45 protein-coding genes and 1 pseudogene (1 of these 46 cut by a window edge) are annotated in these 57,671 nt (G+C 40.3%); 26 read left to right on the top strand and 20 right to left on the bottom strand.

The genetic code is table 11. The features are described 5' to 3' along the window. Positions 1-16: the 3' end of a [FeFe] hydrogenase, group A gene (locus tag TEPIRE1_RS12530; RefSeq protein ID WP_013779523.1), read on the top strand. 1,964 nt of this gene lie to the left of the window's left edge; the window shows 16 of its 1,980 coding nt (coding positions 1,965-1,980); the start codon falls outside the window, past its left edge; the stop codon is at positions 14-16. Positions 17-307: 291 nt separating this feature from the next. After that, positions 308-2,497, top strand: a complete 2,190-nt coding sequence (gene recQ / locus TEPIRE1_RS12525) for a DNA helicase RecQ (RefSeq protein WP_013779522.1) — start codon at positions 308-310, stop codon at positions 2,495-2,497. 42 nt (positions 2,498-2,539) lie between these two features. Here recQ and TEPIRE1_RS12520 read toward each other — a convergent pair whose 3' ends face one another. Further along, the gene (locus TEPIRE1_RS12520) at positions 2,540-3,058 is read right to left on the bottom strand and encodes a permease (RefSeq protein WP_013779521.1); all 519 of its coding nucleotides are present in this window, start codon (positions 3,056-3,058) and stop codon (positions 2,540-2,542) included. A gap of 316 nt (positions 3,059-3,374) precedes the next feature. Between TEPIRE1_RS12520 and TEPIRE1_RS12515 the strand changes: the two genes are divergently transcribed. The 4 genes from TEPIRE1_RS12515 (at position 3,375) to TEPIRE1_RS12500 (ending at position 11,043) form a co-directional block, all read left to right on the top strand. Continuing rightward, a complete protein-coding gene (locus TEPIRE1_RS12515; RefSeq protein ID WP_013779520.1) occupies positions 3,375-5,573 on the top strand; it encodes a DNA topoisomerase III in 2,199 nt (732 codons plus the stop codon). Between the two features lie 164 nt (positions 5,574-5,737). Continuing rightward, the gene (locus tag TEPIRE1_RS12510) at positions 5,738-7,771 is read left to right on the top strand and encodes a helix-turn-helix domain-containing protein (RefSeq protein WP_013779519.1); all 2,034 of its coding nucleotides are present in this window, start codon (positions 5,738-5,740) and stop codon (positions 7,769-7,771) included. 171 nt (positions 7,772-7,942) lie between these two features. Beyond that, a complete protein-coding gene (locus tag TEPIRE1_RS12505; RefSeq protein ID WP_013779518.1) occupies positions 7,943-9,328 on the top strand; it encodes an MATE family efflux transporter in 1,386 nt (461 codons plus the stop codon). Positions 9,329-9,825: 497 nt separating this feature from the next. Next, positions 9,826-11,043, top strand: coding sequence for an IS110 family RNA-guided transposase (locus TEPIRE1_RS12500; RefSeq protein WP_013779517.1), 1,218 nt, complete (start codon positions 9,826-9,828; stop codon positions 11,041-11,043). Positions 11,044-11,201: 158 nt separating this feature from the next. Here TEPIRE1_RS12500 and TEPIRE1_RS12495 read toward each other — a convergent pair whose 3' ends face one another. Next, the gene (locus TEPIRE1_RS12495) at positions 11,202-11,765 is read right to left on the bottom strand and encodes a chromate transporter (protein ID WP_013779516.1); all 564 of its coding nucleotides are present in this window, start codon (positions 11,763-11,765) and stop codon (positions 11,202-11,204) included. Beyond that, the gene (locus TEPIRE1_RS12490) at positions 11,762-12,304 is read right to left on the bottom strand and encodes a chromate transporter (RefSeq protein ID WP_013779515.1); all 543 of its coding nucleotides are present in this window, start codon (positions 12,302-12,304) and stop codon (positions 11,762-11,764) included. Before TEPIRE1_RS12490 ends, TEPIRE1_RS12495 begins: the two co-directional genes overlap by 4 nt. Positions 12,305-12,548: 244 nt before the next feature. Here TEPIRE1_RS12490 and glsA point away from each other — a divergent pair, with 244 nt between their 5' ends. Next, positions 12,549-13,451 carry a glutaminase A gene (gene glsA, locus TEPIRE1_RS12485; RefSeq protein WP_013779514.1) on the top strand — a complete coding sequence of 301 codons (903 nt, stop codon included), beginning with the start codon at positions 12,549-12,551 and terminating at the stop codon, positions 13,449-13,451. A 131-nt stretch (positions 13,452-13,582) separates the two neighbouring features. Continuing rightward, positions 13,583-14,986: an alanine/glycine:cation symporter family protein gene (locus TEPIRE1_RS12480; RefSeq protein WP_013779513.1), complete on the top strand. Its 1,404-nt coding sequence runs from the start codon at positions 13,583-13,585 to the stop codon at positions 14,984-14,986. A 131-nt stretch (positions 14,987-15,117) separates the two neighbouring features. Here TEPIRE1_RS12480 and TEPIRE1_RS12475 read toward each other — a convergent pair whose 3' ends face one another. Both TEPIRE1_RS12475 and TEPIRE1_RS12470 read right to left on the bottom strand, forming a co-directional pair. Next, positions 15,118-15,693, bottom strand: a complete 576-nt coding sequence (locus TEPIRE1_RS12475) for a chromate transporter (protein ID WP_013779512.1) — start codon at positions 15,691-15,693, stop codon at positions 15,118-15,120. Then, complete coding sequence (locus TEPIRE1_RS12470; protein ID WP_013779511.1) at positions 15,690-16,283, bottom strand: chromate transporter; 594 nt, start codon at positions 16,281-16,283, stop codon at positions 15,690-15,692. The genes TEPIRE1_RS12475 and TEPIRE1_RS12470 overlap by 4 nt, the downstream gene beginning before the upstream one ends. Before the next feature lie 280 nt (positions 16,284-16,563). Between TEPIRE1_RS12470 and TEPIRE1_RS12465 the strand changes: the two genes are divergently transcribed. Genes TEPIRE1_RS12465 through TEPIRE1_RS12450 form a run of 4 tightly spaced genes read left to right on the top strand, consistent with a single transcriptional unit; the run spans position 16,564 to position 29,046 of the window. Next, positions 16,564-19,626 carry a hypothetical protein gene (locus TEPIRE1_RS12465; protein WP_013779510.1) on the top strand — a complete coding sequence of 1,021 codons (3,063 nt, stop codon included), beginning with the start codon at positions 16,564-16,566 and terminating at the stop codon, positions 19,624-19,626. 10 nt (positions 19,627-19,636) lie between these two features. Further along, positions 19,637-25,849, top strand: a complete 6,213-nt coding sequence (locus tag TEPIRE1_RS12460; protein WP_013779509.1) for an IPT/TIG domain-containing protein — start codon at positions 19,637-19,639, stop codon at positions 25,847-25,849. Between the two features lie 5 nt (positions 25,850-25,854). Continuing rightward, complete coding sequence (locus tag TEPIRE1_RS12455) at positions 25,855-27,519, top strand: hypothetical protein (protein WP_013779508.1); 1,665 nt, start codon at positions 25,855-25,857, stop codon at positions 27,517-27,519. 9 nt (positions 27,520-27,528) lie between these two features. Beyond that, entirely contained in the window at positions 27,529-29,046 is a 1,518-nt protein-coding gene (locus TEPIRE1_RS12450; protein WP_013779507.1) for an S-layer homology domain-containing protein, read from the top strand. A gap of 318 nt (positions 29,047-29,364) precedes the next feature. Here TEPIRE1_RS12450 and TEPIRE1_RS12445 read toward each other — a convergent pair whose 3' ends face one another. From TEPIRE1_RS12445 to TEPIRE1_RS12420, 5 genes are all read right to left on the bottom strand, one after another. Then, a complete protein-coding gene (locus TEPIRE1_RS12445) occupies positions 29,365-30,729 on the bottom strand; it encodes a PFL family protein (RefSeq protein ID WP_013779506.1) in 1,365 nt (454 codons plus the stop codon). A 12-nt stretch (positions 30,730-30,741) separates the two neighbouring features. Next, positions 30,742-30,924: an ACT domain-containing protein gene (locus TEPIRE1_RS13710; RefSeq protein ID WP_269450251.1), complete on the bottom strand. Its 183-nt coding sequence runs from the start codon at positions 30,922-30,924 to the stop codon at positions 30,742-30,744. Positions 30,925-31,075: 151 nt separating this feature from the next. Beyond that, positions 31,076-31,345, bottom strand: coding sequence for an ACT domain-containing protein (locus TEPIRE1_RS12435; protein ID WP_015295939.1), 270 nt, complete (start codon positions 31,343-31,345; stop codon positions 31,076-31,078). Positions 31,346-31,624: 279 nt separating this feature from the next. Continuing rightward, positions 31,625-31,933, bottom strand: coding sequence for an ArsR/SmtB family transcription factor (locus tag TEPIRE1_RS12425; RefSeq protein WP_013779504.1), 309 nt, complete (start codon positions 31,931-31,933; stop codon positions 31,625-31,627). A 35-nt stretch (positions 31,934-31,968) separates the two neighbouring features. Further along, positions 31,969-33,324 (bottom strand): radical SAM protein, encoded by a 1,356-nt coding sequence (locus tag TEPIRE1_RS12420; RefSeq protein ID WP_013779503.1) that lies wholly within the window; start codon positions 33,322-33,324, stop codon positions 31,969-31,971. 426 nt (positions 33,325-33,750) lie between these two features. Between TEPIRE1_RS12420 and spoIIR the strand changes: the two genes are divergently transcribed. The 6 genes from spoIIR to murI all read left to right on the top strand — a co-directional run bounded on the left by spoIIR (position 33,751) and on the right by murI (position 39,228). Further along, a complete protein-coding gene (spoIIR, locus tag TEPIRE1_RS12415) occupies positions 33,751-34,470 on the top strand; it encodes a stage II sporulation protein R (RefSeq protein WP_013779502.1) in 720 nt (239 codons plus the stop codon). Positions 34,471-34,826: 356 nt separating this feature from the next. Then, entirely contained in the window at positions 34,827-36,329 is a 1,503-nt protein-coding gene (locus TEPIRE1_RS12410) for an aminotransferase class I/II-fold pyridoxal phosphate-dependent enzyme (protein ID WP_013779501.1), read from the top strand. A gap of 85 nt (positions 36,330-36,414) precedes the next feature. Further along, positions 36,415-36,609, top strand: coding sequence for a small, acid-soluble spore protein, alpha/beta type (locus TEPIRE1_RS12405; RefSeq protein WP_013779500.1), 195 nt, complete (start codon positions 36,415-36,417; stop codon positions 36,607-36,609). A 124-nt stretch (positions 36,610-36,733) separates the two neighbouring features. Further along, the gene (locus TEPIRE1_RS13705; RefSeq protein ID WP_015295936.1) at positions 36,734-37,264 is read left to right on the top strand and encodes a peptidoglycan-binding domain-containing protein; all 531 of its coding nucleotides are present in this window, start codon (positions 36,734-36,736) and stop codon (positions 37,262-37,264) included. A gap of 232 nt (positions 37,265-37,496) precedes the next feature. Then, positions 37,497-38,216: an outer membrane protein assembly factor BamB family protein gene (locus TEPIRE1_RS12395; protein ID WP_158505940.1), complete on the top strand. Its 720-nt coding sequence runs from the start codon at positions 37,497-37,499 to the stop codon at positions 38,214-38,216. A gap of 202 nt (positions 38,217-38,418) precedes the next feature. Next, positions 38,419-39,228: a glutamate racemase gene (gene murI / locus TEPIRE1_RS12390; RefSeq protein WP_013779498.1), complete on the top strand. Its 810-nt coding sequence runs from the start codon at positions 38,419-38,421 to the stop codon at positions 39,226-39,228. A gap of 30 nt (positions 39,229-39,258) precedes the next feature. Here the strand turns inward: murI and aroQ are convergent, their stop codons facing one another. The 10 genes from aroQ to pheA form a co-directional block, all read right to left on the bottom strand. Further along, a complete protein-coding gene (aroQ, locus tag TEPIRE1_RS12385) occupies positions 39,259-39,690 on the bottom strand; it encodes a type II 3-dehydroquinate dehydratase (protein WP_013779497.1) in 432 nt (143 codons plus the stop codon). Positions 39,691-39,752: 62 nt separating this feature from the next. After that, on the bottom strand, positions 39,753-40,268 hold the full coding sequence (locus tag TEPIRE1_RS12380; RefSeq protein ID WP_013779496.1) for a shikimate kinase: 516 nt from the start codon (positions 40,266-40,268) through the stop codon (positions 39,753-39,755). Then, entirely contained in the window at positions 40,268-41,083 is an 816-nt protein-coding gene (gene aroE / locus TEPIRE1_RS12375; RefSeq protein WP_013779495.1) for a shikimate dehydrogenase, read from the bottom strand. The genes TEPIRE1_RS12380 and aroE overlap by 1 nt, the downstream gene beginning before the upstream one ends. Before the next feature lie 9 nt (positions 41,084-41,092). Next, positions 41,093-41,380, bottom strand: a complete 288-nt coding sequence (locus TEPIRE1_RS12370) for a chorismate mutase (protein WP_023211643.1) — start codon at positions 41,378-41,380, stop codon at positions 41,093-41,095. Beyond that, a complete protein-coding gene (aroC, locus tag TEPIRE1_RS12365) occupies positions 41,359-42,468 on the bottom strand; it encodes a chorismate synthase (protein ID WP_013779493.1) in 1,110 nt (369 codons plus the stop codon). The genes TEPIRE1_RS12370 and aroC overlap by 22 nt, the downstream gene beginning before the upstream one ends. Next, positions 42,446-43,750, bottom strand: coding sequence for a 3-phosphoshikimate 1-carboxyvinyltransferase (gene aroA / locus TEPIRE1_RS12360; protein WP_013779492.1), 1,305 nt, complete (start codon positions 43,748-43,750; stop codon positions 42,446-42,448). Before aroA ends, aroC begins: the two co-directional genes overlap by 23 nt. Before the next feature lie 28 nt (positions 43,751-43,778). Next, positions 43,779-44,846 carry a 3-dehydroquinate synthase gene (gene aroB, locus TEPIRE1_RS12355; protein ID WP_013779491.1) on the bottom strand — a complete coding sequence of 356 codons (1,068 nt, stop codon included), beginning with the start codon at positions 44,844-44,846 and terminating at the stop codon, positions 43,779-43,781. After that, positions 44,815-45,699: a prephenate dehydrogenase gene (locus TEPIRE1_RS12350; RefSeq protein WP_013779490.1), complete on the bottom strand. Its 885-nt coding sequence runs from the start codon at positions 45,697-45,699 to the stop codon at positions 44,815-44,817. The genes aroB and TEPIRE1_RS12350 overlap by 32 nt, the downstream gene beginning before the upstream one ends. A gap of 10 nt (positions 45,700-45,709) precedes the next feature. Further along, entirely contained in the window at positions 45,710-46,723 is a 1,014-nt protein-coding gene (aroF, locus tag TEPIRE1_RS12345) for a 3-deoxy-7-phosphoheptulonate synthase (RefSeq protein WP_013779489.1), read from the bottom strand. Between the two features lie 454 nt (positions 46,724-47,177). Beyond that, positions 47,178-48,017, bottom strand: a complete 840-nt coding sequence (gene pheA / locus TEPIRE1_RS12340) for a prephenate dehydratase (RefSeq protein ID WP_013779488.1) — start codon at positions 48,015-48,017, stop codon at positions 47,178-47,180. 478 nt (positions 48,018-48,495) lie between these two features. Here pheA and TEPIRE1_RS12330 point away from each other — a divergent pair, with 478 nt between their 5' ends. The 8 genes and pseudogenes from TEPIRE1_RS12330 to TEPIRE1_RS12295 all read left to right on the top strand — a co-directional run bounded on the left by TEPIRE1_RS12330 (position 48,496) and on the right by TEPIRE1_RS12295 (position 57,651). Next, a complete protein-coding gene (locus tag TEPIRE1_RS12330; RefSeq protein ID WP_013779487.1) occupies positions 48,496-49,416 on the top strand; it encodes an aspartate carbamoyltransferase catalytic subunit in 921 nt (306 codons plus the stop codon). Continuing rightward, positions 49,416-50,711 carry a dihydroorotase gene (locus TEPIRE1_RS12325; RefSeq protein ID WP_013779486.1) on the top strand — a complete coding sequence of 432 codons (1,296 nt, stop codon included), beginning with the start codon at positions 49,416-49,418 and terminating at the stop codon, positions 50,709-50,711. The genes TEPIRE1_RS12330 and TEPIRE1_RS12325 overlap by 1 nt, the downstream gene beginning before the upstream one ends. A 97-nt stretch (positions 50,712-50,808) precedes the next feature. Then, entirely contained in the window at positions 50,809-54,000 is a 3,192-nt protein-coding gene (gene carB, locus TEPIRE1_RS12320; protein ID WP_013779485.1) for a carbamoyl-phosphate synthase large subunit, read from the top strand. Positions 54,001-54,167: 167 nt separating this feature from the next. After that, positions 54,168-54,971: a dihydroorotate dehydrogenase electron transfer subunit gene (locus TEPIRE1_RS12315; RefSeq protein ID WP_013779484.1), complete on the top strand. Its 804-nt coding sequence runs from the start codon at positions 54,168-54,170 to the stop codon at positions 54,969-54,971. A gap of 12 nt (positions 54,972-54,983) precedes the next feature. After that, entirely contained in the window at positions 54,984-55,901 is a 918-nt protein-coding gene (locus TEPIRE1_RS12310; RefSeq protein WP_013779483.1) for a dihydroorotate dehydrogenase, read from the top strand. A gap of 37 nt (positions 55,902-55,938) precedes the next feature. Next, the gene (pyrF, locus tag TEPIRE1_RS12305; RefSeq protein ID WP_013779482.1) at positions 55,939-56,634 is read left to right on the top strand and encodes an orotidine-5'-phosphate decarboxylase; all 696 of its coding nucleotides are present in this window, start codon (positions 55,939-55,941) and stop codon (positions 56,632-56,634) included. A gap of 38 nt (positions 56,635-56,672) precedes the next feature. Then, positions 56,673-57,246 (top strand): annotated as a pseudogene (gene pyrE / locus TEPIRE1_RS12300) (orotate phosphoribosyltransferase). A gap of 54 nt (positions 57,247-57,300) precedes the next feature. Then, positions 57,301-57,651 carry a hypothetical protein gene (locus tag TEPIRE1_RS12295; protein ID WP_013779480.1) on the top strand — a complete coding sequence of 117 codons (351 nt, stop codon included), beginning with the start codon at positions 57,301-57,303 and terminating at the stop codon, positions 57,649-57,651. Positions 57,652-57,671: the final 20 nt, after the last annotated feature.

The following is a 57,671-nucleotide window of genomic DNA, read 5'->3' as shown; positions in this document are numbered from 1 at the left end:
AACTGCAGTGCAGTAATTAAAAACTTGATTTTAAGAGTACTGACATAAGAAGAAAAATTATAAAACAGAATAAAATCAAATATTTTGCAGCAGAGGGTAAGCGGAATCTATGTAAAAATTCATTTAAAATGGAATGGGATACTGTTTTTAGAGGCAGTATCCCATATTATATTGCTTGATATAATCTTCAAACGGATTTATGAAGGCAGTATCACCGGCAAGCTGACCGATAAGCGTTCAAGTATATTGAAACAATAATATATACTCTGATACAATATCAATTAGGACGAAGTTATGAGGTGAACTTATGGGTATATATGAAACATTAAAGACGTATTTTGGATATGATAATTTTAAAAAAGGCCAGGAAAAGGTGGTAAATGCAATACTTGCAGGCAGGGATGTTTTGGGGATAATGCCCACAGGGGGAGGTAAATCCCTGTGTTATCAACTGCCGGCAACTATGTTAGAAGGTGTAACTATAGTTGTATCACCGCTTATTTCTCTGATGAAGGACCAGGTAGATTCTTTGAATGAAATGGGCTTAGCGGGAACTTTTATAAACAGTACCTTAGATTATGATGAATTTATCACAAGGCTTAATGAAATACGAAATGGCAAGTACAAATTAATATATGTAGCGCCGGAACGCTTAAACACCAATTTGTTTTTAAATTTGGCAAAGGATATGAAAATCTCACTGGTAGCCATTGATGAGGCACATTGTATAAGTCAATGGGGTCATGATTTTAGACCCAGCTATCTTGAAATCCCCAAATTCATAAATTCACTTTATCCTCGACCAGTGGTAGCTGCTTTTACAGCTACGGCTACCAAGGAAATTATTGAAGAAATAAAGAATTTAATAGGCCTAAAAAATCCCCTTGAGGTCATAACAGGGTTTGACAGGCCTAATCTGTTTTATCAGGTTGTAAAACCCAGCAATAAGTTTTCATATTTGCTGAACTACTTGAAAAACAATTATACCAATGAATCCGGGATAGTATATTGCGCTACCAGAAAGACCGTAGAATCTCTAGTAAAGAAACTCCAAGATTATGACATTTCAGTTGTTGGATATCACGGCGGTATGAGCTCAGAGGCAAGGCAAGAAAATCAAGATAATTTCATGCTGGACAAGGTTAGGATAATCGCAGCCACAAATGCTTTTGGAATGGGAATAGACAAACCTGATATAAGGTTTGTGATTCACTATAATATGCCTAAAAATATGGAGGCTTATTACCAGGAAGCGGGCAGAGCGGGCCGCGATGGGGAGAAAAGCGACTGCATTTTAATGTATTCTCCGGCAGACATCGTAAAACAAAAGATTATAATACAAAGTGAAAATCTTTCTCCTGAGCGGGAAACTGCTATGTACCAAAATCTCCAGTATTTGGTAGACTATTGTCATACTGATGATTGTCTCAGAAATAAAATATTAGTCTATTTCGGTGAAGATGCACAGCAGAAAAACTGTAAAAATTGCGGCAACTGCTTGGACCAATCGGAAAGGGTTGATATTACAACAGAAGCACAAAAAATATTATCATGCATATACAGAGTGAATCAGAACTATGGTGTCAATACTGTTGTGCAGGTTTTGCGAGGTTCGAAAAGCAAGAGGGTAATTGAATATGGTCTGGATAAAATTTCTACATATAAAATCATGCAAGAGTACAGCAGTGATGCCATAAAAGAAATGATAATGGCTTTAGTATCAAACGGATATATCCATATGACTGCCGATAAGTTTCCCATCCTAAAGCTCACCGATATTTCCTGGGAAATATTACATGGTAAGACAAAATTCTTTCATAAAAAAGATTTACTTCAAAAAGCGAATTTGTCAAAAGAAAAAAGGCTCTTTGCAGAGCGAATAAACAATAATTTTGACAAAGAACTTTTCAAGCGGCTAAAAAACTTAAGGCAAACCATAGCCCAGGAGAAAAACCTGCCAACATATATAATTTTTCATGACTCGAGTTTAAGGGAAATGGCTGCATTCATGCCGCGAAACCGGGAAGAATTCTTCAAAATAAAGGGTGTCGGCCAGAAAAAGTATGAAAGCTATGGAGAGGAGTTTGTTTGCCTGATAAATGAATATATCCAAACAGAGGGGTTAGATGTCAATGAGCTTAGGAGACAGATAGCAAATAACACCATGATTGACAGCTTACCAGGTGAGTTGCAAGAGGATAATACTAAAACTGGCCGCTATGAACTGACCTACAACTGTTATCTTAAAGGATTGTCGCTGAAAGAAATAGCACAACAAAGAAACCTTACTGAAAATACCATAATAAACCATTTGGAAAGATGTCAACAAGAAGGTAAAATCGTTGACTGGTCAAGGTTCATCGATTCGGAAAAAGAGAAACAGATTTTAAATGCAATTGAGAAAGTAGGTGCGGAAAAACTAAAACCTATTAAAGAGGCTTTGCCGGAAGAAATTAGTTATTCAGATATACGATTGGTGATTTGCAAGCATTTATAGGGCATAAATGTGCAGCACATCTTCTGCAACAGATGTAATTGGTCAAGTCATAAACCACGGTATAGTCTCGAGGAACCATGCCACTAGACCGGCGAGAATCGGAAGAATAAAACTGCTTATTACCTGAATCATAGTAAACTTCGCGCCCATGACAGCGGCCTCTAAAGGAATACGGCCAATGGACCAGAGACCCCATGCACATACCATGGCCACAGTCGTAGGCACACTTGCTCCCATACGCATGATGCCGGCAAAAAACGGCAGTGCGGCATATGGAGAGCCGGGAGTCAGACCGCCTATAAGGCTTCCTAAAAATATGCCTTTAAAACCGGAAGCGCCGCCAAGATATGAAGTTATCAGGTCTTTAGGAATCAGTACCTGAATATAGGCGGCAATGAGCATAGAGGAAATAATAAGCACTGCATATCTTACAAAAAGGGTTAAACCGTCTTTTGAAGCAGATACGGCCAATGATGCATCTTTAATCCATACAATAATAAATAATATGATTGCAGCCGCCATAAAACCCAAAGTGGTAGAATCAAATATCTTACTTAACAATTCTCCTTTCCCTCCCTTGTTTTTTAACGACAAATTGTAAAACAACTTTTAGTTGTGATACATAGTTTTCAAATGCAGCATAAGCAATTGACCCAAATTTTGTTATAACTAACAGGTTTATAGTAACTAACATATATATGTTAGTTACTATAATACTAGCACGAATTATCAAAAAAATCTATCATCAATTATATAGTATGGGCGGTCATCGACCAACCGCTTATATCTCGCCTTTTATGATATAATAAAAAAAGGTTAGTTATGCTGTTAAAATTAATAATCATCCCCGACGAGGGGAAGCGGAAGGTTGAGATTTGTGAGTAAAACACTGGTATTAGCTGAAAAGCCATCGGTAGCAAGGGACATAGCCAGGGTTATGAATTGCGGGAAAAACGGAAATGGTTATCTTGAAGGGCAAAAGTATATCATAACTTGGGCTTTAGGCCATCTGGTTACTTTGGCCGAACCTGAAGCCTACGGCAATAGGTATAAATCTTGGCGGATGGAGGATTTGCCTATACTGCCCAAGGATTTGAAGCTGGAGATTATCAAGCAGAGCAGAAGGCAATTTAATATAGTTAAAGAACAAATGAACAGAAACGATGTGAATAGTATCGTTATAGCCACTGATGCAGGGCGGGAAGGCGAACTGGTGGCAAGATGGATAATAAAAATGGCCAATGTCAAAAAGCCCATTAAACGCTTGTGGATTTCATCGGTGACCGATAAAGCCATAAGAGATGGATTCAATAATTTAAAAGACGGCAAACAATATGAAAATCTTTATGCATCGGCAGTGGCCCGAGCCGAAGCCGATTGGCTGGTGGGTATCAATGCCACCCGGGCTTTGACTTGTAAGCACAATGCACAGTTATCCTGTGGGAGAGTACAAACACCGACATTGGCAATGATTGCAAAGAGGGAAGAAGAAATTCAGAACTTTAAGCCTAGGGATTTTTACGGCATAACTGCTACCGTGGGCAATTTGAAACTGGTATGGCAGGATAGCCAAACAAGAGATATAAGGACCTTTGATAAGGGTAAAATTGATAGAATCCTGGCATCTCTGAGAGGTAAAAATGCTGAGGTAATTGATGTAACTAAAACGCTGAAAAAAAGTTTTGCACCACAGTTATACGATTTGACGCAGCTTCAAAGGGATGCAAATAAAATTTTCGGGTTTTCCGCAAAGGAAACCCTATCTATAATGCAAAGACTATACGAAAACCACAAGCTGCTGACATATCCCAGGACTGACTCCAGGTTTATCACAACAGATATAGTGGCTACGCTGGAGGACCGGGTTAAAGCCTGCGGAGTCGGGCCTTACAGGACGGCGGCTTTTAAGATTAAACGACCCATAAAAGGCAACAAAAGCTTTGTGGATAACGGAAAAGTAACTGATCACCATGCTATCATACCTACTGAACAGCCGGCTTTTTTGGATTCCTTAAGCGAGAATGAAAGAAAAATATATGATCTCGTGGTAAAACGCTTTTTAGCGGCAATGTATCCACCTTTTGAGTATGAGCAAACCACCATAAAAGCTAAAATCGGTACAGAGATATTCATCGCCAAAGGGAAAACTGTTATAGCTTTAGGATGGAAAGAGGTTTATGAAGGCTTTGACGATGAATCCTCGGAAGATGAGAACTTAAATGATGGAATTTTTGAGCAAATACTACCTACCATGAGTAAAGGTGACATCCTAAAGATAACTTCTATTTTTCAAACTCAAGGACGAACAAGGCCACCGGCTCCATTAAATGAAGGAACTTTGCTTGCGGCCATGGAAAACCCGGTAAAATACATGCCCAAAGACAACAAGGATTTGATTAAGGTAATTGGTGAAACGGGAGGTATAGGGACCGTTGCCACACGGGCCGATATCATAGAAAAGCTCTTTAACAGTTTCTTGATTGAAAAAAGAGGTAAAGATATCTTTATTACCTCCAAGGGTCGGCAGCTATTGGACCTAGTTCCTGAGGAACTCAAGTCTCCCGCTCTGACTGCTCAGTGGGAACAAAAACTAAGTGCCATTGCCCAAGGTGCCCTTAAAAAAGATACTTTTGTAAATGATATGAAAAATTATGCTAAAAGAGCAGTTCAAGACATTAAAAACAGCGAAGACAAGTTCAGACATGACAATCTCACCCGAAGCAAATGCCCCCAATGCGGGAAATACATGCTGGAGGTCAATGGTAAAAAGGGCAAGATGCTTATCTGCCAAGACCGAGAATGCGGATACAGAGAGAAGCTGAGCAAAGTAACCAATGCCAGGTGCCCCAATTGTCATAAAAGACTGGAGCTACATGGGGAAGGGGAAGGTCAAATCTTTATATGCAACTGTGGTTATAGAGAAAAACTTTCGGCTTTTAATGAAAGAAAGGCAAGCGAAGGCAATAATAAGGTTTCAAAAAGAGATGTAGCAAAATATCTGCAAAAACAGAAAAAGGACGAAGATAAGCCCATTAATACCGAATTGGCTGATGCTCTAGCCAAGCTCAAACTTTAGATTTTAAAGTATCAAGATTTCCTTCATATATAATCTCAGCTTTAATATCCGGGAAATCCTGGGGTCTAACTATGTTTGGGACTTTACCTAAGCTTAGCTGTTACAATGTCAATGTGGTATAATAAAGGTATCAGAGCAAACTAAGACTTGCAAGGAGTATGCACATGCGCAGGGAACACATATCGTACACGGGAAGCATACCTGTTAATATTCAACTGTTGGATATAAGGGAATATCCCATACACTGGCACCAATCCATAGAAATTCTCATGGTTTTAAAGGGCAGTATAAACGTAACCATTGAGTCGGATACTTACAGGCTTATTGAAAATGAAATTGAAATAATAAATTTGGATGAAGCACATAGGATATTTGCAGACAAATCAAACCTTGTACTAATGCTGCATATAGACCCGAATTTCTTTCAAAGGTATTATGAAGATATAAAAAATATGTATTTCTATACTGACTGTTCTTTTGAAGGAGAATCCCAGGTCGGTGAAAACTATGAGATTTTTAAAAAATATCTTTCCGTCATACTCTGCGAAGCGGTGCAAAAGGGCGAGGATTATGATGTATATGTAAGGGAAACCCTTGTGGAGCTTTTGTATTTACTTATAAACGAGTTTCACTATTTGATATATGAAAACAGGGATTTAAAAGATAATATTGAACAGCTTCAGCGCTATCACAGGATAGCCAAGTATATATTCAACAACTATAATAATAAAATATCTTTGCAGGATATCGCAAAGAAGGAATTCCTAAGTGCACAGTATCTTTCAAATGAGATTAAAAATGCCCTGGGAATAAGCTTTCAGGATTTTGTAAACTTGACGCGGGCTGAAGAATCGGTGAAACTGCTGCTTGATACAGATATGACTATTTCCGAAATATCTGAGGAAGTGGGTTTTTCTCATACCAGGTATTATAATAAGCATTTCAAGCGCCATTACAAAATGACCCCATTACAGTACCGCAAGAAATATAAGTTGGATGAAGACAAGTTTCAGCAGGCAAAGCAAATAACATCTTACGATTTGAGTGCGGCACTAAAATACATGTCACCTTACCTGGAAAATTATGAGAGGTACAACTATGAAGAAAGAATAGTTAAAATTAATGTAGATGTATATAAAAACCTCGGAGAATTTATCCACGATTACAAGGATACCATTATTCTTCCAAGGGCTTGTAGTATTTTAGAAAAAGAAGTTTGTGATTCTTTAAGGACAATTCAGCACGAAATTGGTTTTGACTACGGCAGTATAAAAGAAGTATTTTCACAGGAAATGGGAATTAACTCTGAGGGCATTATAAATCTTAAAAAGCTGAAAAAAGTTATGGATACGTTAATGTCCATGGATTTACGGCCTGATGTAGTCTTTAATTTTCAAGGCTTTACACCGATAAGGTATAAAGAGTTGCTGACTTATTTTCTGGATTATTTCCAGGAAGAATACGGAACTTATGAAATCGGCAAATGGAGATACACCATAGATAAAGATGCACCTTACGAGTTTAAAAATATATTTTACAGCATTTTAAGGGATGAATGGGATTTTACTGTAAAAGAGGCATGCCTAAACGAACACGATGTAAATCCCATTTATGATACGGCTTATATGCTCCCCTTTATTATACGGCAAATAGTAAATAACAAAGAGCCCTATAAAGTCAAAGCTATTGATGAACTACAAGAAGCTAAAAACCCTGCTAATACGGTGTTTTTTGGCGATAAGGGGCTGCTAAACTGGGAAGGGCTGAAGAAACCTTCATACTATGCCTACTATTTTTTAGGGCAGCTGGGTGATACCATAATAGACCAAGGAGAAAGCCATATTGTTACGTCAAAGGGGGAGGATTTTCAGATACTTTTATATACAAACGGCCAAGATATGAAAGCACCCGGAAAGGGCCGTGATATTGCCGAAAGGAATTTCTCGCTAAACATTACCAACCTTTGGCGCAACTATCGTGTAATTATATACGAGGCAAGTGAGAGCATAAATAGCAGCTACAATCAATGGAAGGCTATGGGAGAGCCTTGCCATTTGACTGATGAAGAGCTAAGGCTTTTAAAGCTGTCGTCGATTCCTAAAATAACTATGGACTTTAGAAAAAAGAAGCCAGTTCAGCATTTTAATTTGAAAATTCGAGGCCACGGAGCAATCTTAATATTATTTAATGCAAGCTGATTATCAAAAGCACCTAAACAAAGGTGTTTTTTCTTTTTCCCGGGAAAAGCCTTTTTTGCAAACACCTTAAAACGATACCTGTTATTCCTTGAATAAGTGAATGAAAACCGCATAGCTGATAGTATACAATAATAAGGTATCAGATGTGTTATATAAAAGATAAAAATAGGAGTGTATTCAAATGGGATAAACAGCAAAGCTTTTGCAGAAGGTAAAGTTGAAAAGGTCCTGCTTCGGTTTGCTTTTCCGGCTATCATATCTTTACTTGTTTCTGAATTATACGGAATGGTAGATACATTTTATGTAGGCAGATATGTAGGTCCAAATGCCATAGGAGCACTTACCATAGCATTTCCCATCCAAAGGCTTCTGTCATCTACAGGGCTTTTGATAGCCGCAGGTGCCTGCACAAAAGTTGCAAAATACTTTGGCGAAAAAGATTATGAAAACCTTAAAATTACAATAACAAATGCGATTATGCTCACAGTAGCTGTCATGACTTTAATGCCGCTTATTATATATATTTTTATGGAGCCTATTTTATTAAGAAGCGGAGCAAGTAGTGTCACTTTACCGATGGCAAAAACTTATACTGCGATAATATTAATTGGCGGGATTTTCCAAGGTCTGACCTTTGTCACATGTTATATCATCAATTCCTTAGGAAATCCTAAAGTTACACTATATGCAACATCCTTCGGTGCAGTCTTTAACATAATAATAGATGCAATACTTGTCATTAATTACAATATGGGTGTAAAAGGCGCTGCAATAGCAACAGTAGTATCCCAGATTGCTGCCTGTACTTTTGCCATGTATAACTTCTACAAGGTTGCACGGTCTATTAATTTAAAAAATAATTTCAGTATTGATATAGAAATATTAAAATCTATAATAGCTATAGGCTTTACCACATTTATCATAGAAATATCAGATGCCATAGTGGCCGTTGTGCTTAACAATGTGCTTTTTGCCCATGGGGGAGATAGAGCCGTAATCGTATCAGGCACGATTATGAAGGTGTCCATGTTAATGTATGTGAATATAATCGGAATAGCTTCGGCTATGCAGCCAATGGTCGCCTTTAATTATGGTGCTAAAAATTTTAAACGGTTAAAGGAAACTATAAGGAAAACCCTAAAAGTAGTAATACTTACTTCCGTATTCTTATGGGCTATAATGATGTTGTTTGCAGAGCCGATAATAGGCAGTTTTGTAAAAGATGAGGCATTAATGAAGGAGTGCGCTCGCGCATATCGGATTATGATAAGTATCTTCCCAACCATTGGCCTGTATTATATATCGACATATGTTTATCAGGCCATGGGCGAAGCCAAGATGAGCTTTCTCCTGTCAATCTATAGACAGCTTGTGCTATTCATACCGATAGTGCTAATATTCGTAAAACATTGGAGCGTAATTGGTGCTTGGTTAGCCTATCCGGCCACCGATATCATTGCAGCAATTACAGGATTTATATACATCCGCCGAGTCAAGGAGGATATAAATGAATATGTAGACAGAGCCGAAGCTGCAAGACTTATAATAGATTCATAAGTGCAAAAGGGGCCTGAGAAAACTCTGAAAAAGCAAAACAATTATGTCATCCTTAGCATGCCAACATGTCATCCTGAGCGGCAGCGAAGGATCTTCTATAAAACAGCTCTTAGGATTCTTTGCACTTATCTTTTAAGATTCTTCGTTTCGCTTTGCTACACTCAGATGACAGGTCGCTTTACTTTACTCGGCATGACAGAAACCTACCATTTAGAAGGCTAGAACCCTGCCTTATTCAGAATTATATAAACACTGCTTAGTTCATAGTTCATTCAGAATTCCCACGTGTTTCCACGCCACAATAAACGAATATTAATTGCTATTCCTTGGTATACTCTAGTTATGGCATGAGTTCGAGTGTCATTGTCACAATGAGGTCGACTCAGAATTTGAAAATACTCCTGTTGCAGAACCACGAATTGTCTTTGAAAGACGTATAGCAATGTAGCTATTAAGACAGGGGTAACGCCATAATAACAATAGCAAGGAGTATTATTATGCAAACTGTTTATGAGCGTTGTTGTGGGATTGACGTGCACAAAAAACTTATTGTTGCCTGCTTTAGAAACGGGAAAAAAGCAGAAGTACGTAAGTTTGACACATTAACTTGTAGTATCAAAGAGCTTGGTAATTGGCTCCTTGATAACAATTGTCAGATGGTTGCCATGGAAAGTACGGGAGCTTATTGGAAACCTATCTATAACATTCTGGAATTACTAAACATTGATGTGATGGTTGTTAATGCACATCACATGAAAACTGTCCCTGGGCGTAAAACTGATATCAAAGATGCTCAATGGATAGCAGATCTTTTACAACATGGTCTTTTGAAGAGTAGTTTTATCCCTGATAAGGAACAACGCGAACTTCGTGAAATAGTACGCTACCGTAAAAATCTAATCGAAGAGCGTTCAAGAGAACTTAATCGTCTGGAAAAAACCTTAGAAGGTGCTAATATAAAGCTAAGTTCTTTCGTTTCCAGCTTAACCGGTGTAAGTAGCCGTAAGCTGATAGAGCAAGCTTTAGTTGGAGAGGTGAATCAAGAAAATATCGACGACTTAATTCACAGCTCTATGCAATCAAAAAAGTCGGAGCTCCTTCTAGCTATGGATGGTGTCTTTTCATCAGTACAAAAACTACTTGTAAACGCTATTCTAGACCATATCGATGATATGACTAAGCGTATCAACAATCTTGATAACATCATAAATAGCTATATGAAAAGCTATGAAGATGCAATTAAAAAGATTGATGAAATATCAGGCATTGGTACGCGCAGTGCTGAAGTTATTCTTGCTGAGATAGGACTTGATATGAGCCGATTTCCAACTGCTGCTCACCTTGCCTCATGGTCAGGATTATGCCCTAGTAATAATGAGAGTGCTGGTAAACGTAAAAGTGGAAAAACTAACAAAGGTAATAAATATTTAAAAAGCACACTCATTCAATGTGCTAAATCTGCCCAAAAGGATAAAAATAGTTTTTTCCATGCTCAATATCAGCGATTAGTAGTGCGGCGAGGGGCAAATAGAGCAACTGTTGCCGTAGCCCATTCCATGCTCATTGCAATATACCACATGTTAAAAGATAATGTTCCTTTTAAGGATCTAGGTAACGATTATTATACAAAGTTCAATAAAGAGAAAAAAGCTAATTATTACTTTAAAAAATTACAAGAATTAGGTGTGTCATTTCCCGTTTCAGTGGCTACCTAAAATATAATTTTTTTTGGGCATTGCTCTTTGAGCTGGTCGAAGGGTGATTAATCAACCACCCTTAGTTAAGTGCGTCTTTGTTTAGGTATATATTCATAACAATGACATAAAACGAGATTGTTTGGCAGCTTTTTAGACGACTTTTTACATCTATTCTATTAAAATTTAAATATTATTCCAATTATAGCCGCACCCAATAGAAAATATATTGGGTGTTTTTTGTATTTATTTAGTAAAAACACAATTGCCGTGAACAGTAAGACGGACTTTATATTTATGATATCAAAAACATCATGTGAGAGCAGGTATTTATCAATATTAAAAAGAGAAATTTTTGCCACTTCAAACCCTGCAGCACCTATCAGACCGGCTACGGCAGGTCGTATGCCGTAAAAGCCCGACTGCACCATGGGATGTTCACTGAATTTCAGATAGTAATGTGCAATAAGTACGATAATGATTACAGATGGGGTAACTTCCCCTATGACGGCAATTATTGCCCCTGCCAGATTAGCAGTTTCATAGCCTACATATGTTGCCATATTGATGCCGATAGGCCCGGGAGTAGATTCGGATATGGCAATCATGTCAACCAATTCCTGTGATGTAAACCAGCCGGTTTTGCGAGATATATCTTGAAGAAAAGGTATGGTTGCAAGCCCCCCGCCTATGGCAAATAAGCCTGCCTTAAAAAATTCCAGAAATAATCTTATGTATATCATCTGACATCAGTCCTTGTATTTGCTGTGAAAATCCCTAAAGTTGCCGAAATTACAACAACAATTATTGGCGAAATATTAAAAAATGCCACAGCTACAAATGATGCGGAAAATATCAGTATTCCCAACCAATCCTTTACTGATGTGTTCCACATTTTTATTACAGTATTTAAAATAAGTGCCGCTACTGCAACTCTTATCCCGCCAAAAGCATGCTGAACAATTGCATAATCCTCAAAATGTTTAAGATATGCGGCAATAATAGTGATAATCACAATAGAAGGAAACACTATACCGCAAGTGGCAGCTATGGCACCGGGTATACCCTTGCGCTTAAAGCCTATAAAAGTTGCCGTATTTACGGCGATTATCCCCGGAGTGCATTGACCGATTGCATAATAATCCAGGACCTCTTCATCCGTTGCCCACTGATTTTTCTCCACAATCTCTTTTTGAATAAGAGGGAGCATAGCATAACCTCCCCCGAATGTAAACGCACCGATACGGCAAAATGTAGCAAAAAGTTTCCAAAGTTCTCCCATGTAAATTTCATCCTTTTTTATAATCTATCCATGAGTTTAACACTTATTTTAAAAAAAAGAAAGGCTGATTTCATACAAAAAGCTGCTTAAAAAAGCAATGGTAACGGGAAATATATAGTTGGGGATTAGTTTTAACATTTGCTTGCCGCAGATGTAAAATAGTGGTATTATAGACAAGATGGATTATTCATAAGATTATTGCAATGATTATATAATGTTGATATTAAGATTAGGATGGTGTGCTGTGGAAAAAATGTTGGAAGAAGTTCTTGAAGAAAATCGAGCTCTTGCAAAGCAAGGCAAAGTTGCAAGTTACATACCTGCTTTATCAAAAGCAAATCCCAATCATCTTGGGATATGCATAATAGATGAGAATAAAAATATATATAAACAAGGAGACTTTGATGTTAAGTTTACAATGCAAAGCATATCAAAGGTGATTGCTTTGATGTTAGCTCTTATGGACAACGGAGAGAAAGTCTTTGAAAAGGTTGGCAGGGAAGGTACGGAAGAACCGTTTAACACCTTATATAAATTGGATTTGCCCCATATTAAAAAGCCTGTAAATCCGATGATAAATGCCGGTGCAATAGCTACAACAGCTCAAATAAAAGGCGATAAAATCCAGCGTATATTGGAGCTAATTAGGAAAATAACCGAAAATCCGAGCATAAACTACAATAAAGGAGTATACCTTTCTGAAAAGGCAACCGGCGAAAAAAACAAAGCCATTGCCCATTTAATGAGAGCTAGAGAAATAATGGATGAAGAACCGGATGAAGTACTTGACTGTTATTTTAAACAATGCTCTATAGAAGTTACAGCATGTGATTTGGCAAAGATAGCTATCTTTATTTCTAATGGCTGTAAAGGCCTAGAATCTTACGGAGAAATTGATAGAAAAACCTTATCAAGAAATCTGCTTGCTATAATGACTATCGGAGGAATGTATAATATCAGCGGTCAATATGCGGCAGAAGCAGGTGTTCCATCCAAATCCGGAGTAGGCGGGGGCATCATGGCGGCAGTACCCGGGAGAATGGGCATAGGCGTATTTAGCCCGCCATTGGACGAAAACGGGAATTCTATAGCAGGGTATGAAATAATGAAATCTTTATCTCAAAGATTAAACCTTAGCATTTTTTAAAAGGGGGGATGAAAACTTTTAGCAAAACAGCAAAGCTGGTTATGGGAGGTGACTGCTTAAAAGTAAATATTAGAAAATATGCAAAAGAAAGTACAGTTTCACCCAAAATAGAATAACAAGGAGGTTTTTTGATGCTTTTTTTAGAAACCCTCGTAAGCAACTTAAACAACTGGCTTTATTCATATGTTCTTATAGTTATGCTGATCGGGTTAGGAATTTATTTTACTATAAAAATTAGATTTGGGCAGTTTAGGTTAATAGGTAACATGATCCAACTTACGACAGAAGCAACTGAAATCATCGAAGGCAAGAAAGGTATTTCGGCATTTCAGGCATTTTGCATTTCTGCAGCCTCTCGTATAGGCACGGGGAACATTGCAGGAGTGGCTATTGCGATTTCGGCAGGTGGACCCGGTGCAGTGTTTTGGATGTGGGTCATCGCATTAATAGGAGGAGCTACGAGTTTTGTCGAAAGTACCTTGGGACAAATTTATAAAGTAAGGGATAAAGATACTTACAGAGGAGGGCCTGCTTATTATATAGAACAGGCGCTGGGGAAAAGAGGCCTGGGGATATTTTTTTCTATACTGACAGCAATTACCTTTGGCCTCATTTTTAATTCAGTTCAAGCCAATACCATAGCAGGAGCCTTCGATAAGGCATTTAATATCAAGCCGTTGTATATGGGGATTGCTTTGTTTGTTGTAGTCGGCTATATCATATTTGGAGGAGTCAGGAGAATTGCCAATGTATCATCTGTTATAGTTCCCGTCATGGCAACATTGTACATTGGTGTTGCATTATATATTATGATAATAAACTATAGACTGGTCCCCAAAATGTTTGCACTTATATTTACAAGTGCCTTTGGATTAAGACAGGTCGCAGGCGGTACTTTGGGTGCTGCTATAATGAATGGTGTAAGAAGAGGTTTATTTTCTAATGAGGCCGGTATGGGCAGCGTCCCAAACGCAGCGGCAACTGCGGCTACTTCCCACCCTGCAAAACAAGGTCTTATTCAAACCTTGGGCGTCTATGTTGATACGCTTTTAGTTTGCAGTGCAACTGCATTTATTATATTACTTTCCGGCCTTTTAGAGACAGGTACCGATTTGCAAGGTGTGCAGCTTACGCAGGCTGCAATAAGTTCTCAAGTCGGTGATTGGGGAAATACATTTATAGCCATATGTGTTTTATTGTTTGCATTTAGTTCTATTATCGGCAACTATTACTATGGAGAAACAAATATAGAATTTATAGAGTCAAATCCCGTATATCTAAATATTTACAGGATTTTGGTTTTGCTAATGGTATTCTTTGGTTCCATCGGCAACTTTGGCCTTGTATGGGATTCCGCAGATATATTTATGGGAATTATGGCTATTGTAAACCTGGTAGTTATAACAAAACTTGGTCCAATTGCTTATGCTACATTTGAAGACTATGTATCACAACTAAAGGAAGGCAAAAACCCGGTCTTTGATCCCAGTAAAATACCCGGCCTAGGTAAGGTTGAATGCTGGAGAAAAAAGTAGAGTGTATTTATAAATAGCAGCCTAAAGCGTCAAAAATAAATCATTAAAAAGCCCTAGTCTTAGGGCTTTTTGTATTTGTTCGTATCTGTTCAGCCGATAAGCTGAAAGAGAATCTACTGCCTTACATTAAGCTAAATAGTAATCAGAAGCCCCAAAATACCGGAAATTACGATCATCAAAATCGGATTTATTTTAAATTTGACAAGACATATCAATGAAATGGCAAATATAAGCACACCTTTGAAATTAATTATATACAGGAAATTTTCTAACATATAACTTAAATTCAATACAGTAATCTCTTTTAAAAATGCGGTTTGAGCAACAAACACCGCAGCAGAAAATATAAGCCCGACGATGACCGGCCTTATGCCGTAAAATATCATTTTGTTTACAGGGTGGTCTTGAAATTTGAAAAAATACCTTGAAACTATTAAAATCAAAACCAATGAGGGCGTTGCAACACCTATAGTAGCTATCAGACCGCCTACAATACCTGCTGCCTTATATCCTACAAAAGTAGCAGAGTTTACGGCAATCGGTCCGGGAGTCATTTCGGCTATTGCTATAATATCGACAAACTGTGAGGCGGAAAGCCACCCATGGCTTTCAATTTCCTTTTGTATAAGCGGTATCATGGCATAGCCTCCGCCAAAACTAAATAGCCCGATTTTCATAAATGATAAAAACAACTGTAGATAAATCAATCTTTATGGCCTCCGTCGCTTAGAATTCTTGCCACTTTTAATGGAAACAGATAATAGATGCCTAGCCCTACTGCAGCCCCGCCTAATATCACAACTATTGCCTGCACGTCAAATACGACAACCAAAATAACCGCTAAAACCGCAAGAAGCAAACCAATTTTATCAACAATTGATGTCTTTGAAACCTTTATCGCTGCTGTTAATATTAATGCAACTATAGCCGGTCTAATTCCGGAAAATACCGCCTTTACCATAGGATTATCCTGAACCTTTGAAAAAAACATCGCAATTAAAGTTATAATTAAAAGCGAAGGCAGTATAACACCGGCAGTAGCTACCAGTGCCCCTTTTTTACCAGCTATCTTGTATCCTATAAATGTTGATGAATTGATGGCAATGGCGCCCGGCATTGATTGTGCTACGGCAAATACATCGATGACCTCGTCGGACGTAACCCATTTCTTATTTTCAACCACTTCACGTTCTATGAGCGGTATCATGGCATAGCCGCCCCCAAAGGTAAAGCTCCCTATTTTAAAAAATGTCGCAAAAAGTTCTATAAGTAGTTTGAGATGACTTTTAGTTTTCATTTTATCCTCCATTTTTCCACACTTTAACTAACAAGATTTCTTCGACTAATAATGCCGCTGCCTCTACAGCTATGGCTTTATCCTTAAAATGCCCTCCTCTACTGAAAGAAACCCCGTTGTTTTTAATATAACATAACATAAATAACTTTTACAAAAGTCATATACATTTTCTTGAAATTCTTCACCTTAATTTAAAAACTTGTCTGATTTTATGGTATAATAGGGAAAAATAGAGAAGAAATAGTAGGGCTTAGTTTATTTGGATGGAGGCAGATGCTATATGACTCGGTTAAGAAAAGAAATAGTAATTCTATTAGTAGTTTTAGCTGTTCTTTTTTCTCAAGCCCCTTGTGATATATCCGCAGTGTACGCTGAATCTGAGAATAATGGAATTTTTACTATTGAAAATCCTAAAGACGGTACGGCTCAAGAAATAATAGAGTCAACCTATCCATTGAACAATCAAACACAAGTTGAGGTAAAGCCTACCATAAAACTAATCTTTAAATACCCCATAGAAATACTCGACAAGTCGAGGATTTCGCTTAAAACCGGTGATGAACTATATACATTGGATTCTGAAGAAATATTCCTTTTGCAAGATGAAAAAACTCTCTGCATAGACGTGGGAAGAATCGGAAAACATCCTTTAAGGCGAAACACACTCTACAGGCTTACAGTATTAAAGGACGCCATTAAACTTAAGGGTTATGAAATTACCAATGAAGAAGATATCACGATAAGCTTTATTACGCGAAGTGAGGGTGAAAGCCCTAAAATCCTGGGTTATTCCTCAGATGCATCAGGCAGTGATGATATTACATCATTATCGGGAACTAGGCTTTTAAGCAATGGCTTTATATATATTCGCTTTGACAGAAACATAAAATGGGAGAAAAATACAAATAAGCAGCAGCTTTTAGAGGAAACTAAGCTCTATCGCATACCTAAGCCCACAGAAACTTTTTATGATGAGTTAGGCAATGTATATGATAAAGCCTTTGAATTTGATCCTGAAATTACAGAATCCGAGCTCAAAGATGAAGAGCACTGCCAGGAGATAGCTATTGGAGATATTGACATAGTAAACGACAACACTGTCCGAATAAAACCAGATTTACCGCTTTTAAACCTCAATCAATACCGCCTTACTGTTAAAAAAGAGTTTATAGAAGATATAAACGGATATGCCTTGGAAGATGATGTGGATTTTTATTTTTGGACAACTCCTTCAACGGAAAAAACCGAATTAAATTGGGAACATATTGAAGGTATGGTGCCCGGTGTTATCAAAGATGATTCTTCGACAGGAGGCAAGGTATGTATTGTAAACGGCACCTCGGCTTATGGACCTGATAACCCTATCGCTTTTTATATTGAGGGCCAAGTCATGCCCCGTGCCGGAGAAATATCTTCACTAAAAAGAATAACATTAGTTGAAGGCCATACACCGGAAAATGCAGTAAAGATTTCCAAGATTCGCTTCGAATATTATAATGAAGGCGGAAAACAAAGGACAAAACTGCTCATTTATCCGCAAGACAAACTGAATTGGGGCAAATACTATGTACTCACTATTTCGGGTGACGTACTTCAAGATCGAAGCGGCAAGTTTTTACCGCGCCTTGATATGAAATTTACGGTGGGAGGAAATAAGGACGACCAGATAGGCATTTACCAAATCGAACCTGATACTTTTGAACTTTTCGATATTTATAAAGGTACAGCATCTTTTACTATCAAAGGTTATAACTTCAATGAAGATATAGAGTATATCACACTTAAAATGATAAGCGGAAAAAATGCGGGAGCGGTTTTCGAAACGGTTTATAAAAAAGATATCGAGTTTAAGAGTATTACCGAGTTAAATGTTAAACTGCGAGATCCAAATGTAGTTAACAGCCTTTTTAAAGGTGGCAGTGGTGAGTATTCAATAGAATTATTCTTTAAAAACAACCAACGAGTATCAAATGATGATGTAAGGTTAAAAATTCTTTCGCGCGGCAAGCCTAAGGTAATTGCAACAGACCCGGCAGGTGGCGGTGCATGGTCCAATGAGAAAAGATTAAATCCCAAAACCATTGACGGCACAATCCGCTATTTTTTAAAAATAACCTTTGAAGACGAGGATGGCAGTCTGCAGTTTGATAAAGGTATTGGGCTTGGCTTACTTCAAACATCTACAGTGTTTTCCGAAGGGCAAAACGAAGTATCTATGATCGACCGTGAATTTATAAATTTTATACAAAATATTGAGGACCAAGACCTAAGGGATACCTATATTGACAATTATATTTTTGTAAAAGACACCGCAGCCGGAAAGGCCTATCTGTATGTGCCCGTAAAACCCCTAATGTCGCAGACCACTTATTCTGTTATGGTAAATGCCGGCATAGTATACTTTGCCGGAGCGGACGAGGATACTGAGCGAAATGATGTAATCATATGGAGCTTTACAACAATGGCAATTCCCGTTGTAGCAGGCAGCGAAACAGGAAGTGTTACAGAAAATTATGATGAAGATGAACCTATAATACTTTACGGGGATTTCTTTGATGAGAATAATGTAGAAGTATACTTTAACGATATTCCGGCCAGAAGAGTAAAAGTAGCAACCGATGAGAACGGAAAGACGGTGCTGAAAGTTTATCTTCCCACAGGACGAAATCGGCTTAAACCCGGTATATATACTATTCGCGTACAAAATGACGGTGATCATGAATATGAAATATTTGGAGCCTTAAGCGTGGTAAAAGAAGGCAGCTACATTCCTAATGAAGAATACAAGGTTAAAGATGAACTGCGTATAGGCGAAGTCAGGAGCAACCTTGCTTACAGTGAAGACACCTTGATTATCGATAGAAGATATACAGATAAGCGCTCTGTAGAAGTAGACCTGGACGAGATAATGGGCCAGGATGTTTTGGTAAGAAAAATCCATTTTGACGGACGAAAAAATGACAGGATATCTATTCTGGATACCCTTTCAAAATGGGCGGATATTACCCTTTATGACATTGGAATAGATGATTATGGCAGTGATGAAGATGCTTGTATAGCACTAGGCAGAGTAGAACCCATAGTAGCACAGAACTTAAAGCAGAAACTTGGCCGCCAAAAAATAAAATCAGAATTCATACAAGTAACAGGCCAAAATGTGCGATTTAGCAGTTTCAAGATTATCATGCCATTTAAAGAAAGCGATGGAGAAAGCCTTAGAGTTTTAAGATACACTCCGGACACAAGGGAATTTATCGAAGAAGATTTTTTAGTTGACAAGCTTGAAAAAACCGTCACCATTCGCGGGTTTAATCCCGGCATCTTCGTGGTAGTGGAGAATTAGGAGGGAGAAGATGGCAAGACCAAAGAAGATAGTATCTGCTATGCTGGCAGTAATAATGCTACTTTCATTCATACCTTGTGAGATTAAATCAGTATATGGATATGACAAGGATTCCTTTGCTGTAACTGAAATAGTCATAGGAAAAGAACATGACAGCAGCAGACTTACGACAGGCATGTCTATTTCTATTAAAGGACGTGAGCTGGAAGGGGCTCCTGTCTTTATAGAATACGGCTCAAAATTTGAGCAGCTCAAAAGTCCTAAAATCAATACATATGGATTACTTTATTTTGAATTTACTAAACCTGAGGATTGGGAAAAGCTAAAAAACATCAAGTCTATCATTGTTGGAACTGCCACTATTCCTATTGGTGATAAAGGTGCAATGCCTACCATTACTGATGTGACCCCAAAAGTAAATAAAGATAGTGGAACCTTATATATAAAAGGGACGAATTTTGATTTAATTACAGGAACTGCTGAGATAACGGTTAAGTATGGCACTGGCGTCCTCTTTAATCCCATTCCAAATAGTTGTTTTGGAACAAATCCCGCCGAGATAACCGAATTCCAGGAAGGAGAATTAGGTCTTCAGGATATAGAAATCACAAGGGAATTTCATACTGAAGAACCGGTATATTTCAATGAACAATATGACAAGGTGTCTGTTAAAGTTACCATAAACCACACCTATAACGGTCAATTTCGGCTTGTAGAGGATTTGAATATATCTGATGACATCGAAATGTTTCCAAATAGAGGCGCAAAAGGCGGAAAAGTATACTTTAAGGCAAGCCAGCTGCGCCAGTATGATGTGTACTTTTTAAAAGCCACTGACGGTACAGATCCGTACACAACTGCAAATAAAGGCAAAAATCCAAGCCCTCTGCAGCAAACTGAAGACGGTAAGTATGTTTTTACTGTAGAAGTTCCCGACATAACACCGGGTGAGTACTGGGTAGTCCTTACAAACCAAGTACCGGATTACAAAGATCCCATGCAGGCTGTTTCGGGGGAATATATCTATGCAAAAGAAAAATTTACCGTAATACAAGGCTCAAAAAGTGCAAAGATTGATACAATCCAGCCGAACAAAGGACCAGACACAGGCTCTATAGCTACTATAACTGGAAGATACCTGGGAAGCCTTAATATAGATGATCTGCAAATTGATGACAACTGCCCGGCAGATATAACCATTTTATCAGATGGTGTTATGAAAATAACATATAAAAATAATGATAACACCCATATTGGTAAGTACCGAGATTCTAATGTAGCCTTAGTTGAAAAAACAATAAAAGTAATAGTGGGTCCCCAGGCAGATGTGATTGAAGACGGCTCCTCCTTCTCCCCTGACATAGATAAGCTAGTTATAAAAATTAACCCGGATACAGATGAGAGCAATCCCATAAAAGATGTAGTAGTGGAAACTGCTACCAAGATTGTTACCGTTACTGAAAATAATAAAAAAGAATACACATTTACCGAAAGGGCGGAACTGCCAAAAGGATATACCTTTATATCCAGTAGAATAAAACCTGAGGTTCAAAGTATTGTTCCGGATGAAATTCATGTGGTAAAAAAAAGTGATGATACATACATAATCCCTCAGGACTTAATGATAGGTATATATGGCAAAAATTTTACTGTTTATAAATATGTACATAATGAAGAAACAAGAGCCTCATATCCTATAATAAGTTTGGGAGATGTAATTATAAACAAAAATGACAAAGATGTTGAACTTTATGTAATGGACGATAGCGGAAATATAATGGACGGCTCGCCCGGACAAGAAACAGGTAATAAAATCTTGGCAGTTATTCCTAAAGGTACCCCGGTATCAAAAGAATATGTAGATACAAACGTGTCTGTTGTAGTAACAAATCCTGTCAGGAACTCTCAAATTCCCGGGCTTTCTTCGGAAGATTCAGTGATGGTGAAGTTTACGCTTGCAAAAGATGACAAAACCCCTGTAATTGAAAGCGTCACGCCTGATGTGGTAACGGTAGACGGCGGTGAGACAGTTACTATAAAAGGAAGTAATTTTTTGCAGGACGTTAAGGTTTTCATAGATGGCAAAGAGGTTTCCGGCATAAAACGTGAAGGTGACGGTAAGACAATAACATTTAAAGCACCACCGGGCAGGGAAGGTGCTACACAGCTTCAAGTAATGAATCCTGGCGGCGGTATTGCGGTAAAAGAGTTTAACTATGTCAAAACATATACCGATCCCAAGATTACCGATTTTTCACCTAAAATAGGTAATACCGGAACACTTGTTTTAGTAAATGGCGACAATTTCCTCCCTCCGGATCCAACCTCAACCGGCGCAACTACATCAGAAATATATAAACTAATAGGTACAAGAATACTTCTTCAAAACCGGGATATAAATGAATACAATACGGATCCTGAAACTAAGCATATCAAGCTTCAATATTATGCATCACCTGAAAACAATGAGATTTTGAGCATTGGTGAAACGGCTGACGGCAGAAAATACCTGCAAATGGCGGATTATTGGCATAGCGTAGTATTTGTTGATTCTTCCGGTAAGTTTTATACTTTGCGGCAGGATGTCCGGGGAAATGCTATACTTTCTGACGGAGTAAGCAATACTTACTATTTAAATTTAAAGTATGTTAAAGATGATAATAACGGTGACGGAGAATATAAGATATTTGCCTCAAAAGAAGGGGGCAGCGATTATCCTGTTACAATAGGAGCCGAAGCGATCAACAGTAAGGATGCAACTTGTTTAACTATTGGAGAATCTCCGCAAGTGCGGCTCTACATGCAGACCTTATATAAAGTCGATAATAACGGTATAATCGTCGGCAACAATGTAAAGGTTATCGATAAAAATACCATATTGTTTAAAGTGCCTGTGCTCACCCTAGGTGACGGCTATTATGACCTTACAGTGTTAAATCCTGATACTAAACGGGACAGCCGTACAGGTGCACAAGGCTTTTACTATTACACACACCCCCAATCCACGCCTAAAATCACTAATATTGTGCCTGACAAGGGCTCTGCCGATGGAGGATATACTATAGATATTATAGGTGAGGATTTTAAGGATGACGGCACAAGTAAAACAAAGGTGTTCATAAATGGTGTCGAAGTCAAAAAAGAAGATACAGTAGTAAGTGTTGACGGAAAAACCATAACAGTAAAAGTGCCTCCCTTTACGGGCGATTTATCCAAAGAAAAAGAAACAGACCGCATAACGGTTCCTGTAGTAGTATTAAATCCTGACGGTGCAAGTGCTGGCAAGGAAGACGGTTTTACATACATGGTGCCTACCAGCCATCCGCAGATAACAAGGATTGTACCTACGCAAGGCAGCGCAGCAGGCAAGGAAATTGTGGAAATTATCGGCAGAGATTTTCGATATTTTGAGCCTTATAGTGATGATAACAGAAATCAGATTAAAGATGAGAACGAGATATACCAGGATTTAAACGGCAATGGTAAATGGGATGATTTTAGTAATAAGACCATTGAAGAATTAAAACAAGAGTGCAAAAATAATAATATTGATTTTAACACGACAGTAATTCCGGTGCTTCCAAAGGTTTATTTTGGAAATAAAGCAGCAGAAATAATTGAATTTGCCGACGGCTATCTTAAAGTAAAGACACCGGCCGATACTGCAGGCAGTGTAGATGTATATGTGGTAAATAACGATTCCGGCATATCAAATAAAGTAAAATACACATATACTTCCACAAAACCTGCCATAACTCGCATAGTGCCTGCTGAAGGCAAAAAACATGGCGGCGACCGGGTAGAAGTATTTGGCTCAGGATTTGCAGAAAGTGAAACTAGAATAGTCGGAGCTGACGGTACGATAAAAACCACGCCAATGGTGCAGATTCGCTTTGGAAATATAACTAACCGAGATATTCCAAGAGAAGAAGAAAATTCCGGAAGGATAGATAATCAGCGCACTACCGTAAATTTGCCAGGAGGGCTTAAGGTCGAATATGCAAACGGCAATATACACCTTACGATTTTAGAAGGCGGTCGTGAATATGTGACGCTAAATCCCATACCTTTTGACGGAAGCCCTCTGTTTATATCTACAAGACTTTTAAAGGCAGAAGGTGAAAATTCTTATCCATATAATGAACTTATACGCCTTGAAATCATTGACCGAAGGCTGTTTGTAGAACGGGGCTATGCACCTGCAGTGGAGTTTTTAAACAGCGGGCAGCTTGTAGTCACAACCCCGGGGTACTATACCATTGGAGAAGTAGATGTTACCTTGATAAATCCGGACGGCGGAACAGCCCAGGGCAAGTTTACCTATAAACACCCAGACAGCAGTCCCTATATTACAAATATAACCAAAGAAGGTAAGTCGCCGGAGGAGGAAAATATCAACGGCAAAGATATAAAAGTATTATACTTGACCTATAAGGGCGGCAATATAGTCAGTGTCATCGGCGGAGATTTTAGAGAAAATGCCAAAATTCAGATTTCCAATGTGGCAACAATAGAGCCGAAAGATATAACCTACATGCTGCCGACAAAACTTACATTTACTATGCCGCAAGTGCCGGAAGATGCTGTGGGAAAACTACATAGGGTAGTAGTTATAAATGAAGACGGTGCATCAGCATCTTCTGACGAAGCAAGCCCTAAACCTATCTATATTATGTTTGTAAAGGGCGAAACCGCTCCGGCAGTGGCAAAGGTTACACCTGATAAAGGCCCTGCATCAGGAGGCACCAGCGTAAAAATCGAAGGTAAAGACTTTCGCGAAGGGCTAAAAGTCTATTTTGGGGAGACTCCGGTGCCGGAAGATAAGATACAGGTTATCGACTATAAAACCATACTGGTAGTGACTCCGCCCCATGCTCCGGGCACAGTGGATGTAAAAGTAGAAAATCCCGACGGTGAGCTGTCAAATCCTCACGGAAAATTTACCTATCTTAGCAGTCCTAAGATATCGGCAGTGGTAGACCCGGACGATCCTACAGAAACTTCAAGGATAACGAAAATTTCCGTAGAGGGCGGACAAAAAATAAAGCTTAAAGGAAATTCTTTCATACCTGGGGCGCGGGTAGTATTTGCCCCTACACTTAAAAGGATTGATGACGAAGAAGATATAACTGGCATAATTGTATACATCGATGGACTGCCATACCAGCTGCAAGGCGGTATTGACGGAACAGATGTAATTGTTGAGGATTCGCAAACCATTACTGTGGTAACACCGCCGGCAAAGCTTGACAGTAGAGGCGTTATGGTAATAAACCCCGACGGCGGTGCAAGCGATATATATGACCAGCTTGTATACGGGCTACCTGAGCTTACCGCACCAATGAATGTAGTGGCGGAACTTATATACGACCGCTACATTAAAATAAGTTGGTCAGCGGTAGAAGGTGCACAGGGATATGAAATATATGCGGTTGTCGATGATAATGAGATAGACTTTATAGGCACTACCGAGCTTACAAGTTTTATCTATAGTGATTTAGAACCTAATACTCGCTACAGGTTTGTAGTAAAAGCTTTAGGTGATTTTGGCTCATCGCCTCCCTCAGCCGAGAGTAATACAGTCAAAACCGGTAGAAGGGTGGGACCGCCTGATGAAGATGGCGGCTTAACAGATGAAACTAAAAAAGAGAAAATAGGGGATACTGTCCGAGTGACTGTCGGAACCGAAGACTATAAGAAAAATGTAACAGTAGATTTAACCGATACTAATTTTACCGGAGCTAAAACCGTTGTAGTCACTATTCCTGCACAGGTAGTATCGAAATCGAATGCCGGCGATATAACGATTACAGGTAAAGACTTTACCGTAAAGCTTAATCCGAAAGTATTCTACACTTCAAAGGTTCAGCAATACAAAGATAGAAGCGATGCCGGAGTGAGATTTGAAGTAAGTGCGGGCAGCGACAGTCCGGAAAGCGGTATGCGGACAGCACTTTCAGCACAGTATGTACTAGAGGCCGGATTTTATTTGGGAAGCGATGTATCTTATATTGATCAGTTGAATGGTGCGATAGAATTCGGGATGGATTATGATAAGACAAAAGCTGATTTGAGGAAAATAACAAATATTGCCCTTTATCGATATGACGAAGCTAAAGGTGATTGGGTAAATGTTTACGAAAAATATAGCGGTTATGATACGGTAATAAAGACTGTGATTTATCAATTGGGCAAGTACGGCATTTTCGGGACAAGGAGGTAGCAGGCATGAAAGGACTTAAAGCACAGATATTAATTTTAATGATACTCACTGTAATGATATTTCTTCCGGTCGGTTATACAAAAGAGGCATCGGCCTATCAATCCGTTGAGGGTTATATCGAAGATTTAAACGCCAGTGAATTAAGGATTGAGATAGAAGATTATGAGGGGAATATTAAGCGGTGGCAAGTTACGACTGATACAGTTCTTCTAATTGATGATACACCTGCAGAGCTCAAGGATTTTAAAATAGGAATGGAAATATACGCCGAATATAATAGAAACAGTTTGACATATATGGAAAGCTGGTCTACTGAAAATCCGGGATATATTCCGCCAAATGGCAAAGTCAGATCGGGCATTGTTAAAAAAATAGACCGGAATCAGCTCATCTTGCGGCTTACCACCGGCAAAGAAGAAACCTATTTTACAAGTCCTGCTACCATTGCAATAAAAAATGGGTTAAATGTTCCTTTAAGCACTTTGTATGAAGGGGATATGGTGAGGTTATATTTTGATGAAAAAGACTCTACTATTATCAGCCGAATGAATATTCAGGGCGATTCCGTCAAAATTAAAGGCCTGTATAAAGGTCGGCTTGATGTTGCCAACCTCTTGGATAATACGCTTGTGCTAAAAGATGCTCAGATTTTCCAAAATGGGAATTGGCAGGAGATGAAAAACATCCTCCGCATAGACTATTCTAAGGATTTTCCGGTATACTGCGGCGGACTGCCGCTATCTTATAATAATATGAAATATTTTCAGGGTAAAACGGCTTATTTAGCGGTAAAGGACTTTTTTAGCGCAGATATGGCAGAAAAAATGGTGATAAAAAGCCAATATGAAACAACGTTCAGCGATAAGATTGAGGAGATAAACTGGTACGCTTCAGCTTTTGAACTAAAGAATAAACGAAATATCGAGTTTGACGAAGGTACCATATTCATTAAAAATCAGCGATTGGTTGACGGTTATTCAATGGTTCCAGGATGTGATGCATTTGTTGTAGCCGACGGTCGAGGCAGTAAAGCTTTAGCCAGTGTGGTATATATCTATAACCAAGACATAAACAATTCCAATATAGGGCAGTATTATCTGTATGCAGGCAAGCTTGACAAGGTAGTGGAAAATCAAGTTACTATCGAGGATTTCTTTATCTTAAATCGCAATGATTGGGAGTCTTTCGATGATGAAAAAGAGCTTTACTATGACAACGATACCTATATTTTCGATATGGAAGAAGTGAAACAAATAACCCCTGAGGAATTTTTTGCTATGGATTATGCAGTAGATGAAGACAGCAGTTCTTCCAGACGCCAAGGCCTAAAGTCATGGTATGCATATGCGTATACCGATGGAGACAGGATTGTGGCAATAGCCCTGAAAAAAGACATGGATTCTCTGCTCAGACAGCGGGTAACGATAGGTACTGTGGAAAATGTGGAAGAAGATGCGCTTGTAGGGATAAAGGTGACGCTTCGAGATGCCAAGGATTGGAGCAGCCGAAATGAAAAGTGGATGGCGAAGTCTTTGCCGGTTAGTATGCGCGTTGAAAAAGCTCTGCTGATAAAAGACGACCGCACCATATCCTGGGATGAATTAAAACCGGGTGATAATATATACGCAGTAAGAGATGATTTTGAAGGCAAATTCTTATTGGTAAAGTAGGGAGCAGATATGATTAAAAAACTGATGATATGTTTTATGCTAACATTACTACTGATGAGCCCCCTGCAGGCCTATGGGGCACCGTCCGGCTTTGACGGAGGGGTCAATAATGAATACCAGTATGAGGAGATCGTTTTTATCACCGGAGAGCCTATGAAGTTTTCAGGGGAACTAGATGTGAAGGTATCGGAAGGCAAGAATGGAGATACTGAGACGGTCAAATATACATATAATCTCACTAACAAAGACGAAACAATAAAAACCAAACTGACAAGAAAAGTTACTTTTGTTACGGAGTTTACTGAGCGAAACGATAAAGGGCAGGTCATCGGCCAGACTACTTTGACTAACTACTCGGAGAAAATAGAAATAGGCAAAGATAAGTATGAATTAGAGGACTTCCAGTTTTCTAAATCAGATGTTATAGATAAGCGGCCGGCATCTGATTTTTATTCGGGTAATTTTGAAGGCAGGAAATACTACACTGTAAACCGTGACGAAGGCCAGATTGTGGTTACTATCTCCGGCGGTGATGTTGGGTACGAAAATTTTTGGGGCAGCACAGAAACCCAGATTATTAATTACTATATCACCTCAAATCGAAAGGTAACCGACGAAGATGGTGATTCGGAAACGGTGTCTTGGGAGGGCAGTGTAAAGGCACAGGTTTCAGACAGCCTGACAAAAAAACTGGTGTATTCGGAAAATGAAGCCAGCCTTTCCAGTTTTAATGGCGGGTATATACGGACAACCAATCGTGAGATGGTTTCACGATATGAATATGACCTTCCGCGTATGCAAGATAATATCCCTGATAAAAAGCGCCGCACAAGTGACCGAATAAACCTTTCGGCAAAGATGGTTCCGAAAGTAGAACGGTTAGTTGTGCCTAAATTCCGGGATGTCGGGGGTCACTGGGCGGAGGAATATATAACAAAGCTATACTCCCTTGATGTCTTCGATGAAAGCCAAAACTTCTTCACCCCTGAAATTCCTATGACCCGAGTGGAGTTTACCAAGGGAGTTATTAGAGCTTGTGACATAAGGCCCTCCATGGAAGAGGCAGAAAAGGAAAGCAAAAGAAGAACAAGTCGGCGAAAGGAGCCGCCTGAAGAATCGCCTTTTAAAGATGTAGAAGTTGAAGATGAGGATTATCAATATATAAAGCAAGGCTTAGAAAAGGGTATCATAACAGGGGTATCCAGCGATTACTTTAAACCAAAAGCTTCGCTGACAAAGGCAGAAGCCATTACAATACTTATCAGAGCTTTAGGTTTTGGCAGCAGAGCTCCCAATCCGGGTTACTATACATCTTTTTCCGATGATGATAAAATTCCCTCTTGGGCTCGCGACAGTGTATATGTAGCCAGGGAAATAGGCATCATCGAGGGTGACAGCTACAACAGGTTTAATCCCAACAAGGTTATGACGCGAGCAGAAGCATCAGCCATGTTGGTAAGATTCCTGGAATTCCTAGAGAAAGATTTGCAGCAGGATTATCGTGAAAATATCATACTTTATAATTAAAAATGATTTAAAAAATAAAAATGCCGCAGATAAATTTAAAAACCTGCGGCATTTTGACATTTAATGCAAAACAAATATTCCTGAAACAAAAGTTTTAAGACCATTTTCCTATTGCATTTTTTTATTAACATTCATGTGGATAAGTTATCCCCATTGGGGAAAAGTAGCCTGCCATTAGAAGAAATCAAAGGGACAAGGATTTAAGTTATTAACACCTGTGCATAACTCTGTGGATAACTTAATCATTTAGGCCTATTTTAGCTAAAAAATTGATTTATTGCAATTATCTTACAGCCTTGATGTCTGACTGTTGATTTATTAATTTGTCAAACTCTGTATAGGTGGAGGAATCTGGCCGCCTCTTTGGGCAAAGACTGACGAATCAAAGGAACTAACTGGCATTACCGGAGCTCGTCCTAAAAGGCCGCCGAATTCTACAAAATCCCCGGCCTTTTTGCCGGGAGCCGGTATTATTCTCACGGCAGTTGTCTTTTTATTCATAACTCCTATGGCCATTTCATCGGCAATGATAGCGGTGATGGTTTCGGCAGATGTATCACCGGGAATGGCTATCATGTCAAGGCCTACTGAACACACACAGGTCATTGCCTCAAGCTTTTCTATGGTAAGTGCGCCATCGGCTGCAGCGCGTATCATGCCTGCATCTTCACTGACGGGGATAAATGCGCCGGAAAGGCCTCCTACATAAGAAGTAGCCATGGCACCACCTTTTTTAACCGCATCATTTAGAAGCGCTAAAGCTGCAGTTGTTCCCGGGGCACCACAGCGTTCAAGGCCGATTGCTTCTAAAATATTTGCTATGCTGTCGCCTACCGCAGGAGTCGGAGCAAGGGACAGGTCTATGATGCCGAAGGGCACTCCCAATCTTCGGGATGCCTCACGACCGATAAGCTCTCCTACACGGGTAATTTTAAAAGCCATTCGTTTAATAACCTCTGACACCTCGCCTAAATCAGCTTCTGTAGAAAGATTAGATACAACCGTATTTACCACTCCGGGTCCGCTGATACCCACATTTATTGCGGTTTCCGGTTCGCCAGGCCCATGAAAGGCCCCTGCCATAAAAGGATTGTCATCAGGAGCATTGGCAAAAACCACCAGTTTAGCGGCACCGATTCCGTCTTGTTTTTCGGTTAATTGCGCCACTTCTTTGATTATACTGCCCATAGCCCGGACCGCATCCATATTTATTCCCGCTTTGCTGGTAGCCACATTGACGGAAGAACAAACGCGCTCCGTGCCTGAAAGGGCTTCGGGAATACAATTGAGCAGGTTCATATCTCCCCGGGTAAAACCCTTTTGCACCAGTGCAGAAAACCCGCCTATAAAATCAATACCTAGTTCTTTTGCGGCTCTATCCATGGCAAAGGCTATTGGAGTATAATCGCTTTCCTTGCAGCTTTCAGCCACCAGAGCAATTGGAGTTACAGAAATTCGCTTATTCACTATGGGTATGCCGAATTCCTTTTCAAGTTCAAGGGCTACAGGCACCAATTCGCTGCCTTTTTCCATTAACTTATCATAAATCTTATCGGCCACACAAGAAATCGAAGGACCTGCACAATCCCTAAGGCTTATTCCCAGTGTAACAGTTCTAATGTCCAATTGCTCTGCTTGCACCATGCGTATTGTTTCAATGATTTCATCTCGGGTAAAGTTCATTACTGTCACTCCTTATATTCTGTGCATAAAATGAAATACTTCTTCCCGCTGAGCATCAACACGAACTGCCAGCTCCTGTCCCTTTTGAGAGAGCCTGGATTTTAATGCATCAAAATCTATATTTGACTTGCTGATATCTACAACCATAATCATGGTAAAAAGCCCTTCGATTGCGGTTTGAGTAATATCAAGAATGTTCAGGCAGGCACGATTACATGGCCTTCAAAAATTGTAGATGAACTTTCGGGAAACAATTCCGAGCTTTTCCAAAGTCTTTCGCCGGATTTTAAATCTATGGCAAGGACTTCTTTTCGAGTTGTTACGATTAATCTGTCCGCCGAGCAATTTAATCGACATTGGATTTTGCAAGCACATCGGATATGCCGGCGATAATCCCAACTCGGTCTTCCCCTATAACAGATATAACGGCGCGAACACTTGAGATGCCGTTGGAATAACCGGGTTCAGGCACCTGCTGTTTGCCTACGTACAATTTCATTCCCTGCTTTGCCGCATATATCCGGGCTTCTTTGGTTATAAGTGTTCCAGGCGGGAATTCAATGATTTCTTCGCCTTTATGTTGTTTTAATACATCAAGAGTAACCAATATTTCCATAAAAATGTAACCGATTAATGAATATAACCGGCTAAAACACCTCCAGTTAATGTTATTATGTAACAAGTATAAAGCAAAAACAGAGAGGTATCAACAATTAAATAAAGATTAATTAAATAAAGATTTGAGTGCAAAAACCAAGTAACTCCATGTGCAAAAGCAATAATAATTAAAAGACTGTTAAAACAGATATGCACTGAAAGAGCATTTATAAAAAGATAAGGGGCTGCTGCATATTGCACAACAGCCCCTTATCTTTCTTTCAGAGATAACCACGTTTTAAGCGCCTTCAAAGGCTTTTTTTCTCATTAGAATAAGCATTTCTTCCAGAGAATTTAAAAACTCACAAATTGCTTCGTCCCTTAAACTATAATACATATACTTGCCCTTGCTGAGGCTTTTAACTATGCCGGTTGTTTTAAGTAGTTTTAGATGTGTTGATATATTAGCCTGCGAACTTCCAACAGTTTCAACTAATTCGGATACGGTTTTTTCCTGTTCTTTTAAGGCTTCAACGATTTTTAATCGCGTATTATCTGCTAGCCCTCGCAGAAACTCAACTTTATACTCAGAAAGGCTTAATACCAACCAAAGGACCTCCTTTTCGGCAACTTATTTAAATATTATTTAACATTTGCAACTGAACTCTTACTCCATTTTTCATCAGCTATTTGACCCCATTTCTGTGCATAAGGGGTAAGCTTTTCAGCAAACTCCTCAGGTGTTTCGTCAGGATTTAGCTGAGTCGGATATGCACCGCTTTCTTTTACAATTTCTACCATCATTTCCGGATTGTCGATAAGAGGGCAAGGCCTGTGGTGATTCATATTAAATGGCTGCCGTTTCTGATATGCTCTCATAAGCGGCGAACCTAAGGCCTCTTTTAATGATACATCTTTTATATTGCAGCTTGCATAATGCACAAATGCACAGGGTTCAACATCGCCTCGGGCATTAATGTGCAGATAACGCTTGCCTCCGGCTATACAGCCATTGGAAGCCTCGCCGTCATTCCAAAAGTCCATGATGAAAATCGGCTTTGTACGTCTGTACTCAAGCACTTTTTCATACATATATGCTCTCTGTTCGGGAGTGGCCATTAGGTCAACATCTACATCTTTTCCCACAGGTATATAAGTGAAATACCAGGCATAAACCACACCCTTATCCACCAGCATATCTACAAATTCTTCGCTTGCCAGCTCTTCTGTATTGTTTCTATTGTATGTTACCGAAACACCGTAAATAAGGCCTGCCTTACGCATACGGTCCATGGCTTCCATTACTTTCTTAAATGTGCCTTTACCTCGGCGGGCATCAGTTGTTTCTTCAAAGCCTTCAATACTAAAGGCCAATGTTATATTTCCCACACGCTTCATTTCGGCGACAAACTCATCATCAACCAAAGTGCCGTTGGTAAACAGCAGGAATGCTTGTGATGGATGCTTTTCAGCTAATTTTATAATATCCTTTTTCCGCATGGTGGGTTCTCCGCCGGACATAATTATAAAGTATATGCCAAGTTCTTCACATTCAGTGAAGACTCTGTCTAAAGTATCAAAATCCAGTTCTTCATGCCGAGAATAATCTCCCGCCCAGCAGCCTATGCAATTTAAGTTGCACCTTTCCGTAGGGTCGATTAAAATAGCCCAAGGCACCGAGTAGCCCAACTCTTTTGCCATTTTCTGCTGTTTTGGAACTCCTAAAAAATTAGCATTTACAAAGAAGTTCAAACCCAGTTTTTCTTTTACTTTAGGATCTGTTTCCAAAAGAATTCTTTGCCCAAGTTTGTACCAGTTAGAGTTTTTGTCTTCTAAAAACTTACTAACAGCCTTAAGATCTTCGCGTTGATGTGCCGGCATGGGTAATTTTTCCGCCCAGCTTATCAACTTCCCGATATCATCCATATCCCGTGACAACAAATACTTAACACCTTGACTTACAACCTTTTCACCAAGATATGTGCGGGCTAGATCCATAGAAACTACCTCCTTATCAATTTCGTTACATAACTACATATAATTATATAACGATATGTTCATATTTTATTATAGTATTAGTGGTGATTTTTGTCAAATAGATTACTGATAAAATTTTATTTTCTTTTTATAATAGTAAGTTATATTGCGTTTTGACCATAAATCCAGCAAAAGAAGGTTTCTGCTCAGGAATTAAGTTTACACTATTATCGTGATGACTGGAAGTTATTTACATAATTATAGCAGCAAGATTATGGAGAAGATATGAAAGAACTGAGAAGATATATCCTGATGTAGAAATCCATATAATGATACATACAATGGTTAAAAATATTATAGTTTGCAATAAAAAAATATAAATGCGTGATTATAAAAAGCAGTTTTGGGAACAATAATAACAAAGCCTTAAGACAGGGGAGAGGTCATATGCAATACAAATCAAAGTTGTTTAAGAAAACTGCAATAGTCACTATTTGTATACTTTTAATGTCATTGCTTGCGGCATTGGCAGGTACAAGCGGCATGGCCGGCGGCATAGGTATAGACAGTGATACATGTGATGTTACGGCACAGCAGCTTTCATCGAAGCTTATTAGACTTCATGTCATCGCCAACAGCGACTCTCCCGAGGACCAAGACTTAAAACTCCGGGTAAGAGATGCGATAGTAGAAACCTTTGACAAAAAATTTGAAGGCATTGATGATATCAACGTATCTCGGGAATTTATAAAGAATAACTTGAAATACATTGAAGAAATAGCAAGCGAAGAAATCAAAAAAAGCGGCAAAAACTACAGTGTGACTGCTATGTTTGGTAAATTTTTATTTCCGGTCAAAAACTATGGATATATCACTCTTCCGGCCGGAGAATATGAAGCACTGCGAGTAATTATAGGGAACGGCAAAGGAGCCAATTGGTGGTGCATACTATTCCCTCCTCTATGCTTTGTAGATGTAAGCCAAAAGCAAGATCCGGATGAAACAAGGATGCGAATGAGCCAAGTGCTGACACCGAAAGAAATGGCCGCAATAGAAACAGCCAAAGCACCCGAAGACGTTCCCATAGAAATCCGATTCAAAGTGTTGGACTGGTGGGAAGAGACGAAAGGAAAAATCAATAAAACTATTAAGCTCACCTTTAAATAAACTAAATAAACATCCCTGCCATAATAAAGCCCAAGCTCGGCAAGCATAAGCACGAGTTTGGGCTTTATATATTGCCTTTTTATTTGCAGTTAAAAAAACCCGTAATATTGCGCAATGCCCTGCTATACACTCCAATGTATTTCTATCAATAATAATTTCAATAAATCACTGAGGTTCATACAGTTTCCTCTTACTTGCTACATATTTTACAAAAAAAATTTTAATATAGTATTGAAATTAGATAGAAACTGTGCTTTAATTGTATTTGCTTAAAAGAATATTAAAATTGAAGCCTTGGCAAATTAGCATGTATATCAGTTGGCTTCTAATAGAAATTGAAAGGGGAGTGACTCTAAATGAAATTCAACGAGCAGCAAAAAACACCGCTTTTTGCCGCCCTGAAGAAGTATGTGGAAGACAAGACCATTTCATTCCATGTACCCGGACACAGAGGCGGCAGAGGAATACCTGAGTTTTGTGATTTTGTGGGAGAAAACATAATGTCAATCGATGTTACTTCCGGAATTTTAGATCTTGATACTATATGTAATCCCTTGGGAGTTATCCATGAAGCAGAAGATTTAGCGGCTCGTGCCTTTGGTGCGGATCATGCTCATTTTCTTGTAAATGGTACTACTTCGGGTATTCAGGCTATGATATTATCAGTAGCCGGACCCGGCGATGAAATAATTGTTCCCAGAAATGCCCATCGTTCAGTGGTAGGAGGCTTAATCTTAAGTGGTGTACATCCGGTTTATATAAAACCCGTTATCAATGACTATATGGGAATAGCCATGGGTATAACTGCGGATAGTGTCAGACGTGCTCTGGTGGAACATCCAAATGCCAAGGCGGTTTTTGTGATAAATCCAACATACTATGGTGTGGCATCGGATCTTAAAAAAATTGTAGAAATTGCTCATTCATATGGCAAGCCGGTGATAGTCGACGAAGCACATGGAGCTCATTTAGGATTTCACCCCGATTTACCTATGTCGGCTATGCAAGCCGGAGCAGATATGAGTGCTGCAAGTATGCATAAGCTTGCAGGTTCTATGACTCAAAGCTCCATTTTATTGATAAAAAGTGATTTGATCGATGACAGAAGAGTTAAAGCAGCCATGAACTTGACTCAAACCACAAGCCCATCGTATCCACTCATGGCTTCCCTTGATGTTGCCCGCAGGCAAATGGCCATAAACGGCAGACAGATGCTTGATGTGACAATAGAGCGGTGTGAAAGGGCAAGACGGTTGTTAAATGATATAAATGGTATTTATGTAATGGGACATGATGTAGAAGGCACTGAAGGTTGTTTCGCATATGACCCGACAAAGCTTGCTATAAACTTAAGAGAATTAGGCTTATCCGGTTTTGAAACCGAAAAGTTGTTAAAATACAAATATCATATTCAGATGGAACTTTCAGATTTGTATAATGTGCTGGCTGTGGGAGCAATAGGCGACAGTGAAGAGAGTATCAGTGCTTTGATTGCAGCAATAAGGGATATCGCATTAAAATACAGCCGTAAAAATGTCATAAAAATAAGTGCCGAACTTCCGGAAAACCAGGAAATGGTAGTTTCTCCCCGATTTGCCTTCTATAGTGAAAAACGAGTCGTTCCCTTAGAAGAAGCCGAAGGCGAAATCAGCACCGAGATGCTTATGGCATATCCTCCCGGAATTCCAATCCTATGCCCCGGTGAACGCATAACCAGGGAAGTTATAGAATATGCTAAAGCATTGAATTCCGAAGGCTGCCATTTGCAGGGCACGGAAGACCCCGACGCCAAGTCGATAAAGGTATTAGCCGATATAGAATCGGTGAAATATTATGAGAGAATAAAGCAAGTTGTATAAAAACAATTGGTAAAATAATTCAACATAAACAATAGCCTTTAAAGGCAAAATAATAATAGTGCGTTATAAAAAAGGAGGCATGCTCATGGCTGCTCGTCGTCGTAGTGTCATGTCTGAGGACCTCAAGTATGAACTTGCAAAGGAACTTGGTGTGGCTGACACGGTGGCGAAAGAAGGATGGGGTGGAGTTTCTTCCAGAAATTGTGGTAATTTGGTAAGACTTGCTATTGAAAAAGCGGAAAAAGCACTGGCCGAAGAGAATGGGAACCCCAAGAAATAGCAACTCCTGAAGAAAGCGCACAAGAACCAGGGCGATATTTGCCCTGGTTTTTATAGTCCCCGTAACCAATTAACCCTTCGTCGAATATACTAAATATATCTTCTAATAGGCAGGTGGTGATTCCTTGAGACTACCTGTAATACCTTTTGGCAGTCGACCGCTTAAAAAACAAAAGCCGCTATTGAAAGGCAGTGATGTGCGTCATTTGCAGCAGGTATTAAAGAGACTGGGAGTCTTTAATGCTCGTATTGATGGAGTGTTCGGCTATGAGACCATGCAAGCAGTCAGAGAATTCCAAAGGGCTTTTCATATAAAACAAAACGGTATCGTGGATGATGATGAATTTGAAATACTAAAAGAACTTATGCGATGCGGCATCAATAAATGGCGCACAATACAACGGGATTATAGGCATTCGGGCTATTCGCCTGTTCCAATCCCCAAACAACTTAAAATCAGCTGGATTAGGCCCATCCCTGATATAATCGGATTAAATTGCTCGGCGGACAGATTAATCGTAACAACTCGAAAAGAAGTCCTTGCCATAGATTTAAAATCCGGCGAAAGACTTTGGAAAAGCTCGGAATTGTTTCCCGAAAGTTCATCTACAATTTTTGAAGGCCATGTAATCGTGCCTGCCTGGCGCTTAGCTTAGCTTCTGCTGAAGTAGAAGTAATAGCTGGAGCACTTCCGATATTTGTGAAAGTTATATTCTTTAACGTATCAGGTGCACCTGTAGTGATGACTGTGTCTTTTTTCACAGCTTTACTAAACTTAATTTGAACTTCTTTAGCATTAATAGCACTTACACTTACAACCTTAAGTTCCTCGTCAGTGTCTAAATCAACTGGAACTAGGCCTACAACAGCTTCATCTATTCCGGCAGTTTGGCAATTTTAGACTTTTACTCAGGGAAAACTCAAAAAACCTTAAAACAGGATAACTTCATTTTGCCGGCAGCAGCCAACAAAACACAAATTTATGCTCCTTCTTCCGGAACCCTCTATTGTTTTAATCAAAGTGGCGATATGAAATGGAATTATAAAACCTACGGAGCCTATATTACTTCTCCAGCCATAGGTTATGACTTTGTTTATTTTGCCTCATATGACAGATGTATTTACTGTTTGGATGAAAAAGGTATTCTTTGCTGGAAAACCAAGATATCGGATATCATACAAATACCTCCGGCCATATGGGACGGCAAGGTTTTTACCATTTCATGCGATTCATGGGTTTCTGCTTTAAATCCATTGGTGGGGGAAATCATTTGGAGGAAGAAGATTGCCGATGAGGAGTTTATGATGCCGGCCTTTCATCAGGATTTTATGCTGCTGGCAAATTACAGAGGTGAAGTTACCGCACTGAGTTTTCAGAGAGCAGAGGTTATATGGGTCATAGATTTGCCGGATGCTCCGACTACTTTGCCCATTGTATGCCCCAATACATTTTTTATAGGCACAGAGAGTGGCCTTATGGCTTATGATATCAAAACATTAGATGCTAAAACGCATCTTGAAGGTAAAAAAATAACTGCAATAGTTCCGGGGGCCATGAGCTTATTTGCAGCAACTCAACGAGAACTGATAAAACTTTCTCCCGAGTAAAAAGCAGGTTTATAAATCACTCGAAAACGATTTTTAAACCTGTTTTTTAAGTGTTCTATAGACTCTGTTTAAGTTTATACTTTTATTGTTATAGAAAGTGAAGTATAATATTATCTGATAAAATTTCTTTTGACAGCCGCACTTTTGCGCTCGAATTTGGATTTGCATAAATAAACTACAATAATTGGGACGGAGATAAATCATGGATGTTAGAAATAAACCCATAGGAGTTTTTGATTCAGGTATCGGAGGCCTGACTGTGGCCGGAGAAATTATGAAGCTGCTACCTAAAGAAAATATTGTATATTTTGGGGATACCGCTCGAGTGCCTTATGGGCCTAAATCCTCGGAAGTTGTTACACAATTTGCCTTTGAGGGACTTAGATTCTTACTGGGCAAGGATGTAAAACTGATTGTAATAGCGTGTAACACTGTCAGCGCTACATGTCTCGATAAACTTTGTGCATCATCACCGGTACCGGTCATAGGAGTGATAGAGCCGGGAGCAAGGGCGGCAGTGGCTGCCACTGAAAACCAAGTGGTCGGAGTAATCGGCACCGAACGCACCATAAAGAGTTGTGCATATGAAAGGGCTATACATGCACTAAATAAGCAAATAAAAATACATTCAAAAGCCTGTCCTCTCTTTGTGCCTTTAGTAGAGGAAGGATGGTTGGAAAATGAGGCTGCCTTTTATACTGCTAAAACCTATTTAGAATCTTTAAAGAAGCAGGGAATTGATACATTAGTGCTGGCATGTACACATTACCCCCTTTTAAAGCTTACTCTGGGGAAGGTTATGGGGGAAACTGTCCGGCTGGTGGATTCGGCTTGGGAAACAGCAAGAGAAGTACAACGTATTTTAATTGACAAAAACCTAAAGCGGCAGGACAATTCCCCGGCGTTTTACCAATACTTTGTCAGCGACAATCCGGAAAAATTTGTACAGGTAGGTGAAAATTTCTTAAAAAGACCTATAAATCCTATAAATGTAATCGACCCTCAAATTTAAATCCAATATATCCGATATATTTTTTGATTATTATTCTAAGATATTTTTCAATGCAAGCATTGCCATTATATATCCATAAATACCAAAACCGCAAATCTGCCCGATGCACGCTCCGGCAGTAACCGATTTTTTTCTGAATTCTTCCCTTGCCTGAATATTACTTATATGCACTTCTACTGCCGGAATGTCAATGGCTTTTAAGGCATCATATATGGCAATACTATAATGGGTGTAGGCTCCGGGATTTATTATGATACCATCATACTTGCCGTATGCGCCCTGAATATAGTTGATTATTTCTCCTTCGATATTATTTTGGACAATAACCAGGCAAATACCCATTTCCTTTGCACTTTTATACAGCAAGTCGCACATATCTTTATAGGTTTTACCGCCGTATATGTCTTTTTCCCTTATACCCAGCATATTAATATTTGGTCCGTTGATTATAAGTATGTTCATATTTTTTTTACCTTCCTTCATATATATATATCTTTACTACCCTTTGTGGTGCACCGCTAGATTTAAGCATAATTCCTATTTAAAATCTCTATTATTTGCTTTACCGCTTCTAAAATTCCTCTATCATTTAAAATCTCAAAGTCGGAGCATTTTTTGTAAAGCTCATACCTATCCTTATAAAGCCGGTATATGTTATCCCTGTCATTTGCAAGCAGCGGCCTGCAGGAAATTTCTATATCATTGGCTATATCTTCCACAGGGCGATTTATAAAGAATATAATGCCTCTCTTATTTAAAACATGCATATTTTTACTGTCAAGCACTACTCCTCCGCCGGTGGAAATGACAGCATTTGTTTTGCTGCTTATTTCCTTCACCGCACAGCTTTCAAGTGTTCGGAAATGCCTTTCCCCGTATATGGCGAAAATTTCCGTTATTCTTTTCCCGGATTTGCGTTCAATATATTCATCCAAATCATAAAAGCACATATTAATCTTTTTTGCTAAAATCCTGCCGATACTTGTTTTTCCCGAGCCCGGCATACCTATTAACACGATATTGTCGTAGTTATCTTTCATTATCTGATCTTCCCATCTATTTGCAGATAAACCAGTTCAATAATTTTTTTATCAACAGCAATTTCATTCCACAGCTCTTGAGCTTTTGCCGCCTGAGCCACCAACATATAAAGTCCGTTTATTGCCGGTATATTAAGCTCCTGGGCTGACTTTAAAAGAATGGTCTGTTTTGGATTGTATATGAGATCAATCACAGCTTTGAATTTTGCAACATGGGCAGCACAAACAGGACTGTCTTTCATATTTGGAAACATGCCGACCGGAGTGCAGTTTATCAAAATATCCCTTTCATTTATGCAGTGCAAATCTTCATATGATATAATGCTTAAACCCGGAAATTGCTCCTTGGCCTTTTGAACATGAGTACTTACTAGGGTAATATCTCCTATGTCATTGTCCAAAAGGTATTGCACAATTGCTCTGGATGCGCCTCCTGTCCCCAGGACTACCGCAGTTTTGCCTTTTGGCTCAATATGATGCCTGTCAAGTGTCATGCCAAAACCGTAGTAATCCGTATTATCCCCCGCGATTTTATCTTCTTTTACAATTAATGTATTGACAGCTCCTATTTTTTCAGCTTCATCAGACATATTATCAAGAAACCTGATAATCTCCGTCTTATAAGGAATAGTGACATTTGCGCCCTTTATGCCGAGAGCCTTGAGCCCTAGGACGGCATCATGCAAGTATTTTCTTTTTACCTCAAAAAGCCCGTACTTTCCTAAAACACCGGTTTTAAGGAAAAAACTTTCATGGATTTCCGGTGAAAGGCTATGACTTAAACTTTCACCTATGAGGCCATATATACTGCTCACACCATCACCTCATTGATATTTAGTCTGTTTTTTAAATTCTTCATTCTGAACTTCTTTACTCAACTTAAAAAGCATTGAAAAAAATTCCACAAGCTTAGGTTCAAAACCCCTGTCCTTTAATCTTGCTATATTTTTGTTTAAGACTTCCTTTTCTCTTTCGTCATTTGTTATAGGCATATCATTTGCTATCTTATATAAAGCAATCTTATGCGATATTTCCATCCGCTTTTCAAACAGCTCTACAAGCTTAGCGTCTATTTCATCTATCCGGGCTCTCAGTTCTTCCAATTCGTCCATGCCTCACCATACCTTTCCAAAATCAAATCTAAGATAACAATAGCTGCCGCCGCTTCTATCACCGGTACCGCTCTCGGCACAATACAGGGGTCATGCCTGCCTTTGACTGATATTGTTGCTTCTTGATTTTTTAAAAAATCGACCGTTTGCTGTTGGATGCCTATGGAAGGAGTAGGTTTTATCGCAACCCTAAACACCACCGGCATCCCGTTCGTAATCCCGCCGAGTATGCCGCCGTTATAATTTGTTGCTGTTTTAATTTTATTTTCATCTATTATAAATGCGTCATTTGCTTTAGACCCTCTCATTTTTGTAATATTAAAACCTTCACCGAATTCAACGCCTTTTACTGCCGGTATGGAAAATAAAATATGTGCAAGACAGCTCTCCATACTGTCAAAAAAGGGTGAGCCCAGCCCCGGCTGCAGGTTGAGGACAGCGGTTTCGATAACACCTCCCACCGAATCCCTGTCGTTTTTCGCATCCAATATGCACTGTGCCATTTTTTCGCCTGCATCTCGGTTTAAAACCGGGATTGCGAGGTTTCTTAATTCTTTTAAAGTATTTTCATCGATATTTGCACTGTCAAAGCTTTCGTCTTCCGCATGACAGATGCTTTTTACATGGCTTCCGACGAGGATGTTGTCCATTTGCAAAGCCTGTTTTGCCACTGCTCCTGCAAAAACCAGCGGAGCCGTGAGCCTGCCTGAAAAATGACCTCCGCCACGATAGTCATTAAACCCGCCGTATTTGACGAAACCCGTGTAATCGACATGGCCCGGCCGCAGTAAACTTTTCATCGGGGCATAGTCATCCGATGCACAGTCACTGTTGAAAATTACCGCACAAAGGGGCGTGCCGGTAGTGGCTTCGTTAAAATATCCGCTCAGTATTTCAAAGGAATCACTTTCAGACCGCAAAGTTGAAAGTGGGCTTTTTCCCGGCCGCCTTCGAGCCATTTCTTGCTCAATAAACTCCATATTTAGCCTGATGCCGGAAGGCAGTCCGTCCAAAACGACACCAACGGCCTTGCCATGTGATTCGCCAAAAATAGAGACCTTAAAATTACGCCCGAAAATCGAACTCATCTACCACACCTCCCAACTTTATAAAATCCTTCCAAAACCCCGGGTAAGATTTACTTACCGCATCACTGTGCTTTATGATGACTGGGTTGCGACATCTGACAGAGGCTACGGCAAGTGCCATGGCTATCCTGTGGTCGTTCCAACTGTCAACAATACCGCCATCAAGCATATCCCTACCTTCTATGATAAGGCCGTCGGCAAGTTCCACGATTTTTGCCCCCAAGTGGCTAAGCTCCAAAGATATGGCCTTTAGCCTGTCGGATTCCTTTATTCGCAGCCGCCCGGCATTTAAGATTTGCGTAGTTCCCCGGCTTAAAGCCCCCAGCACAGCAACGATGGGTACCAGGTCGGGGCATTGTGCCGCATCTACAGTTACCCCATGAGTATTTGATGCTTCGACTTTAATAAAATTCTTTCCTATGACAGGCTGTGCGCCCATTTTGCGGATTATATCAACGATGTATTTATCGCCTTGATGTGAATTGATATCTAGATTAAAGCAGGTAATACTACCGCCTAAAACCCCTGCGGCAAGCCAAAAAGCCCCCTGGGAAAAATCTCCCTCCACACGGCAGTCAGCGGCTTTATAAATTTGCCTGCCTTTTATAGAAAACTGCTCATAATCTTGATTTTCCACTTTCACATCAAACCTTTTCAAAGCATCAATCGTAAGGTCTATGTATGCCTTTGATTCTACCGGGGTTGTTGTTATGATAAGGGAGTCGCCTTCCAGCAAGGGAAGGGCAAATAGCAGGCCGGAAATGAATTGGGAGCTTACATTACCTTTTATATTAAATGTATCCGGCTTTAGTTTACCTGCAACAGTCAAAGACGGTTTGTCATTTTCCATAAAATAATTTATGCCATGTTTCCTAAACACATCATAAAACACATCAAGCGGCCTATCAAAAAGCCTTCCACGTCCGATAAACGTAACCTGCTTTCCGTAAGCTAATGCAATCGGTATTAAAAACCTCAGGGTAGAACCGGATTCCTTGCAGTCTATTGTCAAGTTATCCCTGATATTTGCGAGCTTGATTCCCTTAACGGCAACATCATTTGCCTTATCACTGATATAATTGCCGAGGTATCGGATTTTTGCTCCAAATGCCTTTATGCCGTTTTTAGTGGCAATAATATCATCGGAAAACGCAATATTTTGCAATATGCTTTCCCCTTCGGCAAGACCTGCACATATAAGCATGCGGTGGCTTATGCTTTTTGAGGGAGGAATAAAGACTTCACCATTGGGAAAAGGCAATGACACCTCTAGGTTTTTCATTAATAACACCTGCTTTTATATTGGTATTTTAAAAACTAAAAAACTCAAAGACTTTATTTTGACTAATCTTCTCTACAAAACATTCCCCGATGGATTTTAGCAATACAATATTGATATACTTGCCACTGCTTTTTTTATCTGTACCGATAGCATTTATAAGCTCGTTTATATTAGCTTGAGGCAGTTCATAAGGAAGTCCGTATTTTAAAAAGGCCTCTTTCAAGAGTTGGCTTGTGCCGGGTTCGGTTATGCCCATTTGTTCGCTTTTTTTAGTTATCTGGTACATCCCTATCGCCACTCCTTCCCCATGAGTATATGTGATATAATCGAAATATTTTTCTATGGCATGACCCAGGGTATGCCCGAAATTTAATATCATTCGGCAGCCGGTATCTCGCTCGTCCTGTTCCACTACTTCTTTTTTAATATTCAAACATGTAAGTATGATTTGCTCCATATTGCTTAAAAGCTCATCCTTTGTTTTAAAATTCAGAAGCTGTTCAAAAAGACTGCGATTTTTTATGCAGCCATATTTTATTACTTCGCCCATGCCATCGCTGAAAAATCTTTCATCAAGGGTATTCAAAAGGTTTGTATCAATAAATACGGCTTCAGGATGGTAGAAACTGCCGATTAAGTTTTTACCTTCCGGCAAATCGATGCCCACCTTACCGCCTATGCTGCTGTCGACCTGAGCAATAAGGCTTGTGGGAACTTGGACATAAGGGATTCCTCGTAAAAAAGTAGCTGCCGCAAATCCTCCCAAATCTCCCACAACTCCGCCTCCCAATGTAAGAATGCAGTCCCATCGGGTGATTTTGCTATCGAGCAATTCTTTATATACCTTCATAAGCGTAGATGAAGATTTACTTCTTTCTCCTGCGTCAACTACAATTAAATATGTGTCAAAACCTTCTGACTCCAATGAGTTTAATACCTGCTTGCCATAAAGGCCATTGACGTTTTCATCGGTAATAACGGCAACCTTTTCAGCCTTTACTGTATTTTTTAACATACTTCCCAGCCGACAAATCAAACCTTTTTCAATATACACGGTATAAGTTTTATTTCCCGGATTTACATCGAGCGTCAACACTTAAATCAAGCCCCTCCTTTCGCTCGCATGCCTTTGCTAAAAGAGCTTTGAGCCGGGTTTCATCTTGGCTGTCGATGACTTGTATAAAATCTTGTATGCTGTCTTCAAAGATTTTCAAGTGCTTTATAACATAATCCCCATTATCCAGCAGCAGTTGTGACCATAAATCAGGGTTTATGCGGCCAACTCTTGTTATATCCCGAAAGCTGCCTCCGAAATACAGAGTTTCCTTTTCCAAAATTGGATTTAAGACCAATGCCGCAGCAATCACATGGGGGAGATGGCTTACAAAAGCAATCATATTATCATGCTGCTGCGGAGTTAGCCGGACTACATGGCCGAAGCCCAATTGCTTTACGATATCCTCTATTAGTGCAATATTTTCAGGTTTATTTTTTTCGGTAGGTGTTATTAAATAATCCGCACCCTCAAAAATATTTTCCCGTGCAAATTCCAGCCCCTTACTCTCTCGGCCGGCCATGGGGTGTCCGCTTATGTAATCCACATCATCCCTTAAAATCGAGCCTATCTCGGAAATAATGGGCACCTTGATACCTGTAGTATCGGTTATGACGGCGCCGGACTTGAAATTATCCATGTTCTGTCTTATGAATTCCGCAGTTTCCCGAGGATATATGCAAATAAAGACAAAATCAGATTTTTGGAGGGGTTCTTTTGCAGATAAAAAGCCTCGGTTAATAAGTCCCGCACTTTCGGCATAGTCCAACGCATTCGTATTGACATCTATACCCCATAAGTTTTTTGGCTTCAGCCTATCTTTAATGGCCATAGCCAGAGAACCGCCTATAAGTCCAAGTCCGACAACCGTCATACTAAAGTCTGAATAATCCATTTAATCACCTCTATATTTCGCGATTTTGTATTCTGGCTATTTCTCTAATGCTGTCTACCAGATGCTTAAATTTTTCAGGTTTGATGGACTGACTGCCGTCGCACAAGGCATTAGCAGGGTCATTGTGAACCTCTACCATTATACCGTCTGCCCCTACGGCAACTGCAGCCTTTGCAAGAGGTTCTACCATCCACCATATGCCGGAGGCGTGACTGGGGTCTACTATTACCGGAAGATGGCTTGACTTTTTGATGGCAGGGATTGCGCTTAAGTCAAGGGTATTTCGAGTGTAATTTTCAAATGTCCTAATTCCTCTTTCACATAATATGATATTTTCATTGCCGCCGGCCATTATATATTCGGCTGCCATCAAAAGCTCCTCAATAGTTGCCGACAGGCCTCTTTTTAATAAAATGGGTTTTCTGGTCTGGCCTACGGCCTTCAGCAGCTCAAAGTTCTGCATATTTCTTGCGCCTATCTGAATAATATCCACATCTCGTTCATAAAGGTCTAACTTGTCCTGTGACATTAATTCAACAACAATGGGGAGGCCGGTTTTTTCCCGGGCGTATTTTAACAATTCCAGCCCTTCCTCTTTAAGACCTTGGAAACTATAGGGCGATGTCCTGGGCTTAAAAGCACCTCCCCTTAAAAAGCCTGCTCCTGCCTCCTTAACCTTTTCGGCTACATGGATTATCTGTTCCCTGCTTTCAACCGAGCAAGGGCCTGCGATTATTGCAAGCTTGTTCCCACCGATGGTTTTATCGCCTACAGAAATTACGGAATCTTCCGGATGAAAAAGCCGACTGGCCTTTTTATAAGGTTCCTGCACATGAATGACCTTCTTAACACTTTGAATTCCGGTAAAACTCTCGGCATCAACTTTGCTAGTATCTCCCACAATACCTATCAGATGGTAGTTCAAGCCTATGGATTCATACACCTCAAGTTTCATATCCGAGATTTTGCTTTTAACAGTATGGACATCGTCGGGGTCTGCATCGGTCTTCATTACTACTATCATAATACTTATCCCTCCTGAAACAAATTTGATTCTTTGATTCCGATATAGAAAACTATTCCTGTGAAGATGAGACCACCTTCATCTTGGAAGGATTTCTGCATCGAAACCAAATTTTATTAAAAAAAAAGAATCTCACTTAGTGAGATTCTTTTTATACGCTGAAAATATGAAAATGATATGCTTAGGCCGTATAAATGCTACACCGGCAGCAACCTACGCTTAAACTTGCTTGAAACCTCACTTGAAGAAGAAACTATTTTTTTGCAGAACCAATAACCAGTGCTAAAATAAAAATAGTACTGGCTAAAAAAGTAATAAAATTCTGCAAAAGTTCTTCCAGTAAGATTTTTCATGCTCGTTTAAGCCTCCAAATAACAAATAAAAAGTATTTTAACTATTATATATAATCAGTTGACCAAAGTCAAGCAAAATATTTTTTGTCTAATAAACGGCATTAAACGGGGTAGGAGCCTAGGACCTTACAAAAACCTGTCAACTGCTTAAGCTCGACTAGAGCAGTCTTTAATGGTTCATCCAGCCTATGACCTTCCACTTCTATAAAAAAAATGTATTCACCCAGGATTCTCTTTGAGGGCCGAGATTCTATCTTGGTTAAATTAAGCTGCTGTTGTGCAAATACCTTTAAACACTTAAAAAGGCTTCCGGGGCGATTTGCCGTTGAAAAAACAAGAGTGGTCTTGTCGTGACCCGTAGACGGTTTATCTTCTGTTGAAAGTAAATAAAAGCGCGTCATATTATTTTGACTGTCCTGTATGCTTTCAGCTACCACTGTTAGATTGTATAATTTAGAAAGGAATTGATTGCCTATTGCCGCAATGCCATAGGAGGGGCTTTTAGCAACTATATTTGCACCTTCGGCGGTGCTCGATACTTCTTTTAATACAGCATGGGGCAAGTTCTTCATTAAAAATTTGCGGCACTGGAAAAGAGCCTGAGGATGTGAATACACCTCCCTTATTTCTTCAAAGGGTATGCTTTTCTTGGCAAACAGATGCTGAACAATTGGTAAAACTGCCTCTCCGGCAATCATAACCTCCGCTTCGTGAATAAGACAATCTATGGTCATATTGACGGAACCTTCAAGAGAGTTTTCAATAGGCACGATAGCCATATCTATTTGCTTTCCGACGGCATTTATAACATCGATGATTGTAGGAAATGCTATTTTTTCATATGAATCAGGACCTAATCCGCTTTTATTTATCCAATTATCGAGAGCTTCCTCCGAAAAAGTTCCATGTGGTCCCAAGAATCCTATTTTAATTTTAATCATCTCCGTTTCCTGTTCTTAAAAGCGTTATGTAATATGGAAAGTTAACACACTGAAGGTCTGCTGCATTTTATTAAACTAATTTAAAGCATTATATTTCACTTTTTTTGAAAAGTCAATAAATATTTTTTATTTGACAACAGGACCATCGTGTGGTATATTTAAAAAAATAAATAAACGAAGCCAAATGCAACACCTTTAAATCTGGTCCAGCGAGGCCGGCAAGGTTAGACGCATTTTTATAAGTTGGGATAAGAATGCCTTTTTCCGCCTCTGTGGGAAAAGGTATTTTTTGAAAGTGCTGTACATCCCCGCTTAAGAATGTGCCTAAAAATTCCATTGCTTATTAAAAACCCTGCCCCTTGCGGACAGGGTTTTTTGTAATAATAATCTGCTCTCAAGCTGCAGAAAATAGTATAAGTCATATTTATGGACCGTTTAACTTAATTTCTGACGGGGATTATCAGGAAGGAGGCACTTTATGCTCAGTGAAAAACATCTTTTAGGACTGGAGCATATTAAAAAATCCGATATTGAACTAATCTTAGATACAGCGGATTCGTTTAAAGAAATTCTGGACAGGGATGTAAAAAAAGTTCCCACACTCCGCGGAAAATCAATAGTAAACCTTTTTTATGAGCCGAGCACTCGAACCCGCACATCCTTTGAATTGGCAGGCAAGTATCTAAGCGCTGATACCATTAATTTTACATCATCCGCAAGCAGTGTGCAAAAGGGTGAAACCCTAAAAGACACCGCTAAAACCTTGGAAATGATGGGCATCGACGCAGTAGTTATTAGACACAGCTCATCGGGAGCGGCAAATTATCTGTGCAACCATGTTAAAGCTTCGGTAATAAATGCCGGTGACGGCACCCACGAACATCCTACACAGGCGCTGCTTGATATGCTGACCGTAAGGGAAAGAAAAGGCACATTATCAGGGCTTAAAGTAGCTATTTTTGGAGATATTCTCCACAGCCGAGTAGCACGCTCCAATATTTTCGGATTTACAAAAATGGGTTCAGATGTATATGTGGCAGGCCCTTCAACATTGATGCCTGTTGACATAGAAAAGACCGGAGCAAAACTTGCAGCAACCGTAGAGGAAGCTGTAGAAAATGCCGATGTTGTAATAGCACTGCGAATACAATTGGAACGGCAGAAAAAAGGCCTGTTTCCGACGGTGAGAGAATACTGCAAATTCTTCGGCCTGAATAAAGAAAAGCTGGACCTGGCCAAGAAAGATGCCCTTTTACTGCATCCGGGCCCTGTAAATCGAGGAATCGAGCTTACATCAGAGATAATTGACGGCAGCCAGTCGGTCATAAACGAGCAGGTGAAAAGCGGAGTTGCCGTTCGCATGGCTGTTTTATACCACCTGATAGGAGGAAGCCGATAATGAAAAAACTTTTAAAAGGAGCAAGAGTTATAGATCCCAGCCAAAACACAGATACTACAAGTGATGTGCTCATAGTTGACGGACGCATTGCGGCTGTCAAAGACGAGATTGAAATAAGTGATGCAAAAGTAATTGACCTTTCAGGGATGATAGTCACCCCCGGCCTCATCGACATACATGTACATTTCAGGGACCCCGGCTATGAATACAAGGAAGATATCGAATCGGGCAGTATGAGTGCAGCGGTGGGAGGCTTTACGGCAGCTGCATGTATGCCAAACACCAAGCCTCCCATTGACAATGCGGCCTTGGTGCAATATGTAAAATCCAAGGCATCGAAAGCAGGCAAGATAAAACTTCTTCCCATCGGATGTGTATCAAAGGGTCAAGAAGGTAAGGAAATTGCCGAAATGGGAGATATGGCTCAGGCCGGTGCCGTAGCATTTTCTGATGACGGAAAGCCTATAGCTGACAGTGCCCTTATGCGAAAAGCAATGGTTTATGCTTCTATGTTTGATAAGGTGATTATTGACCACTGTGAAGACCCTTTCCTGTTTGAAGGCGGTCAAATAAATGAAGGCTATATTTCAACATTACTGGGCCTTGCGGGAATTCCTGCTGCTGCCGAAGAAATCATGGTAGCCCGTAATATACTGATTGCAAGGGAAATGGGGACTCGTGTTCACATAGCACATGTAAGCACCGAAGGCTCATTAAGACTGATACGACAGGCCAAAAGTGAAGGAGTAAAAGTAAGTTGTGAAGTGACACCACATCATCTTACACTTACCGAAAAAGCTGTGATGGGCTACGATACAAACGCAAAAGTCAATCCCCCGCTGCGAACTCAAAGCGATATAGATGCCTTACTTGAAGGCTTAAAGGACGGCACTATTGATGCCATAGCTACCGACCATGCTCCACACCACATGGACGAAAAAGACATGGAGTTTGACAAGGCGGCCTTTGGCATGGTGGGACTTGAAACGGCTCTCGGCGTGATATTGACACATATAGTTAAAGAAGGTGTTTTGAGTTTAAATGCTGCCATAGAGAAAATGACCTCGGGTCCGGCGAAAGTTTTAGGCCTTGATATGGGAACATTAAAGATTGGAGCACCTGCAGATATAACAGTTATAGATCCGAATCGGGTATGGACCGTTGATAAAAATAAATTTTTCTCCAAAGGCAGAAACACTCCTTTTGACGGTTGGAGGCTAACAGGCAAGGCAGTTTTAACAATGGTCGATGGGAGAATAGTTTATTCTGATGACATTATGCATAATTATTCATAAAAAGGCTTGACCTTCCGAATAATTCAGTGTTAAAATACAATATAATGAATAAATATACCACGAATGAAGTTCGGCTTTTTTGAAAGGAGATTTTCTCATGCCTAGAAATAAAAGCATAAAAAAAGTAATGGTTATCGGTTCAGGCCCCATCATAATTGGTCAAGCTGCGGAATTTGATTATGCAGGGACTCAGGCCTGTTTATCCCTTAGGGAGGAAGGCTTGGAGGTTGTACTGATTAACAGCAATCCTGCTACTATCATGACGGATTCCCATATAGCCGACAAGGTTTATATAGAACCGCTGACACCGGAATTTGCCGCTAAAGTAATACGCCGTGAAAAGCCGGATGGGCTTCTTGCGACATTGGGCGGTCAAGTTGGACTTAATTTGGCAGTGGAACTTGCGGAAAAGGGGATTCTCGATCGGGAGGGTGTAAAGCTGCTAGGAACCCCCCTCACCTCTATTAAAAAAGCTGAAGATCGGGAGCTGTTTAAAAAGCTTATGGAAGACATCGGCGAGCCGGTACCGGACAGCCGTATAGTACACAGCCTTGAAGAAGCCAGAAATTTTGCCAAAGAAGCGGGTTTGCCACTAATAGTGCGGCCTGCCTATACATTAGGAGGAACCGGAGGAGGTGTAGCTAACACTGAGGAAGAACTGATGGAAATAACCTATAATGGACTTCGCCTCAGCCGCATTCATCAGGTTCTTTTGGAAAAAAGTCTGCTGGGCATGAAAGAGATTGAGTTTGAGGTTATCCGGGATGGAAAAGACCAGTGCATATGTATTTGCGATATGGAAAACATCGACCCCGTAGGAATTCATACCGGAGACAGCGTGGTGGTTGCGCCCTCGCAAACCCTTACTGATGCAGAGTATAACAAACTCAAGGCTGCCTCTTTTAAAATAATCCGAGCATTGGGCATCGAAGGAGGGTGCAATGTCCAGTATGCTTTGGATTCTACAACCGGAAACTACTATGTAATAGAAGTAAATCCTCGGGTTAGCCGTTCCAGTGCGTTGGCCTCCAAGGCATCAGGATATCCCATAGCAAAGATAACTGCCAAGATTGCAGCAGGACTTTGTCTGGATGAAATAAAAAATCCTGTCAACGGTGGCGGCAGTGCCTGCTACGAACCCGCCCTAGACTATGTAGTTGTAAAGATGCCCCGCTGGCCATTTGATAAATTTAACGATGCTGACCGCTTCCTCGGCACTCAGATGAAGGCTACCGGAGAAGTCATGTCAATAGACACAAATCTAGAAGGCGCTCTGATGAAAGCAGCCAGGTCTTTGGAGCAGGGTCTTATCGGCCTGTCGCTGAAAAGCCTCAAACAGGCAGATATAGAAACAATAGAGAGGAAAATTGCAAAAGCTACCGATGAGCGATTGTTTGCAGTGGCGGAAGGCTTTCGCCGAGGAATGAGCATAAATGCCATACAAGATTTAAGTAAAATAGATAAGTTTTTCCTTGAAAAGATTAAAAATATAGTTCAAATGGAAAACAAGTTAAAAGAAGAGGAGCTTTCGCCGCAGCTTTTAAGCAAGGCAAAAGCCATGCAGTTTCCGGATAAACTTATTGCAGATTTAACAGGTAAAGATGAAAGCCAGATAAAGGCTCAGCGGAAAGCGAATAATATCCTGCCTGCCTATAAAGCGGTAAACACCCATCCTTCGAAAACCAGTGCGGCTTTACCGTATTTCTATTCATCATTTGAAGACAATGACAAAGCATATACCGATGTAGAGCCTTCGGTAATCATCCTGGGTTCCGGACCCATCCGAATCGGTCAAGGGATAGAGTTCGACTACTGCTCGGTGCATGCGGTTTGGGCTGCAAAAGAGGCAGGCTACAGGACCGTAATCATAAATAACAATCCCGAAACAGTCAGCACGGATTTTAACACAGCAGACTGCCTGTATTTTGAACCGCTTTACATTGAAGACGTACTGTCGATAATTGATCGTGAAAAGCCCCTTGGAGTTATCGTGCAATTTGGCGGCCAGACTGCCATTAACCTGGCGGCCACACTGGAAAGCTATGGTGTAAGGATTTTAGGAACCGATGTAAAGTCCATAGATTTGGCCGAAGACCGGGAGAAATTTGACGATTTACTGAGTGAATTAGGCATTCCCAGGCCGAAGGCCACTGCCGCAAGGAGTGTTGAAGAAGCTCTGGCTAAAGCCGGAGAAATAGGTTTCCCCATGCTGGTAAGGCCATCTTACGTCCTTGGCGGCAGAGCCATGGAAATAGTATATAATATGAAAGAACTTAAAAATTATATGGAAAATGCCGTAGAAGCCTCCAGCGAAAAGCCGGTGCTCATAGACCGATATATCGGAGGTACCGAGGTAGAAGTCGATGCGGTTTGCGACGGCAAGGAAGTACTGATACCCGGAATAATGGAACATATCGAGCGGGCAGGCATCCACTCAGGCGACAGTATTGCCGTATATCCACATCAGACGTTAAGCCCCACTGCCGTAGAAAAAATTGTAGACTATACTACCCGGATTGCCCTTAGGCTTTCGGTAAAAGGCTTAATAAATATTCAATTCGTAGTTGAAAATGACAAGGTATATATAATAGAGGTAAACCCCCGCTCAAGCCGGACAGTTCCGTATATGAGCAAAATTACCCAAATTCCCATGGTGAACATCGCTACCAAGATAGCATTGGGGGAAAACCTTGCCAATCTGGGATATAAAGGCGGATTGCTTCCGCCCAGGCCTGATTTTGTGGCCGTAAAAGCACCGGTATTTTCCTTCTCGAAGCTGCGAATGGTAGAACCTTCCCTAGGCCCCGAAATGAAATCAACCGGCGAAGTCCTAGGCATGGAAAAAACCTTTGAAAAGGCATTATACAAGGCATTTACCGCTTCAGGAATCATCGTTCCCACAGACGGAGCAATCCTTGCTACTATTGCTGACAGAGATAAGAAAGAGGCCGTAAAACTTCTGAAAAAGTTCTGGGAACTAGGCTTTAAGATATATGCTACGAATGGCACTGCCGAAGCCTTAAAAGCACAGGGAGTTTCGGTTGAAGTAGTAAACAAGGTTGAAGAAGGTTCTCCCAATATCATCGACCTTATAAAGGAAAACAAAATAGATATGATAATAAACACCCTTACACGGGGCAAAGCACCCCAGAGAGATGGCTTCAAAATACGTAGGGTGGCAGCCGAAGACGGCATCCCCTGCATCACCTCACTGGACACGGCGCGCGCCCTCTATAAGGTAATCGAAGCTACCTCCGTTTCCTGCCGACCGCTGGCGGCAGGTGCCTAAGCTCAGACATTCTCAGGTCAAAATTAACTTTTTGCGATGGAATTAATATTTGGTTTCAGTGTAGAAACTATTCGAAGATGCAGTCATCTTTACCGGAGTAATTTTTACACTGCGAACATATTAAAAAACATATTAAAAAGTATTTAAACATAGAAAGGGGCATTTTTTTGAATAATACTGTTGCCGCCTTGGTAGATATTGTACAAAATAAGGAAATAGCTCCAAATATCTATCATATGAAGATAAAAGCTTTAGATATAGCCAAGAAGGCTGTGCCCGGACAATTCCTGCACATCCGCTGCGGGAAAACCCTTTCGCCTCTTTTGCGAAGGCCCATAAGTATTGCTGACATAGATGAGAAAACAGGCTGTGTCGAAATAATATACAGGGTGGTGGGAGAGGGGACCCGACTCCTCTCCCAAACTCTTACCGGTCACAAGCTGGATGTAATCGGACCTCTGGGAAACGGATTCCCCCTGCCGGAAAAAGATGCACCCTGCATTATAGTTGCCGGCGGGATTGGAACGGCACCAATCATATATCTTGCTAAAAAAATCGCTTCAGAGTCGAAGAATAAAAACAGCATTACCACAGTATTGGGCTTTACTACAAAAAGCGAAGTATTCGGTGAAGAATACCTTAAATTCCCGGGAGTAGAAACAATAATTGCAACAGATGACGGAAGCTATGGATACAAAGGATTTCCAACGGATATATTGAAAAGACTCCTTCAGGAACACATGGGTAAAACCAATCCCATAATCTACTCCTGTGGGCCTAAGCCCATGCTCATAAAGGTAAAGGAGATTGCGGCAAGTAAAAACATCAGAGCATATCTTTCCTTGGAAGAGCATATGGCTTGTGGCGTAGGGGCATGTTTAGGATGTTCGGTAAAATCTTCCGGAAAAGTATATAAAAAAGTTTGCAAAAACGGGCCGGTATTTGAAGCCGGAGAAGTAGAGCTGTGTTAAAGGAGAATGGAAATGATACATGATGTGGACTTTAGCGTCAATATAGCAGGCATAAACATGAAAAACCCCGTCATGGTAGCTTCGGGGACTTTTGGTTTCGGCAGAGAATATAGCGATTTTTACGATATAAATAAACTGGGGGCCTTAGTGACGAAGGGCCTTACATTTATGCCAAAAAACGGCAATCCTCCCCCTAGGGTTCATGAAACACCTGCAGGCATGCTGAACTCCGTGGGTCTTGAAAATCCCGGTGTCCAAGGATTTATTGAGGAGGAGTGGCCGCATCTTTCAGAACTTGCCATACCCGTAATAGCCAACATCGACGGTGATACGGTGGAAGACTACCATAAAATAGCAAAAAAGCTGTCGTCACTTGAAGGCCTGGCAGCACTGGAGGTAAATATATCCTGTCCCAATGTGGAAAAAGGGGGTCTTGCCTTTGGGCAAGAACCGGAAAGTGCCTTTGAAGTCATAAAAGCAGTCCGTGAAGCTACAAGACTTCCCATCATAGCCAAACTTTCGCCAAATGTCACACATATCCAGAAAATTGCCGAAGCCGCAGTGTCTGCCGGAGCCGATGCTGTTTCCCTCATAAATACCCTCCTGGGCATGGCAATTGATATCGATACACAGCAGCCCATATTTAGCCGCAAATTTGCAGGCCTTTCAGGGCCAGCAGTAAAACCGGTTGCACTGCGCATGGTCTGGGAAGTTTGTGAAGCGGTGGATGTGCCTGTCATAGGCATGGGCGGCATAACCACATGGCAGGACGCGGTAGAATTTATACTGGCAGGAGCTTCAGCCGTAGCCATAGGCACCGCCAACTTTGTAAACCCTACGGCTCCCCTTGAAATCATAGAAGGCATAAAGGCATATCTTGACATGAAAGGCCGAAACCTTCAAGACTTGATAGGTGCTGCAAGAGGATAAGCCATATAATATTTAAAATTTCGAAAGGAGACAGCGTATGTCATATGATTACAGTAAGGTCATCATAGCACTGGACACCCCCGATGAACAAAAAGCCTTGGAAATTGTTAGACTTTTAAAAGACAAGGTATCTGTTTTTAAGGTAGGACTGGAACTTTTCTGTTCACAGGGACCTAAAATTGTTAAAAAGATTAATAATGAAGGGTGTAAAGTTTTCCTGGATTTGAAACTGCACGATATCCCGAATACCGTAGCCGGTGCTGCAAAAGCATGTTTGAGCACCGGTGCGTTTATGCTTGATGTGCATGCATCCGGCGGGTGCCAGATGATGAGAAAGGCTCGTGAGGCAGTGGACAATGCAGATGTTTCCCCAAAGCCGATTTTACTTGCCATTACTGTCCTTACAAGTCTTGATGAGAGCGATTTGGCAGCTGTAAATATAAATAAATCACCGACAGAACAGGTAAAAACGCTGGCACTTATGGCAAAGGAATCAGGCCTCGACGGGGTAGTAGCCTCCCCTAAAGAAATATCCGTCATACGGGAGGCAGCAGGAGATGATTTCCTAATAGTAACACCGGGAGTAAGACCTGCATGGGCTGCGACGGGAGATCAAAAGCGTGTTATGACTCCGGCTCAGGCCCTTGACGAAGGTGCGGACTACATAGTAGTAGGTCGCCCGGTCACCGCTGCCCCGGACCCTGCCGAAGCCCTTAATAAGCTATTTCAATAGTATATAAGATGATAATTGCCTTGAAGGGAGAAATTTTTATGACAGATGAAGATATTTTAAAGCTGTTTTATGAAACGGGGGTGCTCAAGACCGGACATTTTCTTTTGACCTCCGGACGCCACAGCGACAAATACATGCAGTGCGCCCAGCTCCTGCAGTATCCTAAATCAACGGAACAAGTATGTGCCAAGTTGGCTGAAAACGTAAAGGATTTGGGCATTCAAACGGTAATTGGCCCGGCTATGGGCGGCATAATAATTTCCTATGAAATGGGAAGGCAGCTTAATACCCGTGCTATTTTTACCGAAAGGGAAGAAGGCAAAATGGCGCTTCGCCGCGGTTTTACCGTAAAGCCCGGTGAAAGGATACTTGTAGTTGAGGATGTAGTTACTACCGGCGGTTCAGTAAAAGAGGTCATATCACTTATAAAAGAGCTGGGCGGCGAAGTAGCTGCCGTAGCGGCACTGGTTGACAGAAGCGGCGGCAAGGTGGACTTTGGTGTGCCTGCGCATTATCTCTTAAAGCTGCAGGTAGAGTCCTATGCTCCTGAAGAATGTCCGCTGTGCAAAAAAAAACTTACCTATAATAAAACCCGGCAGTCGAAAAAAATAATAAGTGCACTAATCCCCCCCTCGCGCATAATATAAACAAGAGAGGGGGATTTTTATGGATTTGGGATGGCTTAAAATGATAATAAATGTGATAACAAATGAAGCGGTAATGGAGCCTTTAATCGCACTCATACTCGGCTATGGCGTAAACATATATGCAAAAAACCGCCGCTTTAAAATCATCATGGACATAACTGCTGATATAGTTGATTATATTGAAGAAAACTATAAAGACTGGGGCATAACAGGCAACGAGAAGATGGATAAATTCTTAGAGCTGTTTATAAAGGAGTTCAAAAAGCAGGTTGGCCGCAAACCAAAGGATGTAGAAATTGAAACAGCTCGCATTCGAGCCGAAGCTTTAGTCCAGAGAGCCCGCAGGGACGGTGGCGGCAAAAAACGATAATTGTTGCAATTAAAATTTCT

The sequence above is a fragment of the Tepidanaerobacter acetatoxydans Re1 genome, assembly GCF_000328765.2.
GTDB lineage: Bacteria > Bacillota > Thermosediminibacteria > Thermosediminibacterales > Tepidanaerobacteraceae > Tepidanaerobacter > Tepidanaerobacter acetatoxydans.
This window is presented reverse-complemented; position numbering and strand designations above follow the sequence as displayed.

Coding starts and splice junctions, on each gene's coding strand:
- TEPIRE1_RS12380 (WP_013779496.1), bottom strand. CDS start 40,268: ATGAAAGATAACTACGACAATATCGTGTTAATAGGTATGCCGGGCTCG.
- TEPIRE1_RS12445 (WP_013779506.1), bottom strand. CDS start 30,729: ATGAACTTTACCCGAGATGAAATCATTGAAACAATACGCATGGTGCAA.
- aroF (WP_013779489.1), bottom strand. CDS start 46,723: ATGATAGTAGTAATGAAGACCGATGCAGACCCCGACGATGTCCATACT.
- TEPIRE1_RS12450 (WP_013779507.1), top strand. CDS start 27,529: ATGATTAAAAAACTGATGATATGTTTTATGCTAACATTACTACTGATG.
- TEPIRE1_RS12470 (WP_013779511.1), bottom strand. CDS start 16,283: ATGAAAACTAAAAGTCATCTCAAACTACTTATAGAACTTTTTGCGACA.
- TEPIRE1_RS12500 (WP_013779517.1), top strand. CDS start 9,826: ATGCAAACTGTTTATGAGCGTTGTTGTGGGATTGACGTGCACAAAAAA.
- TEPIRE1_RS12295 (WP_013779480.1), top strand. CDS start 57,301: ATGGATTTGGGATGGCTTAAAATGATAATAAATGTGATAACAAATGAA.
- TEPIRE1_RS12405 (WP_013779500.1), top strand. CDS start 36,415: ATGGCTGCTCGTCGTCGTAGTGTCATGTCTGAGGACCTCAAGTATGAA.
- TEPIRE1_RS12420 (WP_013779503.1), bottom strand. CDS start 33,324: ATGGATCTAGCCCGCACATATCTTGGTGAAAAGGTTGTAAGTCAAGGT.
- TEPIRE1_RS12490 (WP_013779515.1), bottom strand. CDS start 12,304: ATGGGAGAACTTTGGAAACTTTTTGCTACATTTTGCCGTATCGGTGCG.
- carB (WP_013779485.1), top strand. CDS start 50,809: ATGCCTAGAAATAAAAGCATAAAAAAAGTAATGGTTATCGGTTCAGGC.
- TEPIRE1_RS12495 (WP_013779516.1), bottom strand. CDS start 11,765: ATGATATACATAAGATTATTTCTGGAATTTTTTAAGGCAGGCTTATTT.
- TEPIRE1_RS12510 (WP_013779519.1), top strand. CDS start 5,738: ATGCGCAGGGAACACATATCGTACACGGGAAGCATACCTGTTAATATT.
- TEPIRE1_RS12455 (WP_013779508.1), top strand. CDS start 25,855: ATGAAAGGACTTAAAGCACAGATATTAATTTTAATGATACTCACTGTA.
- TEPIRE1_RS12410 (WP_013779501.1), top strand. CDS start 34,827: ATGAAATTCAACGAGCAGCAAAAAACACCGCTTTTTGCCGCCCTGAAG.
- TEPIRE1_RS12435 (WP_015295939.1), bottom strand. CDS start 31,345: ATGGAAATATTGGTTACTCTTGATGTATTAAAACAACATAAAGGCGAA.
- spoIIR (WP_013779502.1), top strand. CDS start 33,751: ATGCAATACAAATCAAAGTTGTTTAAGAAAACTGCAATAGTCACTATT.
- murI (WP_013779498.1), top strand. CDS start 38,419: ATGGATGTTAGAAATAAACCCATAGGAGTTTTTGATTCAGGTATCGGA.
- aroA (WP_013779492.1), bottom strand. CDS start 43,750: ATGAAAAACCTAGAGGTGTCATTGCCTTTTCCCAATGGTGAAGTCTTT.
- TEPIRE1_RS12330 (WP_013779487.1), top strand. CDS start 48,496: ATGCTCAGTGAAAAACATCTTTTAGGACTGGAGCATATTAAAAAATCC.
- pheA (WP_013779488.1), bottom strand. CDS start 48,017: ATGATTAAAATTAAAATAGGATTCTTGGGACCACATGGAACTTTTTCG.
- aroQ (WP_013779497.1), bottom strand. CDS start 39,690: ATGAACATACTTATAATCAACGGACCAAATATTAATATGCTGGGTATA.
- TEPIRE1_RS12460 (WP_013779509.1), top strand. CDS start 19,637: ATGGCAAGACCAAAGAAGATAGTATCTGCTATGCTGGCAGTAATAATG.
- aroC (WP_013779493.1), bottom strand. CDS start 42,468: ATGAGTTCGATTTTCGGGCGTAATTTTAAGGTCTCTATTTTTGGCGAA.
- pyrF (WP_013779482.1), top strand. CDS start 55,939: ATGTCATATGATTACAGTAAGGTCATCATAGCACTGGACACCCCCGAT.
- TEPIRE1_RS12370 (WP_023211643.1), bottom strand. CDS start 41,380: ATGGACGAATTGGAAGAACTGAGAGCCCGGATAGATGAAATAGACGCT.
- TEPIRE1_RS12465 (WP_013779510.1), top strand. CDS start 16,564: ATGACTCGGTTAAGAAAAGAAATAGTAATTCTATTAGTAGTTTTAGCT.
- recQ (WP_013779522.1), top strand. CDS start 308: ATGGGTATATATGAAACATTAAAGACGTATTTTGGATATGATAATTTT.
- TEPIRE1_RS12325 (WP_013779486.1), top strand. CDS start 49,416: ATGAAAAAACTTTTAAAAGGAGCAAGAGTTATAGATCCCAGCCAAAAC.
- TEPIRE1_RS12310 (WP_013779483.1), top strand. CDS start 54,984: ATGATACATGATGTGGACTTTAGCGTCAATATAGCAGGCATAAACATG.
- TEPIRE1_RS12350 (WP_013779490.1), bottom strand. CDS start 45,699: ATGGATTATTCAGACTTTAGTATGACGGTTGTCGGACTTGGACTTATA.
- TEPIRE1_RS12480 (WP_013779513.1), top strand. CDS start 13,583: ATGCTTTTTTTAGAAACCCTCGTAAGCAACTTAAACAACTGGCTTTAT.